The 57,671-nt window shown below is 48.4% G+C and carries 52 protein-coding genes and 1 riboswitch (2 of these 53 running past the window's edge); of the genes, 43 read left to right on the forward strand and 9 right to left on the reverse strand.

Going from position 1 to position 57,671, the window contains the following annotated elements:
* Together guaB and ABC831_RS06490 are read left to right on the forward strand one after the other, a co-directional pair.
* On the forward strand, positions 1–1,410 hold the 3' portion of the coding sequence (gene guaB, locus ABC831_RS06485; protein ID WP_343247418.1) for an IMP dehydrogenase. The gene continues 45 nt to the left of window position 1, outside the view; 1,410 of the gene's 1,455 nt are visible here — the last part of the coding sequence; its start codon lies off the left edge, out of view; its stop codon occupies positions 1,408–1,410.
* Positions 1,411–1,693: 283 nt separating this feature from the next.
* Positions 1,694–2,458, forward strand: a complete 765-nt coding sequence (locus ABC831_RS06490; RefSeq protein WP_343247419.1) for a peptidoglycan recognition protein family protein — start codon at positions 1,694–1,696, stop codon at positions 2,456–2,458.
* 56 nt (positions 2,459–2,514) lie between these two features.
* Here ABC831_RS06490 and ABC831_RS06495 read toward each other — a convergent pair whose 3' ends face one another.
* The 3 genes from ABC831_RS06495 to ABC831_RS06505 are packed head-to-tail and all read right to left on the reverse strand — an operon-like array spanning position 2,515 to position 4,413.
* Positions 2,515–3,315 (reverse strand): hypothetical protein, encoded by an 801-nt coding sequence (locus ABC831_RS06495; RefSeq protein ID WP_343247420.1) that lies wholly within the window; start codon positions 3,313–3,315, stop codon positions 2,515–2,517.
* Positions 3,309–4,007, reverse strand: coding sequence for an ABC transporter ATP-binding protein (locus tag ABC831_RS06500; protein ID WP_343247527.1), 699 nt, complete (start codon positions 4,005–4,007; stop codon positions 3,309–3,311). The genes ABC831_RS06495 and ABC831_RS06500 overlap by 7 nt, the downstream gene beginning before the upstream one ends.
* Before the next feature lie 34 nt (positions 4,008–4,041).
* Positions 4,042–4,413 carry a GntR family transcriptional regulator gene (locus ABC831_RS06505; RefSeq protein WP_343247421.1) on the reverse strand — a complete coding sequence of 124 codons (372 nt, stop codon included), beginning with the start codon at positions 4,411–4,413 and terminating at the stop codon, positions 4,042–4,044.
* Positions 4,414–4,808: 395 nt separating this feature from the next.
* Here ABC831_RS06505 and ABC831_RS06510 point away from each other — a divergent pair, with 395 nt between their 5' ends.
* Positions 4,809–5,288 (forward strand): methylglyoxal synthase, encoded by a 480-nt coding sequence (locus ABC831_RS06510; protein WP_158354481.1) that lies wholly within the window; start codon positions 4,809–4,811, stop codon positions 5,286–5,288.
* 69 nt (positions 5,289–5,357) lie between these two features.
* On the opposite strand, the gene ABC831_RS06515 is transcribed toward ABC831_RS06510, so the two are convergent.
* On the reverse strand, positions 5,358–6,263 hold the full coding sequence (locus ABC831_RS06515) for a deoxyribonuclease IV (protein ID WP_343247422.1): 906 nt from the start codon (positions 6,261–6,263) through the stop codon (positions 5,358–5,360).
* A 30-nt stretch (positions 6,264–6,293) separates the two neighbouring features.
* On the reverse strand, positions 6,294–6,938 hold the full coding sequence (locus ABC831_RS06520; RefSeq protein ID WP_343247423.1) for a flavin reductase: 645 nt from the start codon (positions 6,936–6,938) through the stop codon (positions 6,294–6,296).
* A 302-nt stretch (positions 6,939–7,240) separates the two neighbouring features.
* Here ABC831_RS06520 and argS point away from each other — a divergent pair, with 302 nt between their 5' ends.
* Together argS and ABC831_RS06530 are read left to right on the forward strand one after the other, a co-directional pair.
* Positions 7,241–9,010, forward strand: a complete 1,770-nt coding sequence (gene argS / locus ABC831_RS06525) for an arginine--tRNA ligase (protein WP_343247424.1) — start codon at positions 7,241–7,243, stop codon at positions 9,008–9,010.
* Between the two features lie 36 nt (positions 9,011–9,046).
* Entirely contained in the window at positions 9,047–9,280 is a 234-nt protein-coding gene (locus ABC831_RS06530) for a hypothetical protein (RefSeq protein ID WP_343247425.1), read from the forward strand.
* A 288-nt stretch (positions 9,281–9,568) separates the two neighbouring features.
* Here ABC831_RS06530 and thiT read toward each other — a convergent pair whose 3' ends face one another.
* The gene (gene thiT / locus ABC831_RS06535; RefSeq protein ID WP_343247426.1) at positions 9,569–10,246 is read right to left on the reverse strand and encodes an energy-coupled thiamine transporter ThiT; all 678 of its coding nucleotides are present in this window, start codon (positions 10,244–10,246) and stop codon (positions 9,569–9,571) included.
* Positions 10,247–10,280: 34 nt separating this feature from the next.
* Positions 10,281–10,384, reverse strand: a riboswitch (TPP riboswitch).
* Between the two features lie 218 nt (positions 10,385–10,602).
* Here thiT and ABC831_RS06540 point away from each other — a divergent pair.
* From ABC831_RS06540 to ABC831_RS06645, 22 genes are all read left to right on the forward strand, one after another.
* Positions 10,603–11,256, forward strand: a complete 654-nt coding sequence (locus tag ABC831_RS06540) for an HAD hydrolase-like protein (protein WP_343247427.1) — start codon at positions 10,603–10,605, stop codon at positions 11,254–11,256.
* A 10-nt stretch (positions 11,257–11,266) separates the two neighbouring features.
* Positions 11,267–12,970: an aldose epimerase family protein gene (locus ABC831_RS06545; RefSeq protein ID WP_343247428.1), complete on the forward strand. Its 1,704-nt coding sequence runs from the start codon at positions 11,267–11,269 to the stop codon at positions 12,968–12,970.
* Positions 12,971–13,355: 385 nt separating this feature from the next.
* Positions 13,356–14,867: a flotillin family protein gene (locus tag ABC831_RS06550; protein ID WP_343247429.1), complete on the forward strand. Its 1,512-nt coding sequence runs from the start codon at positions 13,356–13,358 to the stop codon at positions 14,865–14,867.
* A 9-nt stretch (positions 14,868–14,876) separates the two neighbouring features.
* Entirely contained in the window at positions 14,877–15,548 is a 672-nt protein-coding gene (locus tag ABC831_RS06555; RefSeq protein ID WP_343247430.1) for a response regulator transcription factor, read from the forward strand.
* 82 nt (positions 15,549–15,630) lie between these two features.
* On the forward strand, positions 15,631–16,545 hold the full coding sequence (locus tag ABC831_RS06560) for an ATP-binding cassette domain-containing protein (RefSeq protein ID WP_343247431.1): 915 nt from the start codon (positions 15,631–15,633) through the stop codon (positions 16,543–16,545).
* Positions 16,538–17,368, forward strand: coding sequence for an ABC-2 transporter permease (locus ABC831_RS06565; RefSeq protein WP_343247432.1), 831 nt, complete (start codon positions 16,538–16,540; stop codon positions 17,366–17,368). The genes ABC831_RS06560 and ABC831_RS06565 overlap by 8 nt, the downstream gene beginning before the upstream one ends.
* Before the next feature lie 10 nt (positions 17,369–17,378).
* Positions 17,379–18,275: a sensor histidine kinase gene (locus ABC831_RS06570; RefSeq protein WP_343247433.1), complete on the forward strand. Its 897-nt coding sequence runs from the start codon at positions 17,379–17,381 to the stop codon at positions 18,273–18,275.
* 260 nt (positions 18,276–18,535) lie between these two features.
* Positions 18,536–20,047, forward strand: a complete 1,512-nt coding sequence (locus ABC831_RS06575; protein WP_343247434.1) for a UDP-N-acetylmuramoyl-L-alanyl-D-glutamate--2,6-diaminopimelate ligase — start codon at positions 18,536–18,538, stop codon at positions 20,045–20,047.
* Between the two features lie 27 nt (positions 20,048–20,074).
* Positions 20,075–22,285 carry a replication restart helicase PriA gene (gene priA, locus ABC831_RS06580; RefSeq protein WP_343247435.1) on the forward strand — a complete coding sequence of 737 codons (2,211 nt, stop codon included), beginning with the start codon at positions 20,075–20,077 and terminating at the stop codon, positions 22,283–22,285.
* Positions 22,286–22,297: 12 nt separating this feature from the next.
* A complete protein-coding gene (def, locus tag ABC831_RS06585; RefSeq protein WP_343247436.1) occupies positions 22,298–22,768 on the forward strand; it encodes a peptide deformylase in 471 nt (156 codons plus the stop codon).
* Between the two features lie 7 nt (positions 22,769–22,775).
* Positions 22,776–23,708: a methionyl-tRNA formyltransferase gene (gene fmt / locus ABC831_RS06590; protein ID WP_343247437.1), complete on the forward strand. Its 933-nt coding sequence runs from the start codon at positions 22,776–22,778 to the stop codon at positions 23,706–23,708.
* Positions 23,709–24,149: 441 nt separating this feature from the next.
* Complete coding sequence (locus ABC831_RS06595) at positions 24,150–24,857, forward strand: zinc metallopeptidase (protein ID WP_343247438.1); 708 nt, start codon at positions 24,150–24,152, stop codon at positions 24,855–24,857.
* Positions 24,850–26,208 carry a 16S rRNA (cytosine(967)-C(5))-methyltransferase RsmB gene (gene rsmB / locus ABC831_RS06600; RefSeq protein ID WP_343247439.1) on the forward strand — a complete coding sequence of 453 codons (1,359 nt, stop codon included), beginning with the start codon at positions 24,850–24,852 and terminating at the stop codon, positions 26,206–26,208. The genes ABC831_RS06595 and rsmB overlap by 8 nt, the downstream gene beginning before the upstream one ends.
* Complete coding sequence (rlmN, locus tag ABC831_RS06605) at positions 26,198–27,268, forward strand: dual-specificity RNA methyltransferase RlmN (RefSeq protein WP_343247440.1); 1,071 nt, start codon at positions 26,198–26,200, stop codon at positions 27,266–27,268. The genes rsmB and rlmN overlap by 11 nt, the downstream gene beginning before the upstream one ends.
* Positions 27,265–28,011, forward strand: coding sequence for a Stp1/IreP family PP2C-type Ser/Thr phosphatase (locus ABC831_RS06610; RefSeq protein ID WP_343247441.1), 747 nt, complete (start codon positions 27,265–27,267; stop codon positions 28,009–28,011). The genes rlmN and ABC831_RS06610 overlap by 4 nt, the downstream gene beginning before the upstream one ends.
* 93 nt (positions 28,012–28,104) lie before the next feature.
* Positions 28,105–30,249 (forward strand): Stk1 family PASTA domain-containing Ser/Thr kinase, encoded by a 2,145-nt coding sequence (gene pknB, locus ABC831_RS06615; RefSeq protein WP_343247442.1) that lies wholly within the window; start codon positions 28,105–28,107, stop codon positions 30,247–30,249.
* Positions 30,250–30,276: 27 nt separating this feature from the next.
* Entirely contained in the window at positions 30,277–31,179 is a 903-nt protein-coding gene (gene rsgA / locus ABC831_RS06620) for a ribosome small subunit-dependent GTPase A (RefSeq protein ID WP_343247443.1), read from the forward strand.
* A gap of 2 nt (positions 31,180–31,181) precedes the next feature.
* Entirely contained in the window at positions 31,182–31,844 is a 663-nt protein-coding gene (rpe, locus tag ABC831_RS06625; protein ID WP_343247444.1) for a ribulose-phosphate 3-epimerase, read from the forward strand.
* Positions 31,845–31,883: 39 nt separating this feature from the next.
* Positions 31,884–32,981, forward strand: a complete 1,098-nt coding sequence (ychF, locus tag ABC831_RS06630) for a redox-regulated ATPase YchF (RefSeq protein WP_343247445.1) — start codon at positions 31,884–31,886, stop codon at positions 32,979–32,981.
* Between the two features lie 43 nt (positions 32,982–33,024).
* On the forward strand, positions 33,025–33,171 hold the full coding sequence (locus ABC831_RS06635) for a hypothetical protein (protein WP_343247446.1): 147 nt from the start codon (positions 33,025–33,027) through the stop codon (positions 33,169–33,171).
* A gap of 43 nt (positions 33,172–33,214) precedes the next feature.
* The gene (gene lgt / locus ABC831_RS06640) at positions 33,215–34,078 is read left to right on the forward strand and encodes a prolipoprotein diacylglyceryl transferase (protein WP_343247447.1); all 864 of its coding nucleotides are present in this window, start codon (positions 33,215–33,217) and stop codon (positions 34,076–34,078) included.
* Between the two features lie 38 nt (positions 34,079–34,116).
* Positions 34,117–34,275 carry a Spo0E family sporulation regulatory protein-aspartic acid phosphatase gene (locus tag ABC831_RS06645; RefSeq protein ID WP_158354524.1) on the forward strand — a complete coding sequence of 53 codons (159 nt, stop codon included), beginning with the start codon at positions 34,117–34,119 and terminating at the stop codon, positions 34,273–34,275.
* A 348-nt stretch (positions 34,276–34,623) separates the two neighbouring features.
* Here ABC831_RS06645 and ABC831_RS06650 read toward each other — a convergent pair whose 3' ends face one another.
* The gene (locus ABC831_RS06650; RefSeq protein WP_343247448.1) at positions 34,624–34,977 is read right to left on the reverse strand and encodes an SdpI family protein; all 354 of its coding nucleotides are present in this window, start codon (positions 34,975–34,977) and stop codon (positions 34,624–34,626) included.
* A gap of 941 nt (positions 34,978–35,918) precedes the next feature.
* Here ABC831_RS06650 and mraZ point away from each other — a divergent pair.
* The 13 genes from mraZ to sigE all read left to right on the forward strand — a co-directional run bounded on the left by mraZ (position 35,919) and on the right by sigE (position 52,177).
* Entirely contained in the window at positions 35,919–36,350 is a 432-nt protein-coding gene (mraZ, locus tag ABC831_RS06655) for a division/cell wall cluster transcriptional repressor MraZ (protein WP_158354528.1), read from the forward strand.
* Between the two features lie 22 nt (positions 36,351–36,372).
* Positions 36,373–37,314, forward strand: coding sequence for a 16S rRNA (cytosine(1402)-N(4))-methyltransferase RsmH (gene rsmH / locus ABC831_RS06660; protein ID WP_343247449.1), 942 nt, complete (start codon positions 36,373–36,375; stop codon positions 37,312–37,314).
* 22 nt (positions 37,315–37,336) lie between these two features.
* Positions 37,337–37,846: a hypothetical protein gene (locus ABC831_RS06665; protein WP_343247450.1), complete on the forward strand. Its 510-nt coding sequence runs from the start codon at positions 37,337–37,339 to the stop codon at positions 37,844–37,846.
* A 15-nt stretch (positions 37,847–37,861) separates the two neighbouring features.
* Positions 37,862–40,195: a penicillin-binding transpeptidase domain-containing protein gene (locus tag ABC831_RS06670; RefSeq protein WP_343247451.1), complete on the forward strand. Its 2,334-nt coding sequence runs from the start codon at positions 37,862–37,864 to the stop codon at positions 40,193–40,195.
* Between the two features lie 156 nt (positions 40,196–40,351).
* Positions 40,352–42,286, forward strand: coding sequence for a penicillin-binding transpeptidase domain-containing protein (locus ABC831_RS06675; protein WP_343247452.1), 1,935 nt, complete (start codon positions 40,352–40,354; stop codon positions 42,284–42,286).
* Positions 42,287–42,473: 187 nt separating this feature from the next.
* Positions 42,474–43,433 carry a phospho-N-acetylmuramoyl-pentapeptide-transferase gene (gene mraY, locus ABC831_RS06680; protein ID WP_343247528.1) on the forward strand — a complete coding sequence of 320 codons (960 nt, stop codon included), beginning with the start codon at positions 42,474–42,476 and terminating at the stop codon, positions 43,431–43,433.
* A gap of 61 nt (positions 43,434–43,494) precedes the next feature.
* Positions 43,495–44,850: a UDP-N-acetylmuramoyl-L-alanine--D-glutamate ligase gene (murD, locus tag ABC831_RS06685; protein ID WP_343247453.1), complete on the forward strand. Its 1,356-nt coding sequence runs from the start codon at positions 43,495–43,497 to the stop codon at positions 44,848–44,850.
* Between the two features lie 203 nt (positions 44,851–45,053).
* Positions 45,054–46,163 carry an FtsW/RodA/SpoVE family cell cycle protein gene (locus tag ABC831_RS06690; RefSeq protein WP_425524572.1) on the forward strand — a complete coding sequence of 370 codons (1,110 nt, stop codon included), beginning with the start codon at positions 45,054–45,056 and terminating at the stop codon, positions 46,161–46,163.
* 131 nt (positions 46,164–46,294) lie between these two features.
* A complete protein-coding gene (murA, locus tag ABC831_RS06695; protein ID WP_343247454.1) occupies positions 46,295–47,551 on the forward strand; it encodes a UDP-N-acetylglucosamine 1-carboxyvinyltransferase in 1,257 nt (418 codons plus the stop codon).
* A gap of 100 nt (positions 47,552–47,651) precedes the next feature.
* Positions 47,652–48,395 carry a cell division protein FtsQ/DivIB gene (locus ABC831_RS06700; protein ID WP_343247455.1) on the forward strand — a complete coding sequence of 248 codons (744 nt, stop codon included), beginning with the start codon at positions 47,652–47,654 and terminating at the stop codon, positions 48,393–48,395.
* Between the two features lie 103 nt (positions 48,396–48,498).
* Positions 48,499–49,695 (forward strand): cell division protein FtsZ, encoded by a 1,197-nt coding sequence (gene ftsZ / locus ABC831_RS06705; RefSeq protein ID WP_343247456.1) that lies wholly within the window; start codon positions 48,499–48,501, stop codon positions 49,693–49,695.
* Positions 49,696–50,550: 855 nt separating this feature from the next.
* A complete protein-coding gene (locus ABC831_RS06710) occupies positions 50,551–51,411 on the forward strand; it encodes a sigma-E processing peptidase SpoIIGA (protein WP_343247457.1) in 861 nt (286 codons plus the stop codon).
* 25 nt (positions 51,412–51,436) lie between these two features.
* Complete coding sequence (gene sigE, locus ABC831_RS06715) at positions 51,437–52,177, forward strand: RNA polymerase sporulation sigma factor SigE (protein ID WP_158344548.1); 741 nt, start codon at positions 51,437–51,439, stop codon at positions 52,175–52,177.
* A 241-nt stretch (positions 52,178–52,418) separates the two neighbouring features.
* Here the strand turns inward: sigE and ABC831_RS06720 are convergent, their stop codons facing one another.
* Entirely contained in the window at positions 52,419–52,787 is a 369-nt protein-coding gene (locus ABC831_RS06720; protein ID WP_343247458.1) for a YkvA family protein, read from the reverse strand.
* Positions 52,788–53,423: 636 nt separating this feature from the next.
* On the opposite strand from ABC831_RS06720, the gene ABC831_RS06725 reads away from it, so the two are divergent.
* Both ABC831_RS06725 and sigG read left to right on the forward strand, forming a co-directional pair.
* On the forward strand, positions 53,424–55,031 hold the full coding sequence (locus ABC831_RS06725) for an MBL fold metallo-hydrolase RNA specificity domain-containing protein (protein WP_343247459.1): 1,608 nt from the start codon (positions 53,424–53,426) through the stop codon (positions 55,029–55,031).
* Between the two features lie 164 nt (positions 55,032–55,195).
* Entirely contained in the window at positions 55,196–55,978 is a 783-nt protein-coding gene (sigG, locus tag ABC831_RS06730) for an RNA polymerase sporulation sigma factor SigG (protein WP_158355325.1), read from the forward strand.
* A 195-nt stretch (positions 55,979–56,173) separates the two neighbouring features.
* Here sigG and ABC831_RS06735 read toward each other — a convergent pair whose 3' ends face one another.
* A complete protein-coding gene (locus tag ABC831_RS06735) occupies positions 56,174–56,740 on the reverse strand; it encodes a hydrolase (protein WP_343247460.1) in 567 nt (188 codons plus the stop codon).
* Positions 56,741–57,271: 531 nt separating this feature from the next.
* Between ABC831_RS06735 and ABC831_RS06740 the strand changes: the two genes are divergently transcribed.
* Positions 57,272–57,671, forward strand: partial view of a VOC family protein gene (locus tag ABC831_RS06740; protein WP_343247461.1) — the 5' end (the start) only. 455 nt of this gene lie beyond the right edge of the window; 400 of the gene's 855 nt are visible here — the first part of the coding sequence; it begins with the start codon at positions 57,272–57,274; the stop codon falls past the right edge of the window.

A 57,671-nucleotide genomic window follows, 5' to 3' on the forward strand; every position in this document is an offset into this window, starting at 1 on the left:
CTGGTTCCGGCATATTCACAGGTGATTCCCAACCAGGTGGATTTGACGACAAAATTAACAAAATCCATACAGCTGAACATTCCGATTATGAGTGCGGGGATGGATACGGTGACCGAGCACCGGATGGCCATAGCGATGGCGAGACAGGGCGGTATCGGTATTATCCATAAGAACATGAGTATCCAGGATCAGGCTGAAGAAGTGGACAAGGTTAAGAGGTCTGAGAATGGGGTCATAACAGATCCCTTTTATTTATCCCCGGAACATACACTGGAGGATGCCAATGATTTGATGTCGAAGTTCAGAATCTCCGGCGTGCCGATCACTGAGGGAAAGAAGCTGGTCGGGATTATTACGAACCGGGATCTGAAATTCGAGACCGATTTCTCCAAAAAGATAAAAGAATCCATGACGTCAGAGGGATTGATCACCGCAAGGGAAGGGATCACTCTGGATGAGGCGAAGAAGATCCTGGCAAAGGCCAGAAAAGAGAAACTGCCGATCGTTGACGATGATTTTAACCTAAAAGGTTTGATTACCATTAAAGATATAGAAAAACAGATCAAATATCCGCTGTCAGCAAAGGATTCCCAGGGACGGCTGCTGTGCGGAGCGGCAGTTGGCATTACCGCCAATGTGCTGGAGAGAATCGATGCGCTGGTGGAAGCTAAGGTGGATGTGGTTGTTTGTGACTCTGCCCACGGGCATTCGGAGAATGTGCTGCGTTCTGTACGGATGATCAAGGAGAAATACCCGGATCTGCAGGTGATCGCAGGAAATGTAGCTACGGGAGACGCGACCAGAGCACTGATCGAAGCCGGTGTGGACGCGGTAAAGGTCGGAATCGGCCCTGGCTCTATCTGTACTACCCGTGTGGTTGCAGGCATCGGTGTTCCTCAGATCACTGCCGTGATGGACTGTTATCAGGTGGCTAAGGAATACGGTATTCCGATTATAGCCGACGGCGGTATCAAATACTCCGGTGATCTGACAAAGGCGATCGCTGCAGGCGGTAGTGTGTGCATGCTGGGCGGTATGCTGGCAGGCTGTGATGAAAGCCCCGGAACCTTTGAATTGTATCAGGGAAGGAAATATAAAGTGTATCGCGGTATGGGTTCGATCGCGGCCATGGAAAAGGGCAGCAAGGACCGTTATTTCCAGGAAGATGCCAAAAAACTGGTTCCGGAGGGCGTGGAAGGCCGTGTCGCATACAAAGGCACTGTGGAGGACACCATCTTCCAGCTGGTCGGCGGATTGAGGTCTGGTATGGGATATTGTGGCGCTGGGGATATTGAGACACTGAAAGAATCCGGTAAATTCGTCAAGATTTCCGCTGCATCCTTGAAGGAGAGTCATCCCCATGATATTCATGTGACCAAAGAGGCTCCGAATTATAGCATAGACGAGTAAACAAAGAGACAGCAATTTCGATTTGATGTATTACAGATATTATATATAGAAGGAAACTATAAAAAATCTAAGACCTGCGGCCTGTAAAGTACAGAGAAAAACTGTATTCGGCTGCAGGTCTTTTTTTCTAATCGGTGAGTGGAATACAGCGGGAGACGTCACGGGGAGAAACTATCGGCGAATTCAGAAAAAATTAAGGAAATAGACATATTTTGCACGATGAATTTTACCGGCTGATCCGCTATAATAAAATAGTTGAATACAAGGGAAAAGGGGTAACGCTATGCTGCCGGAAAAAGAACTCTACAAGAAGCAGACGAGGGTGATGCTCTACGAAAATGCCCGGACAGCCAAAAAGAAAAAGAAACGCAGAGAAATGCTGCTGCATGGGCTGTCGGCTATAGCAGTCTTGGCTGTTGTGGTCACGATCATTGTGGTGGTCACGAAGTGGCTGACTCCGGTGGGAGACGACCCTGTGACAGAAAGCCGGTCTGAAGGGAAAATGTCGAAGATAGTGACAAAAAGGCCAAACCTGGATGTACAGCTGCTCACCCCGAACCCGTATTCCAGACCTCAGACCCCGGCGGACCCGATTACCGGTATAGTGATCCACTATACCGCGAATCCGGGAACTACGGCTCAGAATAACAGGGACTATTTTGAAGGCCTGAAGGATACCGGGGAAACGAATGTCAGCAGTAATTTTGTAATCGGAATGGATGGGGAGATCATTCAGTGTGTGCCCACATCGGAGATTGCCTATGCATCCAACGACAGGAATCATGACACGGTTTCTATCGAGTGCTGCCACCCGGATGCGGATGGAAAATTCACGGAAGCTACTTATGATTCGCTGGTTGAGCTTACAGCCTTTCTGATGGGGAAATTCGAGCTGGGTATCAATGACGTGATCCGGCACTATGATGTGACGGGAAAAGATTGTCCGAAATACTTTGTCGAGGATGAGGATGCCTGGATAAAGTTTAAAAAAGATGTAGTATCTTATATAGAAGAAAATGGAGTTATTCCAACCGCTTCCCCTGCATAAAAACCTTCCGTCTCCGGCAGTTCCGGGACGAAAGGTTTTTTTAAACTCTTTTATCTTTAATCCAGATTCAGCTTTCTGGAAATCAGATAGTTGGAAATCAGATAGAATATGATAATAAATACCAGGGTTTCTGTTATACTTAATGCCATAATGTTGCGGTAGTACTCAAATGTCAAAGTCTGCACCGGCAGTCCCTTCAGAGTCGACAGGCCGAAAACCAGCATGGAGATGACGCTGAAAATCTGGCTTATTACGTAGATGACGAGATAGGCAAGGAAAGAACCTAAAACCTTGTGCTTATTCATCAGCTGGCCGATGCAAATGGATACATAGAAAGATAAATATAGATAAATATTGGTAATTATTATATACAGGAACAAAATCAATATCGAAATCATTTCATTTCCGCCGCCCAAAAATATAGTGGAAAAGACCTCTTTCAGTTCTGCCCAATCAGCGGCAGATATATTATTGAGCCATGGCTGGTTTACCAGAAGAATAAAGATCGAAAAAAATACAAAAACACAGTCCAGTATACTCCATAACACTGCTACAATTAATTTGGAGTTCAGATGCTGGGAAGCTTTTACAGGAAGGGTATGCATCAGATATCCCTCGCTGGTAAACAGATTCTTATAAAACCGCATCACCAGAACCACCATCGTGATAATACCGATGGCAATGATTCCAAATATATATAACATTACCATCAATGTTCCGACAAGCGGAGCATTCTGAGGCAGCTTCAGAGCGATAAAGAGCCTTCCGAGAACGGTAACCACGAGAAGAGCCAGATGCAGGGGAAACAGGATTTTGGATACGGAAATCAGGTCATATTTAATTAATTTTCCTAACATTTGAATACCTCCCGGAACAGGGTGTCCACAGATTTCCCCTGTTTGAATCTGATATCATCCACCTCGGTGGTCAGACGTATCTTACCGTTTTGAATAAAGACCACGTCATCCAGAATATTTTCAATATCTGAAATCAGGTGGGTGGAGATAAGAATGGTGGAATCGGTGCGGTAGTTCTGGATAATGGTCTGCAGAATATAATCCCTGGCCGCCGGGTCCACACCGCCGATGGGTTCGTCCAGACAATACAGGTCTGCGTCCCGGCTCATTACCAGAATCAGCTGTACTTTTTCCTTCGTCCCTTTGGACATGGTCTTTAATTTATCATGTGTGTCGATATCCAGATGATGAAGCATCTCTTTGGCACGGCTTCTGTCGAAATCCGCATAAAAATCCCCGAAGAAATCAATGATTTCACAGACCCGCATCCAGTCGTTCAGATAAGTCCGTTCCGGCAGATAGGATACCATTTTCTTTGTCTCTACCCCGGGAGCCTTCCCGTCGATGAGTGTCTCACCGGAAGTGGGGGCCAGAAGACCGTTAATCAGTTTGATCAACGTGGTTTTTCCACTGCCATTGGGGCCCAGAAGTCCGACGATCCGTCCCCGCTCTATATTCAGATCGACCTCGGAAAGCGCAGCTTTGTATTCATAAACCTTGGTCAGTCCGTGGCATTCGATAATATTACTCATGTTAACCTCCTGTGACGCGCCAACTGCGTCCTGTTCAATTTTTTTCATCCCCCAGCACCTGTTGGATAAATTGGAAGGTCTCTTCCTTTTTAAAACCTAAATTATTCATTTTTTCCAAAAATAATGTGATCTGCTCTTTGGCCAGTTCTTGTTTCATATTTTGTATCATTTCCCGATCCTCCGTTATAAATCTGCCGCTGGTACGCTGGGAATAGAGCAAACCGTCACGTTCCAGTTCAGATAAGGCTTTTTGCATGGTATTGGGATTAACAGAAGCCTGCGCGGCCAGTTCCCGGACAGAAGGGAGTTTGTCGCCTGCGTGGTAAATGCCGGAGACAATGTCCGTTTGTATCTTTTCTATGATTTGTGCATAAATAGGGCGATCAGAATTCAGCATCCATGTCATTCTTACACCTCCTTGTGCGTTTGGATTAACTGTATTATTAACTTAATACAATAGTACATTTGAAATGAAATTTTGTCAATAGGGTTTTTGTAATTTACTGGATATGTAGTTACGATTCACGGCCAACTTGGTAAATGGGGATTTTGAGAGGGGACTGGCACTTTTCGGTAGGAAAGCTAAATTTTCAAGTAACTGCGTAGAGAAAAGGGCCTGTCCCCTCTCAAAATCCCCATTTACCAAAGATGGCCGTGAATCGTAACGATATGTATGGCAAACATGTGAAAGATGTAAAGGAAGAAAAAGGAAAAATCGTCAGTTTGGGGATTGTGGAAGGCAAAAGAACATATTATAATAAAACGGTGAGAAAAAATAAGTTTGAGAAAGGAGGAAGCCAGATGATTAAGGATGATTACATTCCATTTACGATCGGAAGACAGAAGCATATCGCGCTGATTGCCCATGACAGCAAGAAGGCGGAGCTGGTAGAATGGGTGGAAGAGAATAAGGAAATCCTGAAGAACCATTTCCTGTGCGGCACGGGTACCACAGCCAGATTGATTTCAGAAAAGACAGACCTTCCGGTCAAGGGCTATAACAGCGGGCCGCTGGGCGGTGATCAGCAGATCGGTTCCAGGATAGTAGAAGGAAATATCGATTTTGTCGTATTTTTCTGGGATCCATTGGAGTCACAGCCCCATGATCCGGATGTGAAAGCGTTGCTGCGTATCGCAGTGGTCTATGATATTCCCATTGCCAACAATCGGGCCACAGCGGATTTTATGCTGACATCCCGGTATATGAACACGGAATATGACCGCATGGTAATCAATTATAACAAAACCATCCAGGATCGTATGAATCAGTTCAAAAAATAAGAGAACTCTGTAAGCAGAAGCTTTCAGAGTTCTCTTATTTTCCAGAGCATGATATTTTCCGGAATACGATTATCGGGACTGCTGTAAGATCTTGTCCAATACCTCCGGGTCAAAGGTACCGGAACGCAGCATTTCGATTTCATATTTATAGGGAGGAAATACAGTCTTTTTGTCATCCGGAAGGGGAACCCAGGGTGTTTCCAGGATTTTTGGAATATCCAAAAAATCAGGGTGATGGACGATGCGATGCAGCGCATCGAACCCAATCGTGCCGAACCCCAGATTTTCATGCCGGTCTTTGGCCGCTCCGGCCATATTTTTACTGTCGTTAATATGAAAGACGGCAATCTGGTCTTTTCCCAAAACTTTGTCAAACTGCTCGATGACCCCGTCAAAATCATGGATAATGTCATATCCGGCGTCGTTGGTGTGGCAGGTATCGAAGCAGACCCTTAATTTATCATTATACGTCACCCCGTCGTAGATCCGGGCCAATTCCTCAAATGTTTTACCGATCTCGGAACCCTTACCGGCCATAGTTTCCAGAGCGATCATACACTTGGTGCCGGCGCTCAGCACTTCGTTCAGGCCTTTTACGATCTGATCGATTCCGGCCTTTGTACCTGCGCCTACATGTGCGCCGGGATGCAGCACCAGAATCCGGCTTCCCATGGCCTCGCTGCGGCGCAGCTCCTCGGCCAGAAAATCCACTGCCAGCTCGAAGGTTTCCGGTTTTACGGAGTTGCCGAGATTAATAATATAAGGGGCGTGGATAATGATATCATCGATTCCGTGTTCCTTCATATATTCCCAGCCGGCCGCGATATTCAGTTCCTCAACAGGCTTTCGTCTCGTGTTCTGAGGCGCGCCCGTATATACCATAAACGTATCCGATCCATAGGATACGGCTTCCCTGGCAGAATTTAAAAACATATCCTTGCCGCTCATACTAACATGGGAACCTATTTTCAACATTCGTTTGCCTCCATACATATATTCAGGTACTCAGTCTTTTTTCACAAATTTAGATTTGGGCTGTTTGCAGATCGGACAGACATAGGAATCCGGGAGTTCTTCAAAGGGAATCTCCCCGTCATACACATATCCGCACACACTGCACACATAGGTGGCTTTTGAGGCGGCCTGCGTTTCCTCAGGAATATAGGTCGGCGCATTTTTCGGACTCTTGCCCTTCACCACTTTATGGTAATAGGAATAGGTCATGGCAGGTACATTCATAAGCAGATCCCCATCCATGATCTCAGCCAAAAACACCGTATGGGTGCTGGTTTCCAGGGTATCTATAATCCGGCAGGTCAGATAACCGCAGGCATCAGAGATAACAGGGAGATCATCCTTCATCATATGGTCCACGGCAGCAAACTTATCTGCGTTTTTTCCGGACTGAAAACCGAAAGTGCCGATGATACCGGGATCGGATTCCTCTGAAAGAATCGACACTGCGAAGGTTCCGTTTCGTTTCATACAAGAATTCGTATAATTATCATGATTCATACTCACTGCTAAGGTAGCAGGAGAAGAGGTGATCTGCATAATACTGTTTGCCACACAACCCGTAGGACGGTCTCCATCCAGGGTGGAGACGATATAAACCCCATAAGATAGATTGTGAAATACATTCATGTTCATAATATTTCCTCCTTTATTTTATAATAACAGTAATCATTACTGATATTATAGCATAAACTGGGAAAATAGCAAGAAGTTTTCAAAGTTTTTCACATAAATTTTATTATACAGTATTTCAGCAGATTTATTCTTTTCATTGTTAGATAGCCGGAAATCCCAGCCCAGAAATCCCAGCCCGGAAATCCCAGAACACAGAAATTCCAGAACCTGGTTGAAAAAAAAGGTCATTCATATTATAATTTTGAAAGATGTGGTAAATAAGGCCAAAGGGCCGTCAAAAACAAGAATTTCAGGAGGAACCTATGAAAAAAATCTTAGATCTGATTACAGAAGAGCTTTCCGGAGCATTTGCCGCCAGCGGATACGATGCTTCCTATGGAAAAGTGAATCTGTCCAATCGCCCGGATTTGTGCGAATATCAGTGTAATGGCGCCATGGCCGCCGCGAAAGAGTACAAAAAGGCTCCGATTCAGATTGCGGAGGATGTAGTGGGACAGTTAAAAAACTGCGCTGCATTTGCCATGATCGAAGCGGTAAAGCCCGGATTTATAAATATGAAGCTGAACTGTGAATTCCTGATCAGCTATCTGAACCAGATGAGCGGGGAAAAAGACTTAGGCTTTGAAAAAACCGCTCATCCCAAGACGATCGTGCTGGACTACGGCGGTCCCAATGTGGCCAAGCCTCTTCATGTAGGGCATCTGCGCTCTGCGATTATAGGAGAGAGCATCAAGAGAATCGGCCGGTTCGTGGGCCATACCATGATTGGGGACGTTCACCTGGGCGACTGGGGGCTTCAGATGGGACTGATCATAACCGAACTGAAGAAGCGTAAGCCCGCATTGGTTTACTTCGATCCCTCTTATTCAGGAGAGTATCCGGCAGAACCGCCGTTTACGATTAGCGAGCTGGAAGAGATCTATCCGGCTGCCAGCGCCCGCTCAAAAGAGGACGCGGCCTACAAGGAAGAGGCCATGGAGGCTACTTATCAGCTGCAGCACGGGAATCAGGGCTATATCGCTTTATGGAATCATATCCTGAATGTATCCGTATCAGATCTTAAGAAGAATTATGAAAAATTAAATGTGACCTTTGATCTCTGGAAAAAGGAATCCGATGCGCAGCCCTATATCCCGGACATGGTTCAATATATGAAAGACAACGGCTATGCCCACATAAGCGACGGAGCTCTGGTGGTGGACGTCAAAGAGGACAGCGATACCAAGGAGATTCCGCCCTGTATGATCCTTAAATCTGACGGCGCTTCTCTTTACAATACCACAGACCTGGCCACCATTGTAGAGCGTATGAAACTGTTCCATCCCGATGAGATCTTATATATCGTAGATAAACGCCAGGACCTTTATTTCACGCAGGTATTCCGCTGCGCGAAAAAGACAAAGCTGGTGGAAGAGGATACCAAACTTACGTTTCTGGGATTCGGGACCATGAACGGCAAGGACGGAAAGCCGTTTAAAACCAGAGAGGGCGGCGTGATGCGCCTGGAAGAACTGATCGGAGATATCAATAACCAGATGTTTCAAAAGATCAGCGAGAACAGAAACACAGCCGAAGACATCGACGCCCGGGAGACAGCCAGAATCATCGGACTCTCCGCCATCAAATATGGGGATCTGTCCAATCAGGCTTCCAAGGACTACGTCTTTGATGTGGAGCGTTTTACCTCCTTCGAAGGCGACACCGGTCCGTACATTCTATATACCATAGTGCGGATCAAGTCTATTCTGAAAAAATACACGGCGCAGGGGGGAACCCTTGAAAACCTCACAATCGGGGAACCGGCAAATGAGAGTGAAAAAAATCTGATGCTGTCCCTGACCGGATTCATCCAGGCCATCGAGACTGCCTATGCGGATCACGCGCCCCACAAAGTCTGCGCGTATATCTATGAACTGGCCAATGCCTTTAACTCCTTCTACCACGAAACCAAAATCCTGGGAGAAGAAGACCAGGTCAGAAAAGAAGGAATGCTGGCTTTACTGCTTCTGACCAGAAACGTACTGGAAACCTGTATAGACCTGCTGGGCTTCGAAGCCCCGGAACGCATGTAGACAGTTATAACAAAAGTAAGGAGAGGAACCACCGGAATGATACCTGAGAGCAGGAAAGATTTGGCTAACCTGGTGACGGAAACCACGAGGAACGTCTATGAAGATCTGACGCCCCAGTTAATAGAGCGGCTGGAACACGTGAAGCACAGCAGTGAGCTAAGCGAATCACAGAAAAACGATGAGGTCATGCTGGACATGATGGGTTATGTAAAATCCTGCACCAACGAGATTATCATCGATGTCCTGGCCCAAATATTCGGATTGGAATAAAAAAAGAAGGACGCAAGCGGGAACGAAAGATAGAATCCCGGGTGCGTCCTTAATTCATTTATGAACATAAGAGCGGAAGATGGCAGGGCGGACTAAGGGCCGGGAAGAGAGAGAACGGTGCACGCGGGCGGAACCCACGAGAGTTGCCGCCGGGTCCCGCCCGGGTGCGCCCGTTCCCTCTCTTCCCTGCTTTACTGACAGCTCTTTTACTTATTTGCAGCTCTTGAGCTGTATGATTACGCTTGATAGAGTTTTCTGTGAATGAGAACACATCATGATGGGCCGGTATCAGTTATTAGTCATTTGCTTTACATACTGCAAAGCCTTCGTCACCGGCGGAACAGACATCAGTACAACCGTTAAAAGGGCTTCCGCTCCCATATAGGAAGCATTATACAGAACAGAATACACAACCGGGTGCATAGTTTCCGGTGCATAAGAAGCGAAGAAAATAATACCTGACAGAGCCGAGCAGACAAACCGGCCGAACACACCCACGAGATACCCCAAAACCAGACCATGTTTCTTATTACTGAACAATCCGGAGAGCCCCAGAACCCCAAAAGCCAGAATATAATCCAGCAGAAGCTGCGGAAGCGTCATAATATAAGGATCGATCAGCATCTGCAGCAGCCCATAAGCCACACCGGTCATCAAGCCAACCTTCACACCATACCAGTAACCGATCAGACAGATAAACATCATACTGAACAAAGTAACCGAACCGCCCATCGGCATATCGAACAATTTCAGCATAGAAGTAACCGTCGCCAAAGCGATCGCCAGTGCAGAAAAGACGAGCTGCTTTGTCTTAATCGCATGCTGCTGCCTTTTATTCTTACCGATCAGTCCAATAGCCGCCACCAGAATAATCAGAACAGCAAACAACGCCACATATCCGGCGGCAGTCAGTTCGTAGATCATGGTACCATAGCCATCATCCACATGATTTGCAAAAAAACTCATAAAAAAACCTCCTTCGTGTAAAAACGTACAGGAGGAGTCCACTTTGGTGCTTCCCTACGCCGGTATTAACCGGATCAGGTAATGAGGGTTCATGCATAAAATGCATTGTCTCAGCCAAATGCTCCCCTAGCCGTATATCACTATCTACGGCATTATTATAGGGACACATTCAAGATTTGTCAATAGATCAAAAAAGTATCTTTCACTCCCTTCAACCGGGTCCATATGGCCTATATGAGGCCTATATGAAAGCAGTGTATCATTTTCAGGACCAATATGGTATGATGAAAACAAATTCATTTTCGCGGAAGATAAGATTAGCGGCGGAAGATAAGATTAGCTGAGGAGGACTGGTTATGTTTGATATTATTTTATATGATTTGGATGGCACTTTGACGGACCCGAGGGAAGGAATAACGAAAAGCGTGCAGTATGCGCTGAAATATTTTGGGATTGAAGAGGAGGACCTTTCGAAGCTGGAACCGTTTATCGGTCCTCCATTGAAAGAGCAGTTTATGGAGTATTGCGGCTTTGATGCGGACAAAGGGGAAGAAGCGGTATGGAAGTACAGAGAGCGGTTCTCGGTGAACGGGTGGAAAGAGAATAAGATATATCCCGGTGTAGCCGATATGCTGAGGAAGCTTTCCGAAGAGGGAAAAGTCCTGGCGGTGGCGTCATCCAAACCGACCCTCTTTGTGGAGAAAATATTGGATTATTTTGGGATTACCGGATATTTTACGGAGATCGTGGGCAGTGAGATGGACGGCAGCAGGACCCGGAAAAGTGAGGTGATCGGGGAGGTGTTTTGCCGGCTGCGGATTGATGAGAAGAATAGGGACAAGGTTGTGATGATCGGGGACCGCAAGCATGATGTGATCGGAGCCAAAGAGGCAGGAGTGGCCTCTATCGGGGTTACCTATGGATACGGCGGTTATGAAGAACTGGCCGGGGCGCATGCGGATTGGATTGTGGAATCGGTGGAAGAGCTGACGCAGCTTTTATTAAAATAAGGAGGAGCGGATGGGAAAAGAACCGGTATACGTAAGAATCTGGCAGCTGGTCTATCCGCTGGGCATCAAGTATCTGGCGGAAGCGGTGGTCACGCTGGCCGCGGCTTTTATATTCTCAGCGGCAGCACTGACTGCAGGCGAGAATGCGGGCCGGGAATATGAGCTGGTCAGAGAATACGGCAATGTGATCCTGCTGGTCAGCAATGGATTGCTGCTCCCGGTTATGTGGATGCTCTTTCGGCGGGATGAGAAGAAGGGACTGCACGAAAGGCCCCTGTATGGGAAAATTTCTGGATTCTGGGTTGTTTTGCTGGCGGTCTGCAGCTGTGTCGGATTCAACGGACTGATCGCGTTGAGCCCTCTGCCGGTCTGGTTTCCCCAGGGGAAGGAAGTCCTGAATACTCTTTACGGCGGGAATAAATGGATTGCGCTGTTGAATGTGATCGTGGCGGCTCCGTTGGCGGAAGAGCTGTTGTTCCGGGGGATTCTGTATAGCAGATTGCGGGAATGGACCGGGCGATTTAATGGAATATTATGCAGTGCATTTATTTTCGGATTACTGCACGGGAACGTTCTGCAGTTTGTCTATGCGTTTCTTCTGGGGCTTATTTTCGCTTACCTGTATGAGGTATATGGTTCCATTAAGGCGCCGGTGGCAGCGCACTGCACGGCAAACCTGTTTTCCGTTCTTATGACGGAGACACCGCTTGGGCGTGTGATGGAGAATCCGGCAGTTTCTTATCTGGCTATCGCTGCCGCCTGTGTGACAGGAGCTATGGTTTTGGTGATGATGCATGGAAAAATCAGTAAAAAGGAAGGAGAGTGCTCTATGGCAAAAGGACGCAGAAGGATGGAAAATGACCGGCTGTTGATTGAGGTGGATGATCTGGGAGCGGAACTCACCAGGATATATGATAAATATAATAAAAGAGAAATTATCTGGGAGGGAGATCCTGCTTATTGGAAGAGACACGCGCCTATTTTGTTTCCCTTTATTGGTAAGGTGAACGGTAATGTCTATCACTATCAGGGGAAGGAATATCCTTCCGGGCAGCATGGATTTGCCCGGGATTTACCATTTGAACTGAAGGATCAAGGGCCTGATTTTGTCAGCCATACACTGGAGGCCAACGATGATACGATGATGGTCTATCCGTTTTTGTTCCGGCTGAAGGTGACCCATACATTAAAAGGCAACCGGCTGAAGGTGGCGTGGAAGGTGACCAATTACGGAAACAGCACGATGTATTTCAGCGTTGGCGGGCACCCGGCATTCCGGCTGCCGGAAAATGCGGCTTTCGGCTGCGCCGGCTGGAAGATCCGGCTGGGGGAAGGAAAGCGCCCGGTGTACCGGCTTTTGAACGGGGAAGGGCTGTGTGATAGGAGTAAGACGTATCCATTGGAGCTTTCCGACGGGGTGTATACCATCGATGAGCATACCTTTGACCATGACGCGCTGATCTTCGAAGGTCAGCAGATCCAAAGAGCGGGGATTGAGTTCCCGGACGGTACGCCGTATGTGAATCTGATCTGTGAAGATTTTCCGTATATGGGGATCTGGTCGGCGAAGGGGGCCCCGTTTATCTGCCTGGAGCCCTGGTTCGGCAGGTGCGACGATGCCGGATTTACCGGGGAGCTGGCCAAAAAGACAGGTATACTGAGCCTGGGGCTGGAAGAAAGCTTCCGGGCGGAATATACGATAGAAATATGCTGATGTGCAGAAAAGAATAAAATGAGAAACGCCCCGGCTATGGGGCGTTTCTTACATTTTTATGAGGGGGGAGATAGTGAGTGTGTGATCAACTATCTGAGTATTATTATAAAAGGTAAATATGTTCAAAGTATGACCAGAGTATTAAAGAAAAAGAAAAATTCTAAAAGATTTATAAAAAATAGTAGCGCTCGAAAAAACCTCGCTGACAATTTTTTATGCATCGCACGTAAGCGGCTAAAGAACAGCCGCAAAGTGCTCATAGCGATAAAAAATAGTAGCGCTCGAAAAAACCTCAAGTGCTCATAGCGATAAAATTAAATAAATTGATTTCGAGGTCTGAATCAACTATACTAAGACTATAACATGAAATGAGGAGGTACAAAACATGCCATTTTTTACGGAATATCTGAAAATCTTAATTATTGCGGCTGTAGTGATTCTAGTGCTCCTGATTGTGGTAGCCGGTTATAAGAAGGCGCCGCCGGATACAGCATTTATCATATCAGGCCTGCGCAAGAAGACTGTGATCGGGAAGGCCAGTGTAAAACTGCCGTTCCTGGAAAGACTGGATACCTTAAGTCTGAAACTGATCGCCATCGATGTCAAGACAACCAATGCGGTTCCCACGGCCGATTATATCAATATCCAGGTGGACGCTGCGGTTAATATAAAGATCAGCAGTGAACCAACCAGACTGAAACAGGCTGCAGAAAACTTCCTGAACCAGAAGACCGATTACATAGCGGCCATCGCCCGTGAAGTTTTGGAAGGAAATATGCGTGAAATCGTGGGACGTATGCGTCTGGAAGAGATGGTCAGTGACCGGCAGAAGTTCGCTGAGCTGGTAAAGGAAAATGCGGAGCCGGACCTGGCGGCCATGGGCCTTGATATCGTAAGCTTTAATGTGCAGAATTTTACCGATAATAATGGAGTGATTGATGACCTGGGAATCGACAATATCTCCCAGATCAAGAAAAAAGCAGCCATAGCCAAGGCGGAGGCCGACAAAGAGATCGCGGTGGCAAAAGCGCAGGCGGACCGGGAAGCCAATGACGCCCGTGTGAATGCCCAGCGCGAGATTGCGAAAAAGAACAACGAGCTGGCGCTCCAACAGGCCGAACTTCAGAAAATCGCCGACACCAAAAAGGCTGAGGCGGACGCTGCCTATAAGATCCAGGAGCAGGAACAGCGCAAGACCATAGAGATCGCCACCGCCGAGGCAAGCATCGCGAAGCAGGAAAAAGAAGTGATCTTAAAACAGCGGGAAGCAGAGGTTATGGAAAAATCCCTGGATGCCCAGATAAAGAAAAAAGCGGAAGCCGAGAAGTTCGGAAGAGAAAAAGAGTCGGACGCGGAGCTGTACGCCCGTCAGAAGAAAGCGGAAGCCGAGAAATTCGAACGGGAAAAGGAAGCGGAAGCCCTAAAGGCCACCGCCCAGGCTGACCGGTATGCAAAAGAACAGGCGGCAGGCGGTATCCGTATGGTTGGTGAAGCGGAGGCGGAGGCTATCCGGGCCAAAGGCCTTGCGGAAGCGGAGGCGATGGAAAAGAAAGCGGAGGCCTATCAGAAATACAACAAAGCGGCAATGGCCGAAATGCTGATCAATGTATTGCCGGAGATAGCAGGTAAGATCGCGGAGCCGCTCACACAGATCGATAAGATCACCATCATCGAGGGAAGCAACGGGGACGGTGTCGGTAATGTGGCAGGCAATGTCCCGGTCGTAATGTCCAAGATGTTCGAGAGCCTGAAGGAAACGGTGGGGATAGATCTGGCGGAAATCGTGAAGGCGGATTCCTACGATGCAAAAGTCAACCGCAATGTGAACATCACCGGACTGGAGGAGGCGGATTCCCAGACCAAGGGAGCCGTAGCCGGAGCGGTACTGAAAGAATAATTCGGTGAAATGATGAAAATTGCGGTAATCGATGACGACGTGTATATTGGAGATATGCTGGAAGAACTGCTGTGCCGGGAAGGCTACCAGGTCCTGCGGGCGTATTCCGGCACGGAGGCGCTGCTGCTGATTCGGAATATCAGGCCGGATCTGATCCTTCTGGATCTGATGCTGCCGGGCCTTGGCGGAGAGGACGTTCTTGCGCAGATCAGGGGGATACCGGTGATCATTCTGAGCGCAAAGGCGGATGTCCAGGATAAAGTGAAGCTGCTTCTGGGCGGGGCTGCGGACTATGTTACAAAACCATTTGACACCCAAGAGCTGCTGGCGAGAATTTCAGTGCAGCTAAGAGATGCGGCGCCGCGCGTGTGCCATCCGTTCCTGACCTTTGAGGACCTGACGCTCCATATGGATACGCATCAGGTCCGGCAGGGGGCTCATATAATCAGACTGACTAAGACGGAATATGCCATTTTAAAACTGCTGATGCAGAATCCGGGGCAGGTCATAACAAAGTCGCAGATCCTGGAACGGATCGCGGAGGATACCCCGGACTGTATGGAAAGTTCGCTGAAAGTCCACATCAGCAACCTGCGGAAAAAACTGCGGGAATACAGTGATAAGGACTATATTGAGGCTGTCTGGGGAATCGGGTTTAAAATGCAGGAGCCCGAATCTTAACTGTTTCTTTACGAATTCCTTAACCGGTTTCTTGACTCCTGACTGTTATGATACCGGTATCAAACGTAAGGAGGCAAAAACGATGGAATATGTTTTGACAACCGATGGCCTGACCAAGCAATACCGTAATTTTAAGGCGCTGCATGATCTCAATATGCATGTGGAAAAGGGTGCCATCTATGGATTTGTGGGCCGCAACGGCGCAGGTAAGACAACATTAATCCGGTTGGTGTGCGGCTTGCAGGAGCCGACACGGGGAGAATACACGCTGTATGGCAGAAAGAATACACATAACGACGTAAGCCGTGCGCGCCGGAGAATGGGGGCGGTGGTGGAGACGCCGTCGGTCTACATGGAGCTGACTGCGGAAGAAAATATCAGGGAGCAATACCGCGTGCTGGGGCTGCCGGATTTTGGCGGGGTATCAGAGCTTCTGAAGCTGGTGGGTCTTTCCGATACCGGCAACAAAAAAACGAAGAATTTTTCACTGGGTATGCGTCAGCGGCTGGGAATCGCCATCGCCCTGGCGGGAGATCCTGACTTCCTGGTGCTGGATGAGCCGGTGAACGGCCTGGATCCCCAGGGAATCATAGAGATCCGGGAGCTGATCCTGAAGCTCAACCGGGAACACCAGATTACATTTCTCATCTCCAGCCACATTCTGGACGAACTATCAAGACTGGCTACCCATTACGGCTTCATCGACAACGGACATATGGTAAAAGAAATCGATGCGGAAGAACTGGAGGCGGCCTGCCGCAAATGTATGCGTCTGAAGGTGACGGATGCCGCTGTCCTGGCACGGGTGCTGGACCGTATGGGGCTGGAATATGCGATTCTGGATGAGGAGCAGGCCGATATTTTCGGCAGCGTGAATATCACGAAGCTTGCGGTAGCACTGGACGCGGAACATTGCGAGATCACCTCGCTTCACGAACACGATGAATCCCTGGAGAGCTATTATGTGAGCCTGATGGGAGGTGACAGCCATGAATAAGCTGTTAAATGCCAATTTCAGCAGGCTTTTCAAAAGCAGAATATTTTTTGTGTGTGCCGGTTTTATGGCAATCTATGCGGTTGCGGCCTGCCTGTTCTGTTCTTATTACGGAATAGGAGTCGTGGTCGACATGCTGCTTCTAAGCGGTTATGGGCTGGGAGGCGTGATTACGGTAGCCGGTTTTGTAATGGCAGTGCTGTGCAGTGTTTTCATCGGAACTGAGTACAGTGACGGTACGATCCGCAACAAGCTGGTCGTGGGGCATGGCCGGGTGCAGATCTATCTGGCTAATTTTATTACCTGCGCCATAACCGGTATCGTGCTGAATCTGATCTACGGTATCCTCATCTGTGCCGTCGGGATACCGATATTCGGCGGCTTCCAGGTGCCGACTGATACTCTGCTCGCTATGATCCTGGCAGGATTGCTGGTCATGGTGTCCTACGCCGCTATTTTTACCCTGTTCACCATGCTGCTGGCAAACAAGACGACGGCATCCATTATCAACCTGATCGGTGTGGTGGTTATCATGTGTTTGTGCACCTATCTGATCATGCGGCTGGCGGAGCCTGAGATTACAGAACTCTACAATATGGTCGATGGGGAATATGTAGTGACCAGAGGACCAAACCCTTATTATATAGAAGGATTTAAAAGAACTGTGGGCCAGTTTGTGATCGACCTGTTACCTTCGGGCCAGTCCCTTCAGCTCTCCAGAATGAGCGCCCTTTATTACTGGCCGCTTTTGTTATACTCCCTGGGGGTGATTCTGGTCACGAATACGGTGGGGATTCTGGCATTTCGAAAAAAAGATCTGAAATAAAGGAGAACCAATGGATATCTGGTTATATGCCCTGTGCGGGATACTCATAATGATTATCGTGCTGCTGATCCTCTATATCCTGCAAATGAAAAAGGCAGTAAATGAAATCTGTGAAGAGTTTGCCGACAGGGTAAAAACCGATACAAATACCCTGATCGATCTCTCCAGCAACGATTCCAGTATCCGACATCTGGCGGCAGCTATCAATCAGCAGCTGAGGCTTCTGCGAAAGGAACGCCATCGTTACCAGCACGGGGACAGGGAGCTCAAAGAAGCCATCACCAACATATCCCACGATCTGCGCACTCCCCTCACTGCCATCTGCGGTTATCTGGATCTTGCGAAGCGGGAAGAGACCAATGAGCAGGTATCCCGTTACCTGGATATGATACAGAATCGGACCCAGGCGCTGAAACAGCTGACCGAAGAGCTGTTCCGCTATTCTGTCGTCATGTCTGTCAGGGAGGATAATCCCGCGGAAGCGGTCAGCTTAAACGCAGTCCTGGAGGAGGTCGTTGCCGCCTTCTATGGAGCGTTAAGGAAGAGAAATATCGTTCCGGCGATTTCCATGCCGTCTGCGGAGGTCATACGCAGCCTGAACCGCAAAGCCCTGTCCAGGATTTTTGAAAATATTATCAGCAATGCGATCAAATACAGTGATAAAGATCTGAGAATCATTTTGGAACAGAACGGCAGGATTTCATTTACCAACACTTCAAAGGCCCTGGATTCCATATCGGCCGGGAGACTGTTCGACCGGTTCTTTACCGTTGAGAACGGACGAGGTTCGACGGGGCTTGGGCTGTCTATCGCTAAGATACTGACCGAACAGTTGGGAGGAAATATTCAGGCTGTGTATGCCAATGATCAATTGACAATTATACTAGAGTTTGCAGAGCAGGCCTGAGCTGCGGAGAAGTACGGAGGACCAGGCTTATTTATTAGACCAGGCTTGCAGTACAGGCCGGGTTCAGGGACATTTACCCGTCGGATTTGGAGCACGTCGGGGAAGCGTCCCAGGACCCGGCTTTTTTGATCTTGTTCCCAGTGCCCCAGCCGGCTAAACGGGTTCCCGGACATAAAATCGGTCTAGGAATTCTTGTTTGGGTATGGTATCCTATGTAAGGATAACACATAAAATAGTAGAAAGATGCCGGAGGCGTTTGAATGATAGAGTTAGATAAATTGTTGGAGAGGCTTGAGTACCGCTGCGAAGCCGGGAACACGGATGTCCGGGTGAGGGCGGTCCGTTATGATACCAGGGAGATTGAACCGGGAGATCTGTTTGTGTGCATTAAGGGAAACCGGGCGGACAGCCATGTTCTGATTGGAGAGATTGTAAGCAGAGGTGCCAAAGTGATTGTAGCGGAACGAAAGATCCAGGTACCGGATGGGGTTACGGTGATTCGGGTCAGGGACAGCCGCTATGCGCTGGCATTGATTTCGGCTTCTTATTTTGGCTATCCGGCTGAAAAGATGAAACTAATTGGTGTCACGGGGACGAAGGGAAAGACAACGGTGGCCTATATGCTGCGGGAAATGCTGAAATGTGCGGGATATAAGACCGGTCTGATGGGGACGATCGTGACCGCTGTGGGGGATGAGGAGCAGGCCGCCGGGAATACGACGCCGGAATCTTACCTGATCCAGGAGCTGCTGGCCCGGATGGTGGAGGCGGGCTGCAGATATGTGATTATGGAAGTGTCATCCCAGGGCCTGAAGCTTCAGCGGACGGCTGGGATTTTATTCGATATAGGAATTTTTACGAATCTGGGGCCGGATCATATCGGACCGGCGGAGCATAAGGATTTCGCGGAGTATGCACAGTGTAAGAGCAGGCTGTTCCGTCAGTGCCGCGTTGGTGTGGTGAATGGTGACGATGAATATCTGGATCTGATCCTGCGCGGACATACCTGTGAGGTGATTACCTACGGAATGAGGCCGGAGAATGCGTATATTGCATCAGATCTGGAGCTGTATCAGGAGGATGGTGTGCCTGGTATCCAGTTTCAGGTGGGCGGCCGGCTGGAAACGCGGATGAAGGTGGATATTCCGGGAACGTTCAGTGTCTATAATGCGATGGCGGCCATCGCGGCCTGCGCGCAGTTAAAGCTGCCTGCGGATGTGATGGGCAGGGCGCTTAAGACGGTGAAGGTGAAGGGCAGAGTGGAAGTTGTTCCGGGGCCCTGGGACTTTACGGTGATGATTGATTATGCTCACAACGCGATGAGCCTTCAAAGTCTGCTGACGACACTGCGGGAGTATGAGCCCCACCGTCTGGTGTGCTTGTTCGGATGTGGGGGGAACCGCTCGAAACTGAGGCGTTATGAGATGGGGGAAATGTCTGGAAAGCTGTCGGACTTTACGGTAATTACTTCAGATAATCCCAGATATGAGAAGCCGGAGGAGATTATCGCGGATATCAGAACCGGTATGGAAAAGACCGACGGCGCTTATATAGAGATTCCGGACCGCAGGGAGGCGATCGCCTGGGCGCTGCGCCACGGGCAGCAGGGAGACATTCTGATTCTGGCAGGAAAGGGACATGAGGATTACCAGGAGATCTGCGGGGTGAAGTATCCGATGGATGAGCGGGTCATCATCCGGGAAATTATACAGCAGAACGAATGCACGTCACAGGAGATGTGCAGCAAAGCGGATATACAGCAGAGTAAATGAGGTGAGCAGGTGGCGGTTTATGCCGATGTGATTGTTGATATAACGAATGAAAAACTGGACCGGACATTTCAGTATCGGGTGCCGGAAGAGATAGAGGGAAGGATCGTTCCGGGAGTAGAAGTAGAGATCCCATTTGGAAGAGGGGACCGGATGATCCGGGGATATGTGGTGGAGACTACGGACCGGCCGGCTTATGATCCTGCGAAGATCAAAAGCATCAAACAGATCGTTCCGGGCAGGGTTCCTATTGAATCCAGGCTGATCGCACTGGCAGCCTGGATGCGGGAGCGCTATGGTTCCACTATGATTCAGGCGCTGAAAACGGTAATACCGATCAAAAAGGAGGTAAGAGCGCAGCAAAAGCGTCTCATTCTGCTAAACCTGCCTGCAGAACAGGCTCAGGCCTGTCTTGAGGAACTGAATCGAAAACACTGTACGGCAAGGGCCCGGCTGGTGCAGGCGCTTATAAACCAGCCGGAGATTAACTATGAATTGGTGACGAAGAAGCTGCATATTACCCCGGCGGTGATTAAGGCTTTGGAGGAACAGGGAATCCTGCGTGTACAGACAGAGCAGCGATACCGGAATCCGGTGCAGCCGGCAGAGCGGCAGGAGAAACGGATCGTGTTAAATGACCAGCAGCAGGCGGTCGTTGACCAGGTGACGGCAGACTGGGAACGCGGGCTTCGGCGTACTTATCTGGTGCACGGGGTGACGGGCAGCGGTAAGACGGAAGTATATATGGAAATCATTGCCCGGGTGGTGGCTGATGGGCGGCAGGCCATCGTTCTGATACCAGAGATCGCGCTTACGTTTCAGACGGTACTGCGTTTTTATCAGAGATTCGGAGACCGGATATCGATTATGAATTCCAGACTGTCAGCGGGAGAGCGCTACGACCAGTTCGAGCGTGCGAAAAATAAGGAAATCAGTGTGATGATCGGTCCCAGATCCGCACTGTTTACCCCATTTCCCAACCTGGGCGTGGTGATTATAGACGAAGAACACGAACTGACCTACAAAAGTGAAAATGTTCCCCGTTATCATGCCAGAGATGTGGCCATCCACCGGGCTGTGACGGAAGGGGCTATGGTGGTGCTGGGGTCAGCGACGCCAAGTGTGGATTCTTATTATAAAGCGCTCCGGGGCGAGTTTGTCTTATTCCGGCTGACGGACCGGGCTAAGAAAAATGCGCTGCCCCGCGTATATGTGGAAGATCTGCGGGAAGAACTTAGAAGTGGGAACCGGTCGATCTTCAGTACCAGGCTTCAGGAACTGATCCGGGACCGGCTGTTAAAGAAAGAGCAGGTCATGCTGTTCCTGAACCGCAGAGGTTACGCGGGGTTTGTGTCCTGCCGTTCCTGCGGCCATGTGATGAAATGCCCCCACTGCGATGTCTCTTTGTCCATGCATAATCATGGCAGGCTGGTCTGCCATTACTGCGGCTATGAGGAACCGGCGGTGAAGAAGTGCCCGGAATGCGGTTCCCCGTATATCGGAGGTTTCCGGGCCGGTACGCAGCAGATTGAGGAGCTTCTAAAAAAGCAGTATCCGGAGGCGGGAATACTCAGAATGGACGCAGATACGACCAGAAATAAGGACGGGCATGAAAAAATACTGGCTGCATTTGCGAACCGGGAGGCGGATATCCTGATCGGAACGCAGATGATCGTGAAGGGACATGATTTTCCGGCGGTGACGCTGGTTGGTGTGATAGCGGCGGATCTGTCTTTGTATACGGGAGACTATCTGAGCAGCGAGCGGACATTTCAGCTGCTGACGCAGGCAGCAGGGAGAGCGGGCAGAGGAGACGTGCCCGGAGAGGTCGTGATCCAGACTTACCAGCCGGAGCATTATGCGGTAGTGACGGCTGCGGCCCAGAATTATGAGGAGTTTTACCAGCAGGAGATCCTCTACCGCACGATTTCGGGCTATCCGCCGGCTGCCCATCTGCTGGCCGTGCTCTTGTCCGGGGCGGACCAGGAAGAATTAAGCCGGGCTGCCGATCTGCTGACCCGGCAGGTACCCCGGGATCTTGTGGGTCTTACGGTGATCGGCCCGGCGGAACCTGCCGTGGCCAGGATTAACGACATCTATAAAAAAGTGATCTACCTAAAACATAAAAAATATGATACACTGACAGAGGTAAAAGATCATCTGGAACGGTATGCGAAGGAGCAGCCGCTTCTTGAAAAAATAAATATGCAATTTGATTTTAATCCAATGCATGCAGGTTAAGGAGTGAACGAAATGGCAATTCGGAAAATAAGAGTGATGGGCGATGAGGTACTTACGAAAAAGTGCCGGGAAGTCAAAGAGGTGACCCCGAGAATCCGGGAGCTGATCGATGATATGTTTGAAACCATGTATTCAGAATACGGGGTTGGACTGGCCGCCCCTCAGGTGGGAATCTTAAAGCAGATCGTGGTGATCGATGTGGACGACGATCATCCGCTGGTTATGATCAATCCAAAGATTCTGGAAACAAGCGGGGAACAGATCGGTGACGAGGGATGCTTAAGCCTGCCCGGACAGTACGGACAGGTGACGAGGCCGGATTATGTGAAGGTTATGGCTTATGATGAAAATATGAAGCCCTATGAGATAGAAGGAACCGGGCTGCTGGCCCGGGCCATCTGTCATGAGACGGACCACCTGGAAGGAAAAATGTTCGTGGAGCTGGTGGAAGGGGAACTTCACGGCCCGGAAGAAGAGGAGTGAAGCGATAATGAGAGTTGTATTCATGGGAACGCCGGATTTTGCGGTGGGAACGCTTGAAAAACTGTCGGAGGCCGGATACGAGGTGGTGGGTGTGGTCACACAGCCGGATAAACCCAAAGGCCGAAGCAAACAGCTTTTGGCTTCCCCGGTGAAGCAGAAAGCATTGGAACTGGGCATACCTGTCTATCAGCCGGCACGGGTGCGCAATGCGGAGTGCATAGAGGAAATCCGAAAATTCCAGGCAGATGTAATCGTGGTGGCGGCGTTTGGGCAGATCCTGCCCAAAGAACTGCTGGAGATGCCAAAATTCGGCTGTGTCAACGTACATGCCTCCCTACTGCCGGACTACCGGGGAGCGGCGCCGATCCAGTGGGCGATCATCGACGGTCAGAGCAGGACCGGCGTGACCATCATGCAGATGGACGAAGGTCTGGATACCGGCGATATGATTTTAAAGCAGGAGGTTTCCATTGACAAAAAGGAGACGGGCGGCAGCCTCTTTGACAAGCTGAGCGTCGTGGGAGCCGGGCTGTGTGTGGAAGCGCTGCGTCAGCTGGAAGCCGGGACAGCCGTATTCCAAAAGCAGGGAGAAAGCCATACCGGTTATGCGAAAATGATGAAAAAAGAGCTGGGTAATATTGACTGGATGAAGGACGCGGCTTCGATCGAACGTCTGATCCGGGCCTTGAATCCCTGGCCCAGCGCTTATACGAACCTGGATCAGACTGTTTTAAAAATTTGGGATGCTGAGGTGTTAAACGAGCCGGGAAACGGAAAACCCGGCGAGATCATACGGATAGAAAAAGATGCATTCTGCGTACAGACCGGCAAAGGCGTGCTTTCTATAAAAGAAGTGCAGCTGGCCGGCAAAAAGCGCATGACGACAGATGCGTTCTTGAGAGGCTATCCGGTAAAAGCGCATGTAATCCTGCCATCCTGAAAAAAGGGGACATGTCCAATCCGGTCTGGGACATGTCCAATTCAGTTCGGGACATGTCCAATCCAGTTCGGGACATGTCCAATCCAGTTCGGGACATGTCCAATCGAAATGGACATGTCCCAAACCGAAATGGACATGTCCCCTTTCGCCTAATTCTTAAAATTTCTATGAAATATTTATGAAATCCGGGATTTTCGGGTATGACTGTTGTATAATAAAAAATAGCAGCGCTCGAAAAAACTCGCTGACTATTTTTTATGCATCGCACGTAAGCGGCTAAAAAACAGCCGCTAAGTGCTCATAGCAATAAAAAATAGCAGCGCTCGAAAAAACTCGCTGACTAATATTCATGCATCGCACGTAAGTGCCCAAAATACGGACACAAGTGCTCACAGCTATAAGAAAAATTCATGGAAGTAAAATTTGAAGGAGGAAGTTTACATGCCTTTCTATTATTTTTGGGACCCTACTTATATACTGGTAATCATAGGCCTTGTCTTATCTTTGTGGGCGTCATCCAGAGTGAAATCCACCTATGCCAAATACTCCAGAGTGCGCAGTATGTCCGGCATGACGGGCGCGGATGCGGCCGCCAGGATATTACATGCGGCGGGAATTTATGATGTGCAGATCCAGCATGTGTCCGGTAATCTGACGGATCATTATGATCCTAGAAATAAAACGCTGAATCTGTCAGACTCCGTGTACGGCTCCCCTTCCGTGGCGGCGGTGGGAGTAGCTGCCCATGAGTGCGGGCACGCCATCCAGGATGCTAAGAGTTACGCTCCTTTGAAAATCAGAGGCGCGTTTGTCCCGGTAGCGAACATAGGCTCAGGGCTGTCTATGCCGCTGATCCTGATCGGACTGATCTTCGGGGTAAACTCTCAGTGGGCGATACTGGTGGATATCGGGATTATTCTGTTTTCGCTGGCGGTTTTGTTTCAGCTGATCACTCTGCCGGTGGAATTTAACGCGTCCCGCCGTGCGATACAGATGGTGGAGTCTACCGGAATCCTGTATGGGGACGAGGTGGACGGTACGAAGAAGGTACTCTCGGCAGCTGCTCTGACTTATGTGGCCAGCGCTGCCGCGGCGATGCTTTCCCTCTTGCGCCTAATCTTACTGTTCGGAGGAAGAAACCGTGACTAATGCGGTAAATACAAGAGAACTGGTGCTGGGAATACTTATGGAAGTCACCGGGAAGGGGACTCACAGCCATCTGGTGATTCGTGACGTCTTATCCAAGTACCAGTATCTGGGAAAACAGGAGCGGTCCTTTATCACCAGGGTTTCCATTGGAACCCTGGAACAGATGATTCTCATAGATTATATCATCGATCAATTCTCCAGTGTGAAAGTAAAGAAGATGAAGCCGGTGATCCGGAATATACTAAGGAGTGCGGTCTATCAGTTAAAATGGATGGACAGCATTCCTGATTCTGCTGTGTGCAATGAAGCTGTGAAGTTAACGAGAAAAAAAGGCTTTCAGGGGTTGTCGGGATTCGTAAACGGCGTGCTGCGGAGTATCATCCGGGGAATGGCACAGATCCGATATCCCGATGAGAAGGAAAAACCCGCGGAATCTATGAGCATCCGGTATTCCCAGCCGTTGTGGCTGACACAGATGTGGCTTGAGCGTTTCGGGCCTTTCACCACGGGACAGATCCTGCGCGCATTCCTGGAGGAAAGCCCGACCTGCATCCGCTGCAGTACCGGGAAGATCCGCGCGGAGGAACTGGCGGAGAAGCTGAATCTTCAGGGAATAGAGACGGTGCCGTCTCCTTATATAAAGGAGGCCATGGAAATCCGGGGTTATGATTATCTGGGAGCACTGCCGGAATTCAAGGAGGGGCTGTTCCAGGTGCAGGACGTAAGCTCCATGCTGGCGGTCCGTATCGCGGCCCCCGCAAAAGGGGACATCGTATATGACGTCTGTGCCGCGCCGGGCGGAAAGAGCCTGTATGCGGCGGAGTTGATGGAGAATACAGGCATGGTGACGGCCAGGGACCTGACACCCTGCAAGGTGGGATTGATCGAAGAAAATATCCTGCGCAGCGGCCTTACGAATATCCGGGCGCAAGTGTGGGATGCCTGTGTCTTGGATGAATCTGCGGTGGAGACTGCGGATCTGGTACTGGCTGACCTGCCCTGTTCCGGACTGGGGGTGCTGGGGCGAAAGCCTGATATTAAGTATCATATGGGTCCTGGACAGATGCGGGAACTTAGCAGCCTTCAAAGAGAAATTCTGGGCACGGTACATAACTATGTAAAGAAAGGCGGGGTTCTTGTTTACAGTACATGTACCATAGACAGAGAAGAAAATGAAGAGAATCTGGAGTGGTTTTTGAATAAATTTCCATTTCATCTGGAAAGTATCGATCCTTATCTGTGCGATGAGTTAAGAAGCGCTACGACGGCCCGGGGATATCTGCAGCTCCTTCCGGGTGTGCACCGTGCAGACGGATTCTTTATGGCGAGGTTACGAAAAGATGGAGAATAGAGGGAAGATGGATATCAAATCCCTGAACCTGACACAGCTTACGGAATACATGGAGGAGCTGGGCGAGAAACCGTTCCGGGCGCGGCAGGTGTATCAGTGGATTCATGAAAAGCTGGTTACGGATATCGACGAGATGAGCAACCTGTCAAAGGAACTGCGCGGTAAACTCAGGGAGAACTGTGAGTGGACTTCCCTGGAACTATTGGAAGAGCAGACGTCGCAGATCGACGGCACGAAGAAGTTCTTATTCCGGCTGCCTGACGGCAACGTGATCGAGAGTGTCTGGATGCAGTATAAGCATGGCAACTCTGTCTGCATCTCCTCCCAGGTCGGCTGCAAGATGGGCTGCCGGTTCTGCGCATCGACGATCGGCGGTCTGGTCAGGAATCTGACGCCTGCCCAGATGCTGGACCAGATCTATCGCATACAGGCGCTCACAAAAGCCAGGGTGTCCAACGTGGTCGTCATGGGGACCGGTGAACCCCTTGATAATTATGATAATCTGCTGGCATTTCTTAAGATATTGACCGACGAGCACGGGCTTCATATCAGCCAGCGGAATATTACGGTATCCACCTGCGGGATTGTTCCGAATATCTACCGCCTGGCGGAGGAAAAACTCCAGATTACGCTGGCCCTTTCCCTGCACGCATCCAGTCAGGAAAAACGGCTGGAACTGATGCCGGTGGCGAACAAATATGTCCTGGATGAGGTGTTAGAGGCGTGTGATTATTACGGGGAGCAGACAGGCAGAAGAATGACGTTTGAATACAGCTTGGTGGGCGGAGTCAATGATTCCAAAGAAGACGCTGTCCGGCTTGCCAAACTGGTCAAACCGCTCCATGGACATGTAAATCTGATCCCGGTCAACCCTATCAAGGAGCGGGATTATGTCCAGTCGGACCGGTCTGTAGTGGTGGATTTTAAAAATAAACTTGAAAAATGTGGAATAAATGTTACTATTAGAAGAGAAATGGGCAGAGATATAGACGGAGCCTGCGGGCAGCTGCGCAAACATTTCATTGACAGACAGCAAGAGAAAGGTGGGGGAGAAATGTGAAAGCATTTGCAATCACTGATGTCGGAGAGATACGCCAGACAAATCAGGACTATGTATTTGCAACAGAACATCCGGTTGGAAATCTTCCGAACCTTTTTGTAGTGGCCGATGGTATGGGAGGCCACAACGCCGGTGACTTTGCGTCAAAGTATACGGTGGAACGGCTGGTCTACGCGATCAGACATGATGAGGATACAAATCCGGTCAGGATATTGAGAAAGGCTATCGACTTTGCCAACCAGGAGCTGGTAAAGCGGGCCAGGGAAGACGAGACCAAAAACGGATGCGGGACTACGCTTGTGGTTGCCATTGTACTGAAGAATTATCTGTATGTGGCTAATATTGGAGACAGCCGTTTATATGTGGTCGGTGATGACATCCGACAGATTACCAGGGATCATTCCCTGGTGGAAGAAATGGTGCGCCTCGGGGAACTGAACAAAGAAGAGGCCAGAAATCATCCGAAACGAAACGTGATTACACGGGCGATCGGTGCGGATGACAGGGTGATTATAGATTTTTTCAGCCGGAAGCTGTCATTGGGGGATTTGGTGTTGATGTGTTCGGACGGTTTGTCTAACATGCTGGAGGATGAGCAGATCCGGCAGATTATGAGACAGCCGCTGGATATAGAGGCGAAAGCGTTGGAACTGATTCAGAAAGCGAACAGAAGTGGCGGCAGAGATAACATATCTGTGGTCATTATAGAACCAGAAATAGGGGAAGCGGAAGGCGGAAGGTAAGTTCATCCATCCCTGATCCTGTATGCAAAAGAAGATCATTGAATCTTTTTTTGTAGAATTTATCGCGAAGTTAATGCGCAACTGGAGGTAAACATGTTAACAACAGGTATGTTTGTCGGCGGCCGCTACGAGATCATAGAAAAGATCGGAACCGGCGGAATGGCTGACGTCTATAAAGGAAAAGACCGTAAATTAAACCGTTATGTCGCAATCAAGGTGCTGAAGAATGAGTTCAGAGGCGACACCACGTTTGTGGCCAAATTCAAGGCGGAAGCCCAGGCGGCCGCGGGTCTTGCGCATCCGAACATTGTAAATGTCTACGATGTGGGGGATGAGGACGGGGTCTATTATATCGTTATGGAACTGGTTGACGGGATTACCCTGAAGGAATACATTGAGCGTAAGGGCCGTCTGTCCTCCAAAGAGGCGATCAGTATTGCGATCCAGGTGTCCATGGGCCTGGAGGCAGCGCACAATAACCACATTATACACAGGGATATCAAGCCTCAGAATATTATTATTTCTACGGATGGAAAAGTAAAAGTTACGGATTTCGGCATTGCAAAGGCTGCGTCATCCCAGACGATCAGCTCCAGTGCTATGGGTTCCGTTCACTATACATCACCGGAGCAGGCCAGAGGCGGTTACAGTGATGAAAAAAGTGATATCTATTCCCTGGGTGTCACTATGTATGAGATGGTGACCGGCCGGGTGCCTTTTGACGGTGATACGCCGGTAGTGATCGCTGTGAAGCATCTGCAGGAGGAGATGATATCTCCCAAGTATTTTGCGCCGGAGCTGCCCTTCAGCCTGGAGCAGATTATTATCAAAATGACGCAGAAAAGCCCGGACCGGCGTTATAATAATATGTCGGAAGTGATTCAGGACTTAAAGCAGGCGCTGGTCAGTCCGGAGGGGGATTTTGTAAAAGCGAGTCCCATAGATCAGACCGCCAAAACCGTCATGTTCACCAGAGATGATGTGAAACAGATCAAGAGAGAAACCGGAAGGATTCATGTGGAACCGGAACAGCTCTATGAGGACGAGGAATATGATGACGGGGAATACGAGGATGACGAATACGAATATGAGGACGATGACTACGAGGATTCCGACGGAGACGACGAGGACGATGACAAAGAAGTGAATCCGAAGCTGGAAAAAATCATGACCATCGGAGGTATCGTGGCGGCGGTTATCATCGCGCTGATCGTGTTGTTCCTGGTGGGCAAGATGGTCGGAATCTTCTCCTTCGGTTCCAGTAAAGATAAAGACAAGGAAAACAAAGAACCGCAGACCACGGCGGCTGCCGAGACGGATCAGGTAGAGATGCCGAAGTTAGTGGGAATGCAGGAGGAAAAGGCCCAGGCAAAACTAAAAGAAATGGAGCTGGGATATAAGACGACCTACAAGGACTCCAATGATTATGAAGAAGGCGAAGTCATGGAGCAGAGTGTAAAGTCCGGCGACATGGTGAAAAAACATACGACCATTCTGCTGACCGTATGCAGCGGGGAATCCTATGTGCAGCTGATCGATGTCAGCGGCCTGTCGGAAGAGAAAGCGAAGCAGAAGCTGGAAGACGAAGGCTATAAAGTTACCATCGAGGAGAGCTACAGCGATGATGTGGAAAAAGGAAATGTCATCAGCACGGACCCCAAAGCCGGCTCTGATGTGAAACCGAACCAGTCGATCCGGATGACGGTCAGCAAGGGGAAAGAGATTAAAGAAGTGGTAATGCCGAACCTTACGAATATGACGAAGGATCAGGTAAATGACGCCATTATGAACAATAAGCTGACATGGGGGGAAATTACCGAGCAGTACAATTCCAGTGTGGAAGAGGGAAGGGTCATCAACCAGAGTCCGGGCCAGGGGACTACGGTAGTGGAGAGAACGAAGGTTAATATTACTTTGAGTAAAGGACCGGAACCGACTCCGACGCCTACCCCGGATCAGGACTGGATGAGTGTCCGGGTACAGCTAAAAGATGATGTGGGGACCTATACGGGCGGCCCTGCCAGATTAGAGGTAGAGCAAACCCTGGCAGACGGTTCCAAACGGTCCGTAGATGTATTTTCCAACCAGACTTTCGGTATTCCGTTCATCTATGTGCTGGAACCGGTTAGGGGAGCCACAGGGATCTCCACCGGCAAGGCTTATCTGTACGAGACCGATCCGGCCACAAATGAGGAAAAGAAGGTCGGTCAGTGGACGATTACGTTCCAGCCAAATTAAGAGAATCAGGCGGTGAAGCGAAGCTACATGCAGGGTAAGATAATCAAAGGAATTGCTGGATTTTATTATGTGCATCCCCAGAACGGGGATGCACGGCTTATGCCAGGGGGCAGAATCTACGCGTGCAAAGCCAAGGGCATCTTCAGAAAGGATCAGATGAAGCCGTTGGTAGGGGATAACGTTGCGTTCGATATCACCCATGAGGGCGACGCGGAGGGGAATATCACCCGGATATTGCCGCGCAAAAATGAGCTGGTTCGCCCGGCGGTCGCTAATATCGATCAGGCCATGGTCATTTTCGCTATCAGTAAGCCAAAACCTAATCTGAACCTGTTGGACCGCTTCCTGATCACGATGGAGCAGCAGGGGATCGATACGGTCCTTTGTTTCAATAAAAAAGATATTGCCACGGAAAAAGAATTGTTCCTTCTGCAGCAGACCTATGCGAAATGCGGATATCATATCGTATTTACCAGCGCGAAGGAAGGCGGGGGGCTAAGCCAGGTAAAAGAGCTGCTCTCCGGCAAGACCACTGCGGTGGCAGGGCCCTCCGGTGTCGGTAAATCGTCCCTGATCAATATCCTCCAGCCGGAAGCGGGCATGGAGACGGGAGCCATCAGCGAACGAATCGACAGGGGCAAGCATACGACAAGACATTCGGAGCTGATCTGCATTGATGAAAATACTTATATTATGGATACACCGGGATTCAGTTCCATGTATGTGAATCAGTTTGAAAAAGAGGAGCTGAAGGATTATTTTCCGGAATTCCGGGATTACGAGGATCAATGCCGGTTCCAGGGGTGTGTTCATATCCATGAACCAGGCTGTGCGGTCAAGGCTGCACTGGAGGCGGGAGAGATCAGCAGTATCCGTTATGAAAATTACACGGAGCTATTTGGAGAATTAAAGGAGAAAAGGAGATATTAATTATGTACGCGATAGCACCTTCTATATTATCCGCGGATTTTGCCGCACTGGGAGAAGATGTGAAAAAAGTGGAAAACGCCGGAGCGCAGTATCTGCATATCGATGTCATGGACGGTGACTTTGTGCCCAGCCTTTCGTTGGGAATGCCGGTGATCCGTTCCATCCGTAAAAAATCAGATATGATCTTCGACGTTCACCTGATGATGTCTCATCCGGAACCATATATCGAGGAATTCGCGGATTGCGGAGCGGATATTATTACCGTGCACGCGGAGGCATGCCGGCATCTGCACCGGACTTTGCGCCAGATCCGGGACTGTAATGTGAAAGCAGGAGTATCCCTGAATCCGGCCACACCGCTGTCCGTGCTGGAATATGTGCTGGATCAGACGGACATGGTTCTGATTATGAGCGTCAATCCCGGATTCGGCGGTCAGAGTTATATCGAGAGCTCTACCAACAAGATATGGAAGCTGCGGGAATGGATTAAGAGAGAGCAGCTGGATGTGGATATCGAGGTGGACGGAGGGGTTGGTCTTAATAACGCCAGAATGATTCTGGATGCCGGGGCTAATATTCTGGTGGCCGGGTCTGCGGTCTTTAACGGAGACTGCGCGGCTAATGTCAAGGCCTTTCTGGATATCTTAAACGACTATAATGAGTGATAATAGGGAGCCGCAGTAAATGCGGCGCTGGAGGAGAATATGAAGCTGGGAATTGTGGGACTGCCGAATGTAGGCAAAAGTACATTATTTAATTCATTGACAAAAGCAGGAGCGGAATCAGCCAATTATCCGTTCTGTACCATTGATCCGAATGTGGGAATCGTGGCAGTGCCGGATGAGCGTCTGGGAATGCTGGCCAAATTATATGATTCTGTGAAGATTACGCCGGCTGTGATTGAATTCGTGGACATCGCAGGTCTGGTAAAGGGAGCGTCCAAGGGAGAGGGACTGGGAAATCAATTCCTGGCCAATATCCGTGAAGTGGATGCGATCGTACATGTAGTGCGCTGCTTTGAAGATCCTAACGTGATTCATGTGGACGGCAGTGTGGATCCGATGCGGGATATTGAAACCATTAATCTGGAACTGATCTTTTCGGATTTGGAAATATTGGAACGCCGGATAGCGAAAACTTCAAAAGGTGCCAGGATGGACAAGGCTCTGGCAAAAGAGCTGGAGCTCCTGAATAAGTTAAAGGGGTACCTGGAAGAAGGAAAAATGGCAAAGGGATTTGAGACGGAGGACGAAGAGGAACTGGCGTTACTTGCCGGTTATCAGCTGCTTACCTATAAGCCGGTCATTTATGCAGCGAATGTCTCTGAGGATGACCTGGCAGATGACGGTGCGGCCAATCCGTTTGTGCAGCAGGTGCGGGAATACGCGGCGCAGGAGCACAGTGAGGTATTTGTGATCTGCGCGCAGATCGAGCAGGAGATCGCCGAGCTGGACGAAGAAGAAAAGAAAATGTTTTTGGAAGATTTGGGATTAAAAGAATCCGGACTGGAGAAACTGATTAAAGCAAGTTACTCCCTATTGGGCTTAATCAGTTATCTGACAGCAGGAGAGCCGGAAACCAGGGCCTGGACGATCACCAAAGGTATGAAAGCGCCGCAGGCGGCCGGAAAGATACATTCTGACTTTGAACGCGGATTCATACGTGCGGAGGTTGTAAATTATCAGGATCTGCTGGACTGCGGTTCTACGGCTGCGGCCAAAGAGAAGGGTCTGGTGCGATTGGAAGGCAAAGAATACGTGGTAAAAGACGGAGATGTGATCCTTTTCCGATTTAATGTTTAATGCCTTAGCTGGATAGAAGTTCATACGAGCCCGGGGGCGGCCAGTGACGAAAGTGAGTAATACGGCCATTCCAGGGCTTTTTTTCACCTATCCTTTTCAGACGAAAAAAGCCAAAAGTCGAAATATGGGAGAAAATGATGTTTTAATTTGTTTGATTTTTGATTTATATGGAGTTAAAATGAATCTGTAGTCAAGAATCGACGGAATAAAGAGGCAGACAGGAGATTTTAGCAATGGACACGTCAATTCTTTTCCCCAATTTGGGGTTACAGCTGGAGCATGTAGGAAAGAGCATCCGTGTATTCGGATTGGATATCGCCTATTATGGAATCGTTATCGGTATAGGTATGGTAGTAGGCATTCTGTTGGCTTGCAGGGAAGCAAAAAGGACTGGACAGAACACGAATGACTATATAGACCTGGCAATCTATGCGATTATCTTTTCCATTGTTGGAGCCAGACTGTACTTTGTGGCCTTTTCCTGGGACCAGTACAAAGAAGACTTAATGCTGATTTTTAATCTGAGGGCCGGAGGCCTTGCTATATACGGCGGTGTGATTGCAGCGGTCATCACTGTCTATGTGTTTGCAAGGAAAAGAAAATTAAACTTCTGGCAGATGGTAGATACTGGCTGTATAGGTCTGATTGCTGGGCAGATAATAGGAAGGTGGGGGAATTTTTTCAACCGGGAAGCCTTTGGAGGATATACAGACAACCTTTTGGCGATGCAATTACCGGTGACGGCGGTCCGTGCGGGAGACATAAGCGCAGATATAGCGGCTCATATACAGGTCATCCATGGAGTAGAGTATATCCAGGTGCACCCCACATTTTTGTATGAGTCCCTGTGGAATCTGTGTATTTTCCTTGTTCTGTTATGGTATCGAAAACAAAAGAAGTTTCAGGGGGAATTGTTTTTGATCTATCTTTTTGGCTACGGCCTTGGACGCGTATGGATTGAAGGATTGAGAACGGACCAGTTACTGCTTCCGTTTGCAGGGATTCCGGCATCTCAATTGTTATCAGCAATCCTGGTGATCCTTTCGGCAGTTACAATAGTGGTAAGACACAGGCGGCTGAATAAAGGAGGAATGTAGTTATAGTTCGCAAAGAGACAATAGATGAGGTGTATATTATGCAGGATACAGAAGAGTTAAAAGCAAAAATCGAGGAAGCAAGATTAAAGTTAAATGCCTCTATTCAAAGTCGGGAAAATCTACAGGAAGCTTATGAGAACAGTGTAGAGGTTGACTTATTGATTGAAGAGTACATCAAGCGTTTGCAGGGAAACTGAGATAGACATAATAATTATAATTCGATACTTAGTGTAAAATAGTTCGTTGAGCAGACCAGATCGGCAGGTGGAACCTTAAGGGAAGGAGGTTCCCCTAGCCGGGGATGCGAGGCGGGCTTTTTTTGAGGGAGAGGGATGACTGTCCGAAAAGTATGGCGCAGCCCTTCTGATGGCCGTCCGGCAGGGGGAGGTCCTCCATCGCGGGCTGGTCTGGCCGGGGAACGGAGCTTTTGGCCCTTCCATCACTTAAGGCTGTTACCCGGTGAAATCTAAATGAAATCGGCCCGGATTTGCTGCTTTTACGGAGTGTCGGCACAATCTGAGTGACAAGCTGGAATTTACCCTGTTCTATTTATCTGAAAATTTTTCTTCAATCCGCTTATCCGTATGATAAAATCCAAATAATAGAAATGCACAACCAATACATTCTCCTATTATAATAGAATATTCAATTGTAACGTGAAGAATCAACAAGATAGTACTCACAGCGAATTCCACTACAAACAAGTATTTTCCCAAAGAAATATAAATATCCGGGGCAATCTTTTGGGCATAATCCCAATGTGCCTGAGATTTTCTGGAGGTGGGGGTGTTATAACCATTATGCCTGCTCATATCTGACCCGGGATGTCTTTTTAAAATACATCCTACTAAAATCATTACAAATGGAACAATAAAATTTAATACTAATAAGACTTGCATCAATTTCTCCTTTTAATATCCCAAATAACATAAATAGTCCGCTCTGTTAAAATGTAAAAAAAGAGCCGCTGCCGCCGCTGATTTAATACTACCAACAGAATCTAAAAATTACAACTTCTTAAACCGATAAACAAAAAAATCAGTCAACAAACTAATCGATCAACAAATTAAATCAATCAAAAAACGAAATCGGTAAACAAAAGCTTCTTAATATAAATTAAAATTCTAATAATATTCAACTTATAATGTACCCAATAAAAAACGTACCCAATTAAACTGTACCCAATAAAAAATCGAAACAATCCTATAAAAATAGGTAGCTGCCATCAAAACAAAATAAAGGTTAAGGTAATATCCAGATATAAAGCCAGAAGAAACATAAGACATAACTAAGCCAGATTTAAAGCAGTGAAAGAGGGTGAGGGAATCCGGGGGCGCGGTGCGGTTTTTGGGGCTGGCTGTGGGGCGTGAGACCGGCGGGACTGCCTGTGGGGCGTCATAGGACGGCTGTGTCAGTGCTTAGCAAAAAGGAAAGCCGGCGGACAGTTTCTAACCAGTGTTCAACGCTGGTTAGAAAGGACCTCTGAGTCCAGAACACATCAAGTGTTCTGGGCGAATAGGTCCGGTACTGTCCGCCGGCTTTCCTTTTTGCTTAGCAATGACCAGCAATCAGTCCGTAGACGCCCCACAGGCAGTCCCGCCGGTCTCACGCCCCACAGCCAGCCCCAAAAACCGCACCGCGCCCCCGGATTCCCCCACCCTTTTTCACGGCCCTAAGTCAAAACCCCAAATAATATGTCGAATCCGCACATGTGAAATTTGAATTTCCTATTGAAATTTCAACCTGATTGGGATAAGATATACTCATGAGTGGTAAAAAGTGGTGAATAGTGGTTCTGGATGGTAAGAAAGTGGGGCCATCTGAGGGGAGTTGCACGCGGATGTTCATGGGAGAATATAATCATTCCATAGATCCCAAGGGCAGGCTGATCATTCCTTCCAAATTCAGAGAGATACTCGGAGATGAATTTGTGGTGACAAAGGGATTGGACGGCTGCCTCTTCGTATTTCCCAACGATGAGTGGCAGGCCTTTGAAGAAAAGCTGCGTACCTTGCCGATGGCCAATAAAAACGCCCGTAAGTTCTCCCGGTTCTTTATGGCCGGAGCTACCACCTGTGAGTTGGACAAGCAGGGAAGAATCCTGCTGCCCTCTACCTTAAGGGAATTTGCCGATCTGGAGAAGGATGTTGTTCTGGCTGGACTGCTGAACCGGATTGAGATCTGGAGTAAGGCCAGATGGAATGAAAATAATACGTATGATGACATGGATGACATTGCGGAACAAATGATGGATCTGGGCTTAAATATCTGATAGGGATTAAAGAGGGAAGATTATGGAATTTACACATACGTCCGTTTTATTAAAAGAAACCATCGACGGTTTGAATATCCGGCCGGATGGGATATATGTTGACGGTACCCTGGGGGGCGGTGGACATGCCTATGAGGTGTGCCGCCGATTGTCGAAAAGTGGCCGGTTTGTCGGAATCGATCAGGATGAGGCGGCAATTGACGCGGCCGGCAGAAGATTGGCGGAATTTGAAGAACAGGTGGACATCGTTAGGAGCAATTACTGTGAGATGCCGCTGGTCATGAAGGAGCTGGGCATCCAAAAGGTGGACGGTATCGTCCTGGATCTGGGCGTTTCTTCCTATCAGCTGGACGAACCTGAGCGGGGATTTACCTACCGGGAAGATGTGCCTCTTGATATGCGTATGGACAGGCGGCAGTCCCAGACCGCCAGGGATATTGTAAATGAATATTCCGAGATGGAGCTGTACCGGATGATCCGGGATTACGGAGAAGATAAATTTGCGAAGAATATAGCAAAACATATAGTGGCGGCCAGAGCGGCAAAGCCCATTGAGACGACCCTGGAGCTGTCGGAGATTATAAAAGCGGCGATCCCGATGAAATTCAGAGCGGTGGGCGGGCACCCGGCGAAACGGACTTTTCAGGCGATCCGGATTGAACTGAACCGGGAGCTGGAAGTGTTGAAAAACTCTCTGGACGATATGATTGAACTGTTAAACACCGGGGGAAGGATTTGTATCATTACCTTTCATTCCCTGGAAGACCGGATTGTGAAGAATATATTCCGGACCAACGAGAACCCATGTACCTGTCCCAGCGATTTTCCGGTATGTGTATGTGGCAAAAAACCGAAAGGCAGAGTGGTGACCAGAAAGCCAATTCTGCCGTCAGAGGAGGAACTGTTAATAAACAGCCGGAGCAAGAGTGCGAAGCTGAGAATATTTGAAAAAGGTGAAGTTTAAGAAAAGATTGGAAGTGTAAAGAATGGCAGCGAGAAAGAAGCAGAATACAACTTACCAAAGAAGAAATTACATAGAAGGAAATACCGTCAGAAAACTGGAGGTACTGCCGAATCGGCAGGAGACACAGGCACCAAGGAAAAAGACCGGGGTAAGTACGCTTCGAAACAGGGAAAAGGCCCTGCACATGAACCCGGGGTATGTTCTTTTCCTGTCTGTTGCCACGATACTGGTGCTGGCCACCTGCGTGAACTATCTGAAACTGCAGTCCACACTTGCCGGACAGCTCAATGAGATTTCCTCACTGGAAACACAGCTGAATACATTGAAGGCGGAAAATGATGCGGAGGAAAACCGGGTGACGGCGTCCGTGGATCTGGAGCATGTGAAAGATGTGGCTATGAATGAACTGGGTATGGTCTACGCGACTCAGGACCAGGTACGGCTGTACGATGACAAGAGCAGCGACTATGTGAAGCAGTACGAGGAACTGCCGGAAGAGGAAAACACGATTAAAAACATTTTAAAAAAATAAAAGCAGGTGAATTTTGTGGCGAATAATAAGAAGAAAGATAAAAAATTCACCCGCACAATGCAGAAGAAGCTGGTAGTGTTATTTGCCGGCATAATTGTGGTATTCATCGGACTGAATGTCCGGATTGCCCAGATAAACGCAAAGAGCGGTGATGAATATACGAAGAGTGTATTATCCCAGCAGGAATATACAAGTACTGTGCTGCCGTACCGGCGCGGGGATATCGTGGACCGGAAGGGAACCGTGCTGGCCACCAGTGAACGGGTATACAATGTGATACTGGATACGAAGCAGCTTCTGGCGACAAAAGACGACGAACATATCAACAAAGTGATTTCCAGCCTGGTATCCAGTTTCCAGTTGGATGAGGCACAGATCAGACAATATATATCCGAAAATCCCGACAATGCATACTATATCCTCAAGAAACAGCTGACCAAAGAGGACAAAGACGCGTTTGAAGATCTGTTCCGGGTAAAGAAGGAGGATAAATCCACGGCAGCAGACAAAAAGAATGCGGACGATACAAAAGATGACAGCGCGGATCAAACGCCGGATGCCAGTACCGGGAGCGCAGCGTCCGAGGACATAAAGCCGGATGATACGGATACCGGCGCTTCTGATTCTGACGAAGAGGAAGAAGAGGAGACATCTGTATCTATAAAGGGAGTATGGTTTGAAAAAGATTATGTGCGCAAATATCCCTACGGTTCCCTGGCGGCTGATGAGATCGGCTTTACCTCCAGCGGGAACGTGGGAAACGGCGGTATGGAAGGCTATTATAATTCTACGCTAAACGGTATCAACGGACGGGAATATGGATATCTGAACGACGAGCTGGAATTGGAACGTACCGTGAAGGAGGCCATCGACGGCAATACGCTGGTTTCGACACTGGATGTCAATATCCAGTCGATTGTCGAAAAATATATCAGGGAATTCAACGAAGCACACAGGGATGAAGCCAGACCGGGAGAAGGCAGCAAGCTGACCGCGGTCATGATGATGAACCCGAATACCGGAGAGGTACTGGCCATGGCCAGCACGCCGGAATGGGATCTGAACAATCCAAGGGATCTGACCCCATTTTATTCGGAAGAAGAGATCGCGGCCATGGACGATGATACCAGGATGGACGCGTTAAATAAGATCTGGAGAAACTTCTGTATCAGTGATACATACGAGCCAGGCTCCACATCCAAGCCATTTACCATCGCTTCAGGGCTGGAGACCGGAAAACTGAGCGGAAATGAAACCTTTGTATGCGACGGAAAACAGGTAGTGCCGGGAGCACCGAAAGGAATCGCCTGTGTAAACAGATATGGACACGGGCTGCTGACCATTGAAGGTGCCATCAACGTATCCTGCAATGATGCCCTGATGCAGATGGCGGCCATAATCGGGTCGGATAACTTCTGCAGATACCAGGAGATATTCGGCTTCGGGCAGAAGACACGAATCGATCTGCCGGGAGAGGCGAATACTTCCGGTATGCTGTATACGGCGGATAAGATGAAACCAGTGGATCTGGCGACCAATTCGTTTGGACAGAATTATAATGTGACTATGGTCCAGCAGATCTCTGCGTTTTGCTCGGTTATCAACGGCGGTTATTATTATCAGCCCCATATGGTTTCCAGGATTCTGGACGCCAACGGCGGTACTGTGCAGAATATCGATCCTATTTTGTTAAAACAGACGATATCAGAAAAAACATCAGACACGTTAAAACAATATTTATACACTACTGTGTCTGGAGAAAAAGGAACAGCCAAAAAAGCGGCGGTACCGGGATACAAAGTGGGCGGCAAAACGGGAACCGCAGAAAAATATCCCCGTGAGGACCGGAATTTCCTGGTGTCCTACCTGGGATACGCGCCCTATGACAAGCCGCAGGTCGTCATCTATGTGGTGATCGACGAACCGAATGTGGAAGAACAGAATCACGCCAGCTCTTTGGCCTGTGAGATGGCCAGCGGCATTCTGACGGAGGTTTTGCCATATATGAATATATTCCCGACGGAAGAAATTCCGGTGGACCCGGCCGGAGACGGCCAGCAGGATCCGGCAGCGCCCCAGGAGGATCAGACAGATCCCAACGCAGAGGATGGCCAGAATCCGCAGGATAACGGGACAGATGGTCAGAATCCGGAAGACGGCGGCCAGGATGGGCAGAATGCAGGTGAAAACGGTCAGGATGGACAGAACCCGGAAGGCAGCCAGGACGGGGGAAACCCAGAAGGCCAAAATCCGGAGGACGGCGGCCAGGATGAGGATGACGGAATCCCGTATTCACCTCCGGACACGCAGCAGTCCCAGGAGCCTGACCAGAGCCAGAATACAGATTAAAAAATAGTAGCGCTCGAAAAAGCCTGGCTGACTATTTTTCATGCATCGCACGTAAGCGGCTAAAGAACAGCCGCTAAGTGCTCATAGCGATATTAAATACATAACCTCATAAAAGTTGTAATAGATTATAGTAATAACTTTTATGAGGTTATAAGAATGTTAAGAAACAAAACCTATAACCGTAAAAAAATCCTGATCATCTTTCTCTGCTGTTTTCTGGTGCTGGGAGCGCTGGCCGGAAGGCTGATCTATCTGATGCTGTTCCAGTCGGAATATTATCAGGAACAGGCAGACGCGCTTCATGAGAGAGAGCGCAGTATAAAGGCGGCCAGGGGGAAAATTATAGATGCCAATGGCACCGTACTGGCTACAAACCGGACGGTGTGTACCATATCCGTTATCCACAGCCAGATCAAGGAACCGGAGGTGATCATCTCCAAGCTTTCGGAAATCCTGGGAATGGATCAGGAGGCCGTGCGCAAACGGGTGGAAAAAAACAGTTCCATTGAGCGGATCAAGACAAATGTAGACAAGGAAATCGGAGATAAAATCCGGAATTTAGGTTTAGCCGGCGTCAAAGTGGACGAAGATTTTAAGAGGTATTATCCATACAGTTCGCTGGCCTCAAAAGTGCTGGGATTTACCGGAAGTGATAACCAGGGAATCATTGGCCTGGAAGTAAAATATGAGGAATATTTAAAGGGAATCGATGGCACTATATTAACATTGACAGACGCCAGAGGAGTGGAGATCGCGGATGCCGGGGAAGACCGCATAGAGCCGGTTCCGGGAAACGATCTGTACATCAGTCTGGATTCCAATATACAAAAATACTGCGAGCAGGCAGCGCAGAAGGTGATGGAACAAAAATCCGCTGATGCGGTATCGGTTCTGGTCATGAATCCCCAGAACGGAGAGATCATGGCAATGGTAAATGTACCGGAGTTCGATCTGAACGATCCGTTCACCCTGAACACCAGTGTGGATACCACCGGCATGACAGAAGAACAAAAGCAGGATCTGCTGAATCAGATGTGGAGGAACCGATGTATTAATGATACATACGAACCCGGTTCCACCTTCAAAATCATCACGGCAGCCTCAGGCCTGGAAGAGGGAGTGGTACATCTGGATGACCAGTTCTCCTGTCCGGGGTTTCGTGTTGTCGAGGACCGGAGAATCCGATGCCATAAGGCAGGCGGCCATGGAGGAGAAACCTTTGTCCAGGGTATCATGAACTCCTGTAACCCCGTGTTCATCGACGTAGGCCTCCGGCTCGGCGTAGACAATTTTTATAAATACTTCAATCAGCTGGGACTCCTGTCCAAAACGGGAGTGGACCTTCCCGGAGAAGCAGCTACCATCATGCACAAAAAAGACAATGTGGGTCCCGTAGAGCTGGCGACCATATCCTTCGGCCAGTCTTTCCAGATCACACCGATCCAGCTGGCCACCACGGTCAGCAGTATCATCAACGGCGGTACCCGCGTTACCCCGCATCTGGGGGTGGAAGTAAAAAACACAGACGGGGACCCGGTCAAAACCCTGACCTACCCGACCAAAGAGCACATCATTTCCGAGGAAACCTCCGAGACCATGCAATATCTTCTGGAACAGGTCGTAAAAGAAGGCTCCGGGAATAAAGCCTATATCCCCGGCTATAAGATCGGCGGAAAGACGGCCACGTCCCAGACCCTGCCCCGGAGTGCTCACAAATACATCTCCTCTTTCCTGGGGTTCGCACCCGCAGATGATCCGCAGGTCCTGTGCCTGCTTATCATCAACAATCCCCAGGGCATCTATTATGGAGGGACCATTGCGGCGCCCATCGTAAAAGATATCTTCAGCAACATCCTGCCCTATATGGGGATCGAGCAGCGCTTCACCGAAGAGGAAACCCAGGAAAATAACATCGGCGAGATCACCATGCCGGACCTGATGGGAAAAACCAAAGAAGAAATGCAGGAAATCCTCAAGGAGTTCGAGCTCAGCGTCTCCTGCATCGGAGAAGACGGAACCGTAACGGACCAATTCCCTCTGGCCGGTGAGACCATCAGCAAGACCAGCAATGTGATCGTTTATCTGGAGTAGGCGGATTCGGACCAAAGTGTCCTCTGAAAGAAGCTTGTGTAAACAGAAGCTTGCGAAAACAGAAGAAAAGTACTATACTTGTGAAATTATGGGGAGATACGCAGGATGAAGATCAGTGGGGGAGAGGCTTGCGGTACATAGCATCCGGTCTGCGGATGCACAGCAAAAGAAGTTAAGAGGTGTGAAGATGACGAATCATGTAGTTATGCCGGTTGTGATCGCTTTTTTGATCAGTGTGGCGCTGGGGCCGATTATTATTCCGTTTTTGAGGCGCCTGAAAGTTGGGCAGACAGTAAGGGACGAGGGACCGAAATCACATTTGAAGAAAACCGGTACGCCAACGATGGGCGGTTTGATTATATTGTCCAGCGTGGTTATAACGTCATTGATCTATATTAAGGACTATCCGATGATCATACCGATTTTGTTTGTGACGGTTGGATTTGGGATTATCGGGTTTCTGGATGATTACATTAAGGTGGTGCTCAGAAGGTCAGAAGGGCTGACTCCGATTCAGAAGTTTTTGGGCGAGGTGCTGGTGACCGGGGTATTCGTTTTTTATCTGATTCGGTTTACGGATGTTCAGCTGACCCTGCTGATTCCGTTCTCGGATGGGAAATACTGGAATCTGGGGTGGCTTACGATACCGTTTATGTTCTTTGTGATTATCGGGACTGTGAACGGTGTGAATTTTACGGATGGCCTGGATGGGCTGGCTTCCAGTGTGACGGTTCTGGTAGCTACGTTTTTTACTGTGGTGGCCGTAGGAACCCGCAGCGGGATTGAACCGATTACCTGCGCGGTTGCCGGCAGCCTTTTGGGATTTCTGCTCTTTAATGTGTATCCGGCCAGTGTGTTTATGGGGGATACGGGCTCTCTGGCCCTGGGCGGTTTTGTGGCCGCCACAGCGTATGTGCTGCAGATGCCGTTGTTCATCGCGATTGTGGGATTTATTTATCTGGCTGAGGTTTGCTCGGTGATTATACAGGTGGCTTATTTTAAGGTGACCGGCGGGAAGCGGATTTTCCGTATGGCGCCGATCCATCATCACTTTGAGCTGGGCGGCTGGTCGGAGACGAAAGTGGTGGCGGTGTTTTCCGTGATAACGGCGCTCCTGTGCCTGGTAGGATTGATCGCGGTTTCCTGATAGGGAAAATGGAATCGGCTATAAATGGATCAGTGAAGATTAGAATCGGAGGATAAGGACAATGGATTTACAAGATCAGAAGGTACTGGTGATCGGATGCGGTATCAGCGGAATGGGAGCAGCCAGGCTTCTCGGCCGCGCTAAGGCAAATGTGATCCTTTATGACGAAAATGATAAGAGGGACGCACAGGAGATTCTGGACGGACTGCCGGAGGGGACGAAGGTGGAGGTGATTCTGGGAGAGTGGTCCAGAATACGGATCGGGGAGCTTAAGCTGGCGGTCATAAGCCCCGGGGTGCCGATGGATATTCCGATGGTGGAGCAGCTTAAGGAAAAGGGCGTTCCGGTTTGGGGAGAGGTGGAACTGGCCTGGCAGATGGGACACGGCAAGGTGATGGCGGTCACCGGAACCAACGGGAAGACGACCACGACCGCTTTGCTGGGTGAAATAGTTAAAAATTATACGGCGGATGCTTTTGTCGTGGGAAATATCGGTACGGCTTATACGGAGGTGGCTTCTGAGACAACCAAGGATTCTGTGATCGTGGCTGAGATGAGCAGTTTTCAGCTGGAGGGAATCGTGGAGTTTCACCCGGTGGTCAGCGCGGTGCTGAATATTTCACCGGATCATCTGAACCGGCATCACACCATGGAGAATTACATAAATGCGAAGAAACGGATCGCGGTAAACCAGACGGAAGAGGATACCTGTGTGCTGAATTATGAGGATGAGGTAACCAGAAAGTTCGGAGAGGAGGTCCGCTCCAGGGTCTTATACTTCAGCAGCAAGAGGAAGTTGGAACCGGGGGTTTATCTCAGTGATGATGTGGTTTATTATAACGATGGAGTAGAAAATGTTTCTATTTGCAACGTTTTGGAATGTAATCTGCTGGGCCTGCATAATTATGAAAATATCATGGCGGCCGTGGCGTGCGCCGTGGCTTTTGGTATTCCGACGGATGTGATCCGTAATACGGTGACAGCTTTCCGGGCGGTGGAACACAGAATCGAGTTTGTGACGGAGAAGAACGGGGTGGTATATTATAACGACTCGAAAGGTACGAATCCGGATGCGGCGATCAAAGGAATTCAGGCCATGACCCGGCCGACCTGTCTGATCGGCGGCGGGTATGATAAGGATTCCTCCTATGAGGAGTGGATCCGGGCTTTTGACGGAAAGGTAAAGCTTCTCGTGCTGATTGGAGCCACCAGAGAGAAGATTGCGAAAGCAGCCAGGGGCTGCGGATTCGAGGCGATTACATTTGCAGATACACTGGAAGAAGCGGTAAACATCTGTGCGACTGAGGCCCGACCCGGAGATGCGGTGTTGTTATCGCCGGCCTGTGCCAGCTGGGGGATGTTCACGAATTACGAAGAACGAGGAAAGATGTTCAAAGAATATGTGAATAACCTATAGGAGTTGAGTGCATGGACCAGAATCGCAGTGACCATATGAAACCCAGGTATAGGAAGGAAGCGGCTTCCGGGTATAACCATATGCCTATGAGAACAAGACATAGGAAGGAGACACCCTCCGGGGATACTTATATGCCTTTCAAGACAAGGCAAATGAAGGAAACACCCTCCGGGTATACCTATATGCCTTTAAAGACAAGGCATATTAAGGAAAGCGCGAAACAGGCGGGATATGTGGATTTGGGCTTGCTATGTATCGTATTAATCCTGGTGGGGTTCGGGCTGGTCATGCTGTACAGCACAAGCGCGTATAATGGGCAGATCAAATTCCAGGATGCGGCGTACTATTTAAAGAAACAGCTGTTTGCCACGATTCTGGGTGTCGGCGTGATGATGGTAGTGGCAAATATTGATTACCATTTCTGGGAAAAATTTGCGGTTCTGGCTTATATTGTCTCCTTGATCCTGTCAGGCTTAGTGCTGGTAGTGGGAAGTGAAATCAACGGTTCGAAGCGATGGCTGGCTTTAGGGCCGCTGTCCTTTCAGCCTTCGGAATATGCCAAGGTGGCGGTCATATTGTTTCTGGCCTTTCTGATCGGCAGAAATGTGAAAAGAATGGGTAAGATAAAGACCATGTTTTTGATTATGCTCTCCATTCTTCCCATTGTGGGGCTGGTGGGTACCAATAACTTAAGTACCGCTATTATCATTCTGGGTATCGCGGTTATCCTGATCTTTGTAGCCAGCCCGAAATATATGCAGTTTATCGGCATGGGCGCGCTGGGCGTCGGTTTCATCGCTATCTTCCTAAGCCTGGAATCCTACCGGCTGGAGCGTCTGGCGATCTGGAGGAACCCGGAGGCTTATGAGAAGGGATATCAAACCCTTCAGGGACTATATGCCATCGGTTCCGGCGGAGTGTTCGGCAAGGGACTGGGAGAGAGTATGCAGAAGTTAGGATTCGTTCCGGAAGCGCAAAATGATATGATATTTTCTATCATTTGTGAGGAACTGGGACTGGTGGGAGCCGTACTGGTGATCCTGCTGTTCCTGCTGCTGATCTGGCGCCTGATGGTGATTGCGGGAAATGCCACCGATCTGTTCGGGGCTTTGATTGTAACCGGTATAATGGGGCATATGGCCATCCAGGTCATTTTGAATATCGCAGTGGTGACCAATACCATTCCGAATACGGGGATTACCCTGCCGTTTATCAGTTACGGCGGCACATCTGTTTTGTTTTTGCTGGCGGAAATGGGGCTTGCCTTAAGCATCTCCAGCCAGGTCAAAGAAGTATCGCCCCCGAAGGCCTAAAGGCTGATGTATGGCCGCAGCAGGGCCCTAAGGGCATTGATAAAGTAGTAACATAACTACGGAAACTGCATATGATGGAATATATGAGTAAAATAGTCTGGTTATTAAACAGACTCTGGAGGAATTGCTAGTTGGACAGAATAGAAATTCTAGGCGGTAATCCATTGTATGGAGAAATTCGAATACAGGGGTCAAAGAATTCCGCATTACCCATCATTGCAGCAACGATCCTTCACAGGGGAGTCTGCGTCCTGCATAATTGCCCGAAAATCATTGATGTGCGTTATATGATTCAGATCCTGAAAAGGATCGGCTGTGAGGCCCACTGGGAGACGGATACGCTGGTGATCGACGCTTCCGGACTGGATTCCAGTGATATTCCGGCGGAATATGCGGAAAAGATGCGCTCTTCCATCATGATGCTGGGGAGCCTTCTGGGAAGGACAAAGGAAGCGTCCATCCCTCATCCCGGCGGGTGTGTGATTGGAAAAAGGCCGATCGATCTTCATATCAGCGGCCTGTCCCGGATGGGAGTTGATTTTCGGGAATCCAGGATCCTGGAGGCAAAAGCACAAAAGATAGCCGGCTGTCCGGTGGAACTTCCGTTCCCAAGTGTGGGAGCTACGGAGAATCTGATTCTGGCTGCTGTTTTGGCTGAAGGAGAAACGCGGATTAAGGGTGCTGCGATGGAACCTGAGATATTCGAACTTTGCCGGTTTTTAAAAGCAATGGGAGCTGATATTCAAGGAGAAGGCTCACCGGAGATAGAGATCCGGGGAGTGAAAGAGCTGCATGATGTGGAGTATACGATTATTCCCGACCGCATCGTGGCAGGTACTTATCTGTGCGCGGCGGCAGCCACCAAGGGGCAGGTGTGCCTGCTGAATCCCCCTGAGGGGCAGCTGAATGCGTTATTAGAGATTTTAAGACAGATGGGAGTTGCGTGCAGACAGGAGAAGGGGACCGTCGTGGTGGATGCCACAGAGGGGACCCACGGCGTCGCACTGGTGGAGACACAGCCGTATCCCGGCTTTCCCACCGATATGCAGTCACAATTGATGGCCGCTCTTTCCGTGGCTGACGGAAAAAGCACCATTAGAGAAATGATATTTGAAGACCGTTATAAAGCGGTGGACGGTCTGGTGAAGATGGGCGCTCATATCCAGGTAAATGGAAAAGAGGCCGTAATCGAAGGGGTGACCGGGCTGACCGGTACTACTGTGCAGGCGGAAGAACTGCGCGGAGGAGCTGCGCTGGTAATCGCGGGCTTATGTGCGCAGGGAATGACATATATTGAAAACCGGGTATTTATCGACCGGGGGTATGAGGATATCTGCCGGGACCTGAAAAAACTGGGAGGTAATATCCGGGGCAGGGTCGAAAGCTGACCTATGTGTGCTGAGAAACGCACAAATGGAGGAACGGTTGAACATAAAGATGTTCACCCATACCTATATGTGCTGAGAAACGCACAAATGGAGGAAAACAATGAAGGAAAATGCACAAAAGGGAAGGGTAAAAACAAAATGGATAATAATCCTGGTTTTCATCTGCCTGGCAGCTGCTGCCGCAGCGGCGGCGGTTGGCATCTTCCATGTTACGGAGGTGGAGGTCCAAGGAAACGTACATTACACAGAAGAGGAAATTAAGGAATTGGTCATGGATGATCCATACAGTACGAATTCGCTGTATCTGATGTTTAAATATAAATATATGGACACACAGCCAATTCCTTTTATAGATACCATAGAAATCACCATGCTTTCTCCGAGCAAGATCAGAATCAAAGTATATGAAAAAAGTGTTGTGGGATATATCGAATATCTGGGCACGAACATGTACTTCGACAAAGACGGCGTTGTGGTGGAAAGTTCGGATCTGGTGATGGAAGAGGTACCGCTGATTACAGGGTTGTCCTTTGACAGTATCGTCCTGTACAAGAAACTTCCGGTGCAGAATCAAAAAGTATTCCGGACCATAGTGGATCTGACGCAGATGCTGGACAAGCAGAACCTGAGGCCGGACCGGATTGAATTTACAGATGATATCCAGATGAACCTGTATTTTGGCAGCATAGAAGTTATGCTGGGGAAGGATGAGAATCTGTTTGACAAGATCGATGTCTTAAAAAGTGCCCTGCCCATCGCCCAGCAGGAAGAGATGGTGGGAATTATGCATATGGAGGAGGTCAGTGAAACACAAAGAGATATAAAATTTGAGCGGACAGAATGAAAAAAATCAAATCAAAATCAAATTGTAGGTTGATTATTCTATTAAAAGAATATATTATATAAGATAGTAAGTGCTAGGAATGCGAGCTAAAGGAGGAACTACCTTGTTAGAAATAATGACAAACGATGCGGAATCAACGGCCAGAATCATTATTGTAGGCGTGGGAGGCGCCGGCAACAATGCGGTCAATCGAATGATAGATGAAAAAATAGGCGGTGTGGAATTTGTAGGCGTGAATACGGACAAGCAGGCATTGCAGCTTTGCAAGGCACCCACTGCATTACAAATAGGAGAAAAACTCACCAAGGGTCTGGGGGCAGGCGCGCAGCCGGAGATCGGTGAGAAAGCAGCAGAAGAAAGCGCGGAGGAAATCAAAGACGTATTAAAGGGAGCAGATATGGTGTTCGTCACCTGCGGTATGGGCGGCGGGACAGGAACCGGAGCTACTCCGATCATTGCCAAATGTGCCAAAGATATGGGTATCCTGACAGTCGGCGTCGTGACGAAGCCATTTCGTTTTGAAGCCAAGACTCGTATGAATAATGCACTGGAAGGGATTGAAAAGCTTCAGCAAAATGTGGACACGCTGATCGTGATTCCCAATGACAAGCTTCTGGAGATCGTAGACCGCAGGACCACTATGCCGGATGCCCTCAAGAAAGCGGATGAAGTGTTGCAGCAGGCCGTACAGGGTATTACGGACTTGATTAATCTGCCTGCATTGATTAATTTGGATTTTGCCGATGTTCAAACGGTTATGGCGGATAAAGGAATTGCCCATATCGGGATCGGTAAGGCCAAGGGGGATGATAAGGCGATCGAGGCAGTTAAACAGGCCGTGGCCAGTCCTCTGCTGGAGACCACGATTACCGGTGCTTCCCATGTAATTATCAATATTTCCGGGGATATCACCCTGATGGACGCAAACGACGCGGCCAGCTATGTACAGGATATGACCGGGGAAGATACGAATATCATATTCGGAGCCATGTATGATGACAGTGTGACGGATGAAGCCAGCATTACGGTCATCGCTACTGGCCTGCGCAATTCTTCCATCATTGGACAGGGCGCGAATATCATGCCGAAGTTTTCTTATCAGCCGCCGAAGATGAATGTTCAGACTACCCAGACTGCAAATACGAACACGGCGAATACGAGAACGGCTATGCCGAAGGTACAGCCTACGGTAAATACACAGCCGCTGCCCGGGCTTCAGATCCCGAAGCAGCCGGAGGTCAATACCAGGGAGTCTGGAATTAAGATTCCGGAGTTCCTGCAGAAGAATCGAAATAAATAAGAGGTTTTCTCCAGAAGGGATATAAGTTCTGTAGTTCTTGTTTTTATATGTGATTCCTTAATATGGTGATAACCAATATACCGTAGATAATTTGAAATAGAAACAAAATTGTTTTGGCTTATTATGTTCATTTGGGGTTGCTGTATGGCTTTATTAAGCTATATAACAACCTCTTTTTTGATTATTGTGCAGTATTCATATTCTGCTGTATCAAATTCATATTGTGTAGTATTCAATTCTGCAGTATTCATATTCTATTGCATCAAATTCTGCAGTATTCAAATTCTGCAGTATTCATATTCTGTTGCATCAAATTCTGCAGTATTCATATATTCTGCTGTATCAAATTCTGTAGTATTCAAATTCTGCAGTATTCATATTTTGTTGTATCATACTCTACTGTATTCATATTCTGATATGTCGTATTCTACTGCTTATATAATTTGCTATTTTCTATCCTTCTGTATTTCTATTCTGCCGCATTTATAATCTTTTGCTTTCATAATCCTTTTGTTTGTATCCTATTATTTTAATATCTTGTAAATCTAAATTTTTAAGACATAGAAAGTATCACATTCAATTCTGCGGATTTTATTCCTACATTCTGTTTCCGGCGAATTACATGATCTGTGTTCTTTTTCTTAAATACTCCAAAACAATCCAATTCATTTGCTCGAGGAACCGCTGATTCCGTCGAGTGAACACAAAAGCACGCCGTACCCGTCGAAAACCCCAGAAAGAAACTGCGAATCGACACCGTGCTTTTGACAAATTTTCGTGTGACCGGGTCTTATAATGAATATTGCTTAAAGCCAGAACAGCATCACAAAATCCGTAAGGGAAGGATGTGTGATCTTGTATTATGAGCTGTACATAGATGTCTATTTTCTCATCAATCTGGTTATGGATTATCTGCTTTTGCTGTTAGTCAGGAGTATCCTAAAATGCAATGCCACGCATCTTAGAATGCTACTGGGAGGATTGACCGGAGCGGCCGGTGCCTGCGGCATTGTGTTCCTGCCCGCGTCCTTTCTGATTGGCAGGCTTATACTGACCTATGGGATATTACCCGTATGCATGGTAAAAATCGGGCTTCAACTGAAGGGGAAGAAGCTCATGGTGAAAGGAATCGCGCTCTTTTATCTGGTCTCTTTTTTAACCGGGGGCGTTTACCAGTGGCTGTACGAGCATACCTCATCCCAAACCGGATTCAGGACCTTTCTGTTTTTTTCAGTGGCCAGTTATGCACTGATCCAGGCAGGAATGGGAATTTACCGGCATTTTATGGCCAAAAATGGAAATATTTATCCGGTAGTGCTGTTTTGGAAGGGAAAATGCTGTCACACCATGGGATTACTGGATACGGGAAACAGCTTAAAAGACCCTGTCAGGAATAAGCCGGTTTGCATTATAGAATATGATGCTCTAAGCGAACTTATGACGACAGAAATGCGCAGACAGGTGGAAGATATGCTGAAGCTGCGTATTTGCGAAACACAGGAGTACGAACCGGAGGGGAATTTTTATTACATTCCCTATCATGCGGTGGGTAAGACCAATGGTCTGCTGCCGGGCTGCTCCATCGACTATCTGCGGATCGATCTGGATGGAGAGCCGAGAATAGTAAAAAAACCGGTGTTGGGAATCTGCTTGGAACCGATTTCCTCACAAAAGCGGTATCAGATGATCTTACACCCACAGCTGCTGGAAGGATAAGAATCGTAAACGAGGAGGAGAAATAATGATGATTAAAGTAGCGATACCAGGACATTTTCAATTTCGGGTGTGCCCGAGTTTCCAGAATATACTGTTTACCAGGCAGGGAGACGTTCACTACATAGGCGGTACGGAGGTGCTTCCCCCGCCGCTGGAACCCGACAAGGAAGCGGAAATCATCGCGGACCTGGGAACCGAATTCGACGCGGATGCAAAATCCGTGCTGATCGAGCACAATCTGCGGCTGGTCGTCTACATAGCCAAAAAGTTTGATAACACGGGAGTGGGAGTGGAGGATTTAATCTCGATAGGGACCATCGGCCTGATCAAAGCGATCAACACATTCAATCCCCAGAAAAATATCAAGCTCGCGACATATGCCTCCCGTTGTATAGAAAATGAGATCCTGATGTACCTGCGTCGGAATAACAAGACCAAGATGGAAGTTTCCATCGACGAACCGCTCAATGTGGACTGGGACGGAAACGAACTGCTGCTGTCCGATATCCTGGGAACCGACGAGGACGTGATCTACAAGGATATTGAAAATGAGGTGGAGCGCAAACTTCTGCAGAAGGCCATCGAAAAGCTGACGGAGCGGGAGAGGACTATCGTGGAACTTCGTTTTGGGCTTAACAATGCTTATGGAGATGAGATGACCCAAAAGGAGGTCGCCGATCTGCTGGGGATCTCGCAGTCTTATATCTCCAGACTTGAAAAAAAGATTATCAAGCGGCTTAAGAAAGAAATTGTGAGATTTCAGTAATGACCTGTTGAGAATCTGGGCACAAGCAGAACTGGAATTGAGGTAGAACACGGGAGTAGGCGTGTGTAAAAGTGAAACGGGACGGGAAACACCCGCCTGTTCCTGTGGGCGGGAGCGCACAGAAGTAAAAGAAGATGTTCTCCGTCCTTTTTCACAGTCTCATACGCCTCTCTTCCTGATATAGTGCAGGCTGGGTTTTTTGGAACTTTTTATTTTGAGTAGAATCGCAAGGAGGTGGATTTTATCTCCATATGATTTTGATAAGTAAAAGGATTATGAGAATCCAGATTAGGATAATAGGAAGCGCATAATACCATTTTTTAGCTGTTTCAAAATCGTTTGAATTTTGTACCTGTTTTTTGTTCTTTTCCCATATATCTTTCGGTATGAGTTTTATAGTCAATGCAATGAATGCGGGTAATAGGATTAAATCATCTAAATAGCCCAGAACAGGTATGAAATCCGGCACCAGGTCGATAGGAGACAGTGCGTATCCAATGGTTATTCCTGCTGCTATTTTAGCTGTTAGAGGCGTGTCCTTGTCTTTTAATGAGTAGAATATCGTTGGAATATCTGTTTTTAATTTCCTCGCCCTGTCTTTTAAATTCATATTACACCTCCCGACTCATATAAAACCTTTAAAATTTAATACTATATCTAATTCATTTCAATAATTTCTTTTTAACGTATTCTATTATATTGAAATCCCTAACTATAATTTATAATATAAAATCATTAATCCATCTGTAAAATATACTTATTCAAGACGGACATTAAAATGAGGCAGGTTGTACTAAATTTTGTTATGTTCTTAGCTCTTATCGTGACGGTTCTATTCTATCATAAACTATCTGAGTTTTACATTTCTTTTAATGTTTTTTCAGCGTTTTTTCAATTTCAATTTCATATAGCTATAGCTGAGCGAGGCTGCCTTAACTTTGTATGTGGCACATCCGGATCATGTCAGGCGTGGATGAGGGTCATGTAAAGACCCGGTGGCGGAGGCGCTGCCGGCACGGGTACATGACTGGTAACCGGGAGAGTTTATTTGTGCCCTGGTGGGAAATATGAGGCAGGTTTTGGTGCAGGCTGAATTTTTGTGGTTATTGGTATACAGAATGGATTCTTCTTTGTATGGATTCTTTCAACAGATGGTATATTAAATGAATTGGAATATTGATATTTTTATATCACTTGTAGTTTTTAGGGATGGTGGTACAATAAAAAGAAAAGGTAGGGGAAACGCATGAAACTTACATTTATCGGTGCTGCGCATGAGGTTACTGGCAGCTGCCACCTGCTGGAGGCTTGCGGGAAGCATATATTGATTGATTGCGGTATGGAACAGGGGCGGGATATTTATGAGAATCAGAAGCTGCCGGTCGCGCCGGATGAGATTGATTATATTTTGCTAACTCATGCCCATATTGATCATTCCGGACTGATACCGCTGATGTGTAAGAATGGGTTTAAGGGACAGGTGTTCAGCACTTATGCTACGTATGACCTCTGCGGTATTATGCTTCGTGACAGTGCCCATATTCAGGAGTTTGAGGCTGAGTGGAGGAATAGAAAAGCCAGAAGATCGGGGGCGGAGCCCTATGAACCGCTGTATACCATGAATGATGCCCTGGCGGCCATCGGGCTGATGGTGCCGGTTGTGTATGCGGAACGGATTACGCTTTGTGAAGGGATTGATATCCGATTCAATGATATGGGGCATCTGCTGGGATCGGCCAGCATTGAAGTGTGGATTCAGGAAGGGGACGTGTCGAAGAAGATCGTCTTTTCCGGGGATGTCGGGAACCTGAACCAGCCGATTATCAAAGATCCCTCATTTGTGGAATCCGCCGATTATGTGGTGATCGAATCTACCTATGGGGACCGGCTGCACGGGGAGGAACATCCGGATTATGTCGGCAGCTTTACCCGGATTCTGAGAGAAACTTTTGCCCGGGGAGGCAATGTGGTTATTCCGTCTTTTGCCGTGGGCCGTACCCAGGAGCTGCTGTACTTTATACGGGAAATTAAGGAGAAGAATCTGATCCATGAGTATCCGGGGTTCGAAGTCTATGTGGATAGTCCGCTGGCGATTGAGGCAACGAAAGTATTTAACATGAATACCAGGGCCTGCTTTGATGAAGATGCGCTGGCGCTGGTGGACAAGGGGATTAATCCGCTGCTGTTTCCGGGGCTTAAGACGGCGACTACCAGTGAGGATTCCAGACAGATTAATTTTGATGAGAAACCGAAAGTGATTATTTCCGCGTCCGGGATGTGCGAGGCCGGTCGTATCCGGCACCATCTGAAGCATAATCTGTGGCGGAAGGAAAGCACGATTTTGTTTGTGGGATATCAGGCGGAGGGAACGCTGGGCCGTAAGCTGCTGGAGGGCGCTGATACGGTCAAAATCTTCGGCGAACTAATTGAGGTGGATGCTAAGATCGAGAGCCTGAAGGGGATCAGCGGCCATGCGGATAAGAATGGCCTGCTTCGCTGGCTGGGCGGATTCCAGTCCGATATCCAGCATGTGTTTGTAGTCCACGGGGAAGATGAGGTGACGGATGCCTTCGCCCATACCGTGGAGGAAGTGATCGGATGTCCGGCATTTGCGCCTTATACCGGAGGCTGCGTGGATCTGGCCACCGGCGAGATCTTAAGCGAAGGAGTCAGGGTACGAAAGGCAAAAGAAAAACCGGAGACTCAGCGTGCAGAGAATGCGTTCCGGCGTGTGCTGGAGGCCGGTAAACGTCTGATGGCGGTGATCAGGAAGAACGAGGGCCTGGCAAATAAGGACCTGGCTAAGTTCGAGGCCCAGATCAATAATCTGGCGGATAAGTGGGACCGGGATTAATCAACAGGAAAAAACAGGATCATTCGGAGCAGATCATTGTTCCGGATGATTCTCTTTTTTTGTCAAGGGGCTTTATTTTTTATATTTTTTGTATTGTCGTATATTTCAACTTTAATGTGAGAATTCTTCTTAATAGAAAATAGTTTCAAGGAGGATTCTGGGTTATGGCTCTTAATAAGGTTGAGATCTGCGGAGTGAATACATCTAAGCTTCCACTGCTCAAGAATGACGAGAAGGAAGCTCTTTTTGCGCGTATAAAAGAGGGCGATACGGCGGCTAGGGAAACTTATATTAAGGGTAATCTGCGGTTAGTTTTAAGTGTGATTAAAAGATTTTCAAACAGCAACGAAAATGTGGATGATCTGTTTCAGATCGGCTGTATCGGGTTAATAAAAGCGATCGATAATTTTGATTCCACATTGGATGTGAAGTTTTCTACTTATGCGGTCCCGATGATAATCGGAGAGATCCGGAGATATCTGCGGGATAATAATGCGATCCGGGTAAGCCGTTCCCTGAGGGATACGGCCTACAAGGCGATCTATGCAAAAGAGAATCTGATGAAAAAGAACCTGAAAGAACCTACAGTCAACGAGATCGCAGATGAAATCGGAATCTCCAAGGAGGATATCGTATTCGCCCTGGATGCGATTCAAAGCCCGGTGAGCCTGTATGAGCCCGTATATACGGAGGGCGGTGACGCACTGTATGTCATGGACCAGATCAGCGATAAGAAAAATAAGGAAGAGCGCTGGATCGAAGAGCTGTCCCTGAGCGAAGCGATGAAAAAACTCGGGGAACGGGAACGGTACATTATCCAGCTGAGATTCTTTGAGGGAAAGACACAGATGGAAGTGGCGGAGGAGATTCACATTTCTCAGGCTCAGGTCAGCAGACTTGAGAAAAACGCGCTGCACAATATGAGAAACTATCTGATAGAGAAGTAACGGTATACAATCCTATCGCTAAGCAAAGAGCAATCTCATTGCAAAAGAAGTGCTGCTTTGTATGTTGACAGATACCAGCCGGTAAAACAGCTTATTATTTTTACAACTGTTTTAACGGAAAGAAGATTTGTCACTATACACAGCAGCATCTTTTTGATTGTCCATAAGGGAAGGACATAATAACTATGTTCGCATTTAATCCACGATATCCGGGATGGAGCGCATGGCCAGAATCGTCCGCTGGATCAGATCGGCCAGATCCCAGCCCAGCATATCGGCTCCCTTCTGGATGATTTCCCTGGAACAGCCGGCTGCAAAGCTGGGAGTTTTAAATTTTTTCTTTACGGATTTTACTTCCAGATCCTGAACACTTTTCGACGGGCGCATCACAGCCACGGCGCCGATCAGGCCGGTCAGCTCATCGACAGCGTACAGAACCTTTTCCATTTCATGCTCCGGGGCGATATCCACAGTGATCCCATAACCATGGCTGGCGGTAGCGTGGATCAATTCATCAGACAACCCTTTTTCCCGCATAATCTCCTGGCTTTTTGTACAATGCTGTTCAGGATAACGCTCAAAATCCAGATCATGGAGCAGGCCGACCTGTCCCCAGAAACCGCTGTCGGACTCATAGCCCAGTTCTTTCGCAAAATACTTCATAACGCCCTCGAGAATCAGCGCATGCTTTAAATGAAAGGCCTCCTGATTGTATTCATTCAAAAGCTTCCATGCATCTTCCCTCGAAATATTACTGTCCATTTCATCGCTACCTTTCTTTTGTAATTTCATGCCGTACAAAGAGCGGCGTCCGTACAAATTTTCAGAACCGTAATAACTAAATGAATTATATAACAAATCCGGCTAATAATACAAGACCCAGCTTGGCTGTTATCATTTAGCTGCCGGACACCCCAAAGGGCAGGTCCGTACCGAGCAGACATCTGGCGGGCTGTGCCCTGGTTTTCGGACTGTCTTTCAGGGAAAGCCGTTTAGAGTCGAAGGGGGGCAGACACAGAGTGATTCCGGAAGAGGGAGGCACACGTGCCGGGGGAAAAATCGTATATATTGGAAAAGCAAAAAGTATTACATCAAAAAGCAAAAAGTATTACATCAAAAAGCAGAAAGTATTACAATAGCACGCTTGCGGAAAATAACGAAACGTAGTAAATTCTATAGTAGGACAAAACTCATTTATGTACCAAAGAATCAAGAGAGCAAAGAATCAAGAGAGCAAAGAATCAAGAACACAGAGCGCGAAGTTCAGTTCAGAAAGAGCGAGGAGCGATAATAATGAAATTAAGTGAATATATAACGGGTGTCCAGCATCTGGGAATTCCGACGGCGGATCTTTCCGGTTCCGTAACGTGGTATGAGCAGAATCTGGGATTCCAAAAAATTTATGAAAAAACCGTTTGGAGTGATGGAAAATTAGATGTAGTCTTTCTGAGATTAAATGACCTGGTGATCGAGCTCTATGAGAAGGCAGGAGCCAATCGTGAAGTGCAGTCGCGCAGGGACGGTATTCTGGATCACTATGCCATAGATGCGCCGGACTTTGACCAATGCTGCCGTCAGGCAGGAGCAAAGGGGCTGAAATATCACGCATCAACCCCAAGCGGTGCGGTCTTATACGAAAATATCGGGCCCAGGGGAGTGCGGGGCGCTAATTATGTGGGACCCAATCAGGAAG

The sequence above is a fragment of the Diplocloster hominis genome (assembly GCF_032380655.1).
Classification (GTDB): domain Bacteria; phylum Bacillota; class Clostridia; order Lachnospirales; family Lachnospiraceae; genus Diplocloster; species Diplocloster hominis.

Excerpts from the sequence above, each read along its gene's own strand:
- ABC831_RS06490 (WP_343247419.1), top strand. The coding sequence starts at position 1,694 with ATGCTGCCGGAAAAAGAACTCTACAAGAAGCAGACGAGGGTGATGCTC.
- ABC831_RS06495 (WP_343247420.1), bottom strand. The coding sequence starts at position 3,315 with ATGTTAGGAAAATTAATTAAATATGACCTGATTTCCGTATCCAAAATC.
- ABC831_RS06500 (WP_343247527.1), bottom strand. The coding sequence starts at position 4,007 with ATGAGTAATATTATCGAATGCCACGGACTGACCAAGGTTTATGAATAC.
- ABC831_RS06505 (WP_343247421.1), bottom strand. The coding sequence starts at position 4,413 with ATGACATGGATGCTGAATTCTGATCGCCCTATTTATGCACAAATCATA.
- ABC831_RS06510 (WP_158354481.1), top strand. The coding sequence starts at position 4,809 with ATGATTAAGGATGATTACATTCCATTTACGATCGGAAGACAGAAGCAT.
- ABC831_RS06515 (WP_343247422.1), bottom strand. The coding sequence starts at position 6,263 with ATGTTGAAAATAGGTTCCCATGTTAGTATGAGCGGCAAGGATATGTTT.
- ABC831_RS06520 (WP_343247423.1), bottom strand. The coding sequence starts at position 6,938 with ATGAACATGAATGTATTTCACAATCTATCTTATGGGGTTTATATCGTC.
- argS (WP_343247424.1), top strand. The coding sequence starts at position 7,241 with ATGAAAAAAATCTTAGATCTGATTACAGAAGAGCTTTCCGGAGCATTT.
- ABC831_RS06530 (WP_343247425.1), top strand. The coding sequence starts at position 9,047 with ATGATACCTGAGAGCAGGAAAGATTTGGCTAACCTGGTGACGGAAACC.
- thiT (WP_343247426.1), bottom strand. The coding sequence starts at position 10,246 with ATGAGTTTTTTTGCAAATCATGTGGATGATGGCTATGGTACCATGATC.
- ABC831_RS06540 (WP_343247427.1), top strand. The coding sequence starts at position 10,603 with ATGTTTGATATTATTTTATATGATTTGGATGGCACTTTGACGGACCCG.
- ABC831_RS06545 (WP_343247428.1), top strand. The coding sequence starts at position 11,267 with ATGGGAAAAGAACCGGTATACGTAAGAATCTGGCAGCTGGTCTATCCG.
- ABC831_RS06550 (WP_343247429.1), top strand. The coding sequence starts at position 13,356 with ATGCCATTTTTTACGGAATATCTGAAAATCTTAATTATTGCGGCTGTA.
- ABC831_RS06555 (WP_343247430.1), top strand. The coding sequence starts at position 14,877 with ATGATGAAAATTGCGGTAATCGATGACGACGTGTATATTGGAGATATG.
- ABC831_RS06560 (WP_343247431.1), top strand. The coding sequence starts at position 15,631 with ATGGAATATGTTTTGACAACCGATGGCCTGACCAAGCAATACCGTAAT.
- ABC831_RS06565 (WP_343247432.1), top strand. The coding sequence starts at position 16,538 with ATGAATAAGCTGTTAAATGCCAATTTCAGCAGGCTTTTCAAAAGCAGA.
- ABC831_RS06570 (WP_343247433.1), top strand. The coding sequence starts at position 17,379 with ATGGATATCTGGTTATATGCCCTGTGCGGGATACTCATAATGATTATC.
- ABC831_RS06575 (WP_343247434.1), top strand. The coding sequence starts at position 18,536 with ATGATAGAGTTAGATAAATTGTTGGAGAGGCTTGAGTACCGCTGCGAA.
- def (WP_343247436.1), top strand. The coding sequence starts at position 22,298 with ATGGCAATTCGGAAAATAAGAGTGATGGGCGATGAGGTACTTACGAAA.
- fmt (WP_343247437.1), top strand. The coding sequence starts at position 22,776 with ATGAGAGTTGTATTCATGGGAACGCCGGATTTTGCGGTGGGAACGCTT.
- ABC831_RS06595 (WP_343247438.1), top strand. The coding sequence starts at position 24,150 with ATGCCTTTCTATTATTTTTGGGACCCTACTTATATACTGGTAATCATA.
- rlmN (WP_343247440.1), top strand. The coding sequence starts at position 26,198 with ATGGAGAATAGAGGGAAGATGGATATCAAATCCCTGAACCTGACACAG.
- pknB (WP_343247442.1), top strand. The coding sequence starts at position 28,105 with ATGTTAACAACAGGTATGTTTGTCGGCGGCCGCTACGAGATCATAGAA.
- rsgA (WP_343247443.1), top strand. The coding sequence starts at position 30,277 with ATGCAGGGTAAGATAATCAAAGGAATTGCTGGATTTTATTATGTGCAT.
- rpe (WP_343247444.1), top strand. The coding sequence starts at position 31,182 with ATGTACGCGATAGCACCTTCTATATTATCCGCGGATTTTGCCGCACTG.
- ychF (WP_343247445.1), top strand. The coding sequence starts at position 31,884 with ATGAAGCTGGGAATTGTGGGACTGCCGAATGTAGGCAAAAGTACATTA.
- lgt (WP_343247447.1), top strand. The coding sequence starts at position 33,215 with ATGGACACGTCAATTCTTTTCCCCAATTTGGGGTTACAGCTGGAGCAT.
- ABC831_RS06645 (WP_158354524.1), top strand. The coding sequence starts at position 34,117 with ATGCAGGATACAGAAGAGTTAAAAGCAAAAATCGAGGAAGCAAGATTA.
- ABC831_RS06650 (WP_343247448.1), bottom strand. The coding sequence starts at position 34,977 with ATGCAAGTCTTATTAGTATTAAATTTTATTGTTCCATTTGTAATGATT.
- mraZ (WP_158354528.1), top strand. The coding sequence starts at position 35,919 with ATGTTCATGGGAGAATATAATCATTCCATAGATCCCAAGGGCAGGCTG.
- rsmH (WP_343247449.1), top strand. The coding sequence starts at position 36,373 with ATGGAATTTACACATACGTCCGTTTTATTAAAAGAAACCATCGACGGT.
- ABC831_RS06665 (WP_343247450.1), top strand. The coding sequence starts at position 37,337 with ATGGCAGCGAGAAAGAAGCAGAATACAACTTACCAAAGAAGAAATTAC.
- ABC831_RS06675 (WP_343247452.1), top strand. The coding sequence starts at position 40,352 with ATGTTAAGAAACAAAACCTATAACCGTAAAAAAATCCTGATCATCTTT.
- mraY (WP_343247528.1), top strand. The coding sequence starts at position 42,474 with ATGACGAATCATGTAGTTATGCCGGTTGTGATCGCTTTTTTGATCAGT.
- murD (WP_343247453.1), top strand. The coding sequence starts at position 43,495 with ATGGATTTACAAGATCAGAAGGTACTGGTGATCGGATGCGGTATCAGC.
- ABC831_RS06700 (WP_343247455.1), top strand. The coding sequence starts at position 47,652 with ATGAAGGAAAATGCACAAAAGGGAAGGGTAAAAACAAAATGGATAATA.
- sigE (WP_158344548.1), top strand. The coding sequence starts at position 51,437 with ATGATGATTAAAGTAGCGATACCAGGACATTTTCAATTTCGGGTGTGC.
- ABC831_RS06720 (WP_343247458.1), bottom strand. The coding sequence starts at position 52,787 with ATGAATTTAAAAGACAGGGCGAGGAAATTAAAAACAGATATTCCAACG.
- ABC831_RS06725 (WP_343247459.1), top strand. The coding sequence starts at position 53,424 with ATGAAACTTACATTTATCGGTGCTGCGCATGAGGTTACTGGCAGCTGC.
- sigG (WP_158355325.1), top strand. The coding sequence starts at position 55,196 with ATGGCTCTTAATAAGGTTGAGATCTGCGGAGTGAATACATCTAAGCTT.
- ABC831_RS06735 (WP_343247460.1), bottom strand. The coding sequence starts at position 56,740 with ATGGACAGTAATATTTCGAGGGAAGATGCATGGAAGCTTTTGAATGAA.